This window comes from Pseudarthrobacter sp. BRE9 (assembly GCF_031844305.1).
Classification (GTDB): Bacteria; Actinomycetota; Actinomycetes; order Actinomycetales; family Micrococcaceae; genus Arthrobacter.
This window is the reverse complement of record NZ_JAUZUY010000005.1, coordinates 171,982-229,652: the sequence shown is the minus strand read 5'-3', so window position 1 is coordinate 229,652 and position 57,671 is coordinate 171,982. Positions and strand designations below refer to the sequence as shown.

28 protein-coding genes and 2 pseudogenes are annotated in these 57,671 nt (G+C 61.6%); 14 read left to right on the top strand and 16 right to left on the bottom strand.

From position 1 onward, the window contains the following. Nucleotides 1-494: 494 nt before the first annotated feature. On the top strand, nt 495-740 hold the full coding sequence (locus tag Q9R31_RS12045; RefSeq protein ID WP_311262962.1) for a hypothetical protein: 246 nt from the start codon (nt 495-497) through the stop codon (nt 738-740). 13 nt (nt 741-753) lie between these two features. Here Q9R31_RS12045 and Q9R31_RS12040 read toward each other — a convergent pair whose 3' ends face one another. From Q9R31_RS12040 to Q9R31_RS12015, 6 genes and pseudogenes are all read right to left on the bottom strand, one after another. Then, entirely contained in the window at nt 754-3,978 is a 3,225-nt protein-coding gene (locus Q9R31_RS12040; RefSeq protein WP_311262961.1) for a UvrD-helicase domain-containing protein, read from the bottom strand. Then, nucleotides 3,975-4,469, bottom strand: a pseudogene (locus Q9R31_RS12035) (PD-(D/E)XK nuclease family protein); the annotation flags it as partial. The gene Q9R31_RS12040 and the pseudogene Q9R31_RS12035, both read right to left, overlap by 4 nt. Beyond that, nucleotides 4,390-5,244 (bottom strand): PD-(D/E)XK nuclease family protein, encoded by an 855-nt coding sequence (locus Q9R31_RS20185; RefSeq protein ID WP_397428243.1) that lies wholly within the window; start codon nt 5,242-5,244, stop codon nt 4,390-4,392. The pseudogene Q9R31_RS12035 and the gene Q9R31_RS20185, both read right to left, overlap by 80 nt. A 1,370-nt stretch (nt 5,245-6,614) precedes the next feature. Further along, entirely contained in the window at nt 6,615-9,227 is a 2,613-nt protein-coding gene (locus Q9R31_RS12025; protein ID WP_311262958.1) for a sigma-70 family RNA polymerase sigma factor, read from the bottom strand. A gap of 78 nt (nt 9,228-9,305) precedes the next feature. Continuing rightward, a complete protein-coding gene (locus tag Q9R31_RS12020; protein ID WP_311262957.1) occupies nt 9,306-10,991 on the bottom strand; it encodes an NERD domain-containing protein in 1,686 nt (561 codons plus the stop codon). Next, nucleotides 10,988-11,554, bottom strand: coding sequence for a hypothetical protein (locus tag Q9R31_RS12015; protein WP_311262956.1), 567 nt, complete (start codon nt 11,552-11,554; stop codon nt 10,988-10,990). Before Q9R31_RS12015 ends, Q9R31_RS12020 begins: the two co-directional genes overlap by 4 nt. 335 nt (nt 11,555-11,889) lie before the next feature. Between Q9R31_RS12015 and Q9R31_RS12010 the strand changes: the two genes are divergently transcribed. Beyond that, a complete protein-coding gene (locus tag Q9R31_RS12010; protein ID WP_311262955.1) occupies nt 11,890-12,564 on the top strand; it encodes a DUF6308 family protein in 675 nt (224 codons plus the stop codon). Between the two features lie 30 nt (nt 12,565-12,594). On the opposite strand, the gene Q9R31_RS12005 is transcribed toward Q9R31_RS12010, so the two are convergent. Both Q9R31_RS12005 and Q9R31_RS20180 read right to left on the bottom strand, forming a co-directional pair. Next, nucleotides 12,595-14,190 (bottom strand): hypothetical protein, encoded by a 1,596-nt coding sequence (locus Q9R31_RS12005; RefSeq protein WP_311262954.1) that lies wholly within the window; start codon nt 14,188-14,190, stop codon nt 12,595-12,597. A gap of 545 nt (nt 14,191-14,735) precedes the next feature. Beyond that, a complete protein-coding gene (locus Q9R31_RS20180; protein WP_397428242.1) occupies nt 14,736-15,242 on the bottom strand; it encodes an ADP-ribosylglycohydrolase family protein in 507 nt (168 codons plus the stop codon). Between the two features lie 368 nt (nt 15,243-15,610). Here Q9R31_RS20180 and Q9R31_RS11995 point away from each other — a divergent pair, with 368 nt between their 5' ends. Beyond that, complete coding sequence (locus tag Q9R31_RS11995) at nt 15,611-16,384, top strand: DUF6994 family protein (protein WP_311262952.1); 774 nt, start codon at nt 15,611-15,613, stop codon at nt 16,382-16,384. Between the two features lie 63 nt (nt 16,385-16,447). On the opposite strand, the pseudogene Q9R31_RS11990 reads toward Q9R31_RS11995, so the two are convergent. Continuing rightward, nucleotides 16,448-16,717 (bottom strand): annotated as a pseudogene (locus tag Q9R31_RS11990) (ADP-ribosylglycohydrolase family protein); the annotation flags it as partial. Then, nucleotides 16,714-17,679, bottom strand: coding sequence for an ARPP-1 family domain-containing protein (locus Q9R31_RS11985; RefSeq protein WP_311262951.1), 966 nt, complete (start codon nt 17,677-17,679; stop codon nt 16,714-16,716). The gene Q9R31_RS11985 and the pseudogene Q9R31_RS11990, both read right to left, overlap by 4 nt. Before the next feature lie 93 nt (nt 17,680-17,772). Between Q9R31_RS11985 and Q9R31_RS11980 the strand changes: the two genes are divergently transcribed. Then, complete coding sequence (locus Q9R31_RS11980; protein ID WP_311262950.1) at nt 17,773-18,438, top strand: NUDIX hydrolase; 666 nt, start codon at nt 17,773-17,775, stop codon at nt 18,436-18,438. A 107-nt stretch (nt 18,439-18,545) separates the two neighbouring features. Further along, nucleotides 18,546-20,090, top strand: a complete 1,545-nt coding sequence (locus Q9R31_RS11975; RefSeq protein WP_311262949.1) for a hypothetical protein — start codon at nt 18,546-18,548, stop codon at nt 20,088-20,090. A gap of 681 nt (nt 20,091-20,771) precedes the next feature. Here Q9R31_RS11975 and Q9R31_RS11970 read toward each other — a convergent pair. Beyond that, complete coding sequence (locus Q9R31_RS11970; protein ID WP_311262948.1) at nt 20,772-22,370, bottom strand: SIR2 family protein; 1,599 nt, start codon at nt 22,368-22,370, stop codon at nt 20,772-20,774. A 119-nt stretch (nt 22,371-22,489) separates the two neighbouring features. Between Q9R31_RS11970 and Q9R31_RS11965 the strand changes: the two genes are divergently transcribed. From Q9R31_RS11965 to Q9R31_RS11955, 3 genes are all read left to right on the top strand, one after another. Beyond that, a complete protein-coding gene (locus Q9R31_RS11965) occupies nt 22,490-23,260 on the top strand; it encodes a hypothetical protein (protein WP_311262947.1) in 771 nt (256 codons plus the stop codon). Nucleotides 23,261-23,378: 118 nt separating this feature from the next. Next, on the top strand, nt 23,379-26,498 hold the full coding sequence (locus Q9R31_RS11960) for a DUF3427 domain-containing protein (protein ID WP_397428241.1): 3,120 nt from the start codon (nt 23,379-23,381) through the stop codon (nt 26,496-26,498). A gap of 154 nt (nt 26,499-26,652) precedes the next feature. Further along, complete coding sequence (locus Q9R31_RS11955; RefSeq protein ID WP_311262945.1) at nt 26,653-27,528, top strand: DUF3883 domain-containing protein; 876 nt, start codon at nt 26,653-26,655, stop codon at nt 27,526-27,528. Nucleotides 27,529-27,592: 64 nt separating this feature from the next. Here the strand turns inward: Q9R31_RS11955 and Q9R31_RS11950 are convergent, their stop codons facing one another. The 5 genes from Q9R31_RS11950 to Q9R31_RS11930 form a co-directional block, all read right to left on the bottom strand. After that, complete coding sequence (locus Q9R31_RS11950) at nt 27,593-29,518, bottom strand: AAA family ATPase (protein WP_311262944.1); 1,926 nt, start codon at nt 29,516-29,518, stop codon at nt 27,593-27,595. 2 nt (nt 29,519-29,520) lie between these two features. After that, nucleotides 29,521-32,433 carry a helicase-related protein gene (locus tag Q9R31_RS11945; protein ID WP_311262943.1) on the bottom strand — a complete coding sequence of 971 codons (2,913 nt, stop codon included), beginning with the start codon at nt 32,431-32,433 and terminating at the stop codon, nt 29,521-29,523. Between the two features lie 565 nt (nt 32,434-32,998). Beyond that, nucleotides 32,999-36,148 carry a DEAD/DEAH box helicase gene (locus Q9R31_RS11940; RefSeq protein WP_311262942.1) on the bottom strand — a complete coding sequence of 1,050 codons (3,150 nt, stop codon included), beginning with the start codon at nt 36,146-36,148 and terminating at the stop codon, nt 32,999-33,001. Then, entirely contained in the window at nt 36,138-38,018 is a 1,881-nt protein-coding gene (locus Q9R31_RS11935; RefSeq protein WP_311262941.1) for a phospholipase D family protein, read from the bottom strand. Before Q9R31_RS11935 ends, Q9R31_RS11940 begins: the two co-directional genes overlap by 11 nt. Beyond that, nucleotides 38,011-39,219 (bottom strand): DUF6361 family protein, encoded by a 1,209-nt coding sequence (locus tag Q9R31_RS11930; protein WP_311262940.1) that lies wholly within the window; start codon nt 39,217-39,219, stop codon nt 38,011-38,013. The genes Q9R31_RS11935 and Q9R31_RS11930 overlap by 8 nt, the downstream gene beginning before the upstream one ends. Before the next feature lie 259 nt (nt 39,220-39,478). On the opposite strand from Q9R31_RS11930, the gene pglW reads away from it, so the two are divergent. From pglW to Q9R31_RS11900, 6 genes are all read left to right on the top strand, one after another. Further along, entirely contained in the window at nt 39,479-43,681 is a 4,203-nt protein-coding gene (gene pglW, locus Q9R31_RS11925) for a BREX system serine/threonine kinase PglW (protein WP_311262939.1), read from the top strand. Then, a complete protein-coding gene (gene pglX / locus Q9R31_RS11920; RefSeq protein ID WP_311262938.1) occupies nt 43,678-47,268 on the top strand; it encodes a BREX-2 system adenine-specific DNA-methyltransferase PglX in 3,591 nt (1,196 codons plus the stop codon). Before pglW ends, pglX begins: the two co-directional genes overlap by 4 nt. Before the next feature lie 64 nt (nt 47,269-47,332). Further along, nucleotides 47,333-51,193 carry a DUF6079 family protein gene (locus Q9R31_RS11915; RefSeq protein WP_311262937.1) on the top strand — a complete coding sequence of 1,287 codons (3,861 nt, stop codon included), beginning with the start codon at nt 47,333-47,335 and terminating at the stop codon, nt 51,191-51,193. Then, entirely contained in the window at nt 51,190-53,874 is a 2,685-nt protein-coding gene (pglZ, locus tag Q9R31_RS11910; RefSeq protein WP_311262936.1) for a BREX-2 system phosphatase PglZ, read from the top strand. Before Q9R31_RS11915 ends, pglZ begins: the two co-directional genes overlap by 4 nt. After that, complete coding sequence (brxD, locus tag Q9R31_RS11905; protein WP_311262935.1) at nt 53,874-55,208, top strand: BREX system ATP-binding protein BrxD; 1,335 nt, start codon at nt 53,874-53,876, stop codon at nt 55,206-55,208. Before pglZ ends, brxD begins: the two co-directional genes overlap by 1 nt. Before the next feature lie 4 nt (nt 55,209-55,212). Continuing rightward, nucleotides 55,213-57,312, top strand: coding sequence for a DEAD/DEAH box helicase (locus Q9R31_RS11900; RefSeq protein ID WP_311262934.1), 2,100 nt, complete (start codon nt 55,213-55,215; stop codon nt 57,310-57,312). Nucleotides 57,313-57,671: the final 359 nt, after the last annotated feature.

Sequence of the window (57,671 nt, the reverse complement as noted above, 5' to 3'; positions counted from 1 at the left end):
CGTCCGGGCTCTGGGATCTCATGCAGGGCGGTTCAGCACGGTGCTTCCATGATCATGTAGTCCACCTATCGGGGCTGAGCTGAAAGTCCGATAGCTCAGAGCGTTCATCACGCTGGTGGGTTTGGGAACCGACGACGGTCGGCTGAATTTTCACGGGAAAATCGGCCTTCTCGATGCGCACGCTTTAAGAGAATCGGCCTTCATCAAGGCCGCGCCGTCCACTACCCCGTGGTCTTCGAGCATGGGGAAGGCGGACTCTATGAACCTACGTGCTGGGTGAGATCATCGAGGCGGGCGACCGCGACCTGCACTTATCGTGACGTCTCCACGCAAAGGAGCTTGGTGTAGATCTGACAGGCCGTGGAAGCCGACCTCACAGCTGAGCCACAGAACGGCGACAGCGTGAGACGGACCGGCTGGTTACAAAAAACGCTTGGCGATAAGAACTTTTTGTAAGTCGGGGAAATGTCCACGCCAGCCGTTATGTTGCAACCATGACTAAGAACGGCGCGACAAGGAAGAGGTCTGCGACAAGGAAGTGCCCGGTCTGCGGGCATGAGTCTTGGCGCATCTTCTACGGCATGGTTATGCCCGACGTCAGGGAGCAGTATCCGAAAGCGGAGTTTGCTGGCTGCGTCATAACCCTAGAACAACGGATCTATCCTGATACCGGAAAAGTCGAGTGGGGAACACTTGGCTGGGTGTGCCAGGATCAGGGGTGCGGTCACCGCTGGTGGTAACCGCACCCGTGTTCTAGGCCTGGCTGATCTCGTACACTCTTCCCAGCGCGGGGAAGTGGATCAGGGTCCGCAGCACCGCCTTTCCTGTGGCAGCGAGAACCGCGCTCCGGTAGGCCGCCATTTGGCCAAGATACTTTTCACGCACATGGCCTTCAGGATCGCTACCCGGATACGTCTTGTGATCCACAAGCACGTATCCGTCAGGCCCTTCCAGCAAAAGGTCGATCCACCCCTCCATCACCCTGTTCTCCGGCCGCCAGCCGACCGGGGCCTCACGATGCCGAATCCATGCGGGGAAGGCTGTGTTCAAGTACTCCTCGAAGCGCGCTCCCAATGTCACGAGGAGTTCGGGCGCGACCAGATGCCCGATCTTCCAACGTCCGATGATTCGTTCTGCGAGGTCTCGCTGCTGCGGGGTGTCGAGGGCGCCATATGCCGTGCCGAGGTAGGCATGGACCGCGCTGCCCACGGCGCCCCATTCATCCGCGCCGTGCTGCGCCAAGCGGGGGCCCAGTTCGGCAGCCAGGAATACGGTTGCCTTGTCCCCGTCCGAACCCTCGGAGCTGGCAGTGAGACGCGACGGCGGATAAAGCGCGGGAGGTAGCTGACTCTGCGCATCAGTGAACCGCGCGACCCACCCGGGTGCGGCCATACTCTGCTCCGCCGGTTCGAGCGTGGCCACACGTGCCGAAAAATCGCCGCCGGCAACGTTCAGAGTCCCCAAAGTACCTGGCAATTCAGGGTCCTCGATCGGGCCCGCTTGGGAGTAGCTGGCTCCCGGCTCCTCGGCTGCCGACCAAGAAAGCAGGGACTCGACCCCGAGGTTGTTCAGCAGGCCGGGAACGTTGCCCTTGCCCGTCAACACATTGGTCTCCACTGCCCGGGTCATGCCGACGTACATCAGCCGTGCCATGTTCCGCCGCTCGCGCTCCTCGGCGTCCAATGCCACTTGGCTTTCTTTGCCGCGGGCATCGAGAGGTGAACCCGAATAGGGGAAAGGGCTGGGCCAGAACCGGATCCAGCGCCCGGCGAGAGGTTGTTCAAGGTCGAGAGTTCCGTCCTGCTCCACAGCGGCACCGAACGCCGCGAAGCGCAGGTCCTTGTCCAGCGCCTCCATAACAACGACGGGCCATTCCAGCCCCTTCGCCTTGTGGTAGGTGAGGACGTTGACGACGTCCGGGCCGGCGTTCTCGGCCGACTGCTGCTGTTCGGAACCGAAGAATGTCAAGAATCCCCGTAAGGTGGCGGACGAGCGGACCGCCAGGCAACGCTCGTAGTAGTCTTCGAGGGCGCCGCGGAAAGCGTCGAGATTGCGCAGCCGTGTGGCAGGCGCGGACCAGGACTTGATAAGCGGCGGAAGGCCCAGCACGCCAGCCACCGCTTCGAAGATTTCGGTCGGCGTGGCCGTCTTGGCCTGGGTTCGCAAGCTGGCCAGTGAGGATAGCAAGGGATCCATGTTCCAGCCTTCAAGCACCGCGGCCGGGTCGACGGCGGACAAAAGCTGCTGCTGCCACTTCCCGTGGGCGTGATGGCCGGGATGGAGGGCGACGACTTCGGTGAGGGCGACCGTATCATAGCCGTCCGAGACGTAGGCCATGCCGGCGCGAGCCAGCTGTATCTCGCGGGCGTCGGCGAGCCGGCGCGGATTGCGGCTTGCTCGGATGCCCAGGGCGTCAAGTGCAGCAGATAGAGCTTCGACGTCGGCATTCGACCGGGTCAGCACGGCTACGTCGCCCGGGTGGATCCCATGGCGGCGCGACAAGAGATCAGCCACGCCGGCCGCCGTCGCGCGCAGCCGTTCACCGTCGTTGGTTTGCGGACGCGTCCAGGCTTCGAGATTCCCGGCCGACCAGCTTTTGTGGTCTTCCGGCAGCTCTAGGTGAACGGTCTCCGGCGCCATTCCATGCCTGGCGAAGACCGGTTCGAAGACTGCGTTGGAAAGGTCGACGACAGCTTGGTGGGATCGCCAGGAATGCGAAAGCTGGCGTCTGGTCGGCACACGCTCCACCACCGCCTGCATCAGGTCCGGATCGGTGCCCCTGAATTCGTAGATGGACTGCTTCGGATCGCCAACCCACACGGCCTCCTTGACCAAGCGGCTGAGCTGCAGAAACAATTCCAGCTGCAGCGGACTGGTGTCCTGGAACTCGTCGACAACCAGGAAGCTGATGCGGCTCGCGAACGATTCGCGGAACGCTTTGCTGGTCCGGGCCAGTTCGAGGACCAGCGTCTCCTGGTCCACGAAGTCCATTAGCCCATGAAGCCGTTTGAACTCTGCGTAGATGGTGAGACATTCAGCGGCACAGGCAAAGATACGCCGAATGTATTGCTGCAGGTCCGAGTGGAATGCCGGGTTGGAGAGGAGTCCCTGGTGAATTCGTTCCCGCAGGTCCCAGAAGATGGCTTTAATCGGGGCGGCAGGGCCGGACGCGATGAAGCCGCGCCAGATCTCCCACGGGGTGTCATCGACGTTGACCGCCTGGTCGATCTTCTGGATTACCTTGGGGTACTGCTCGAGGAAACCCTTCGACGTGACGTTCGCGGCCTTGCCGTCGTGGCCGATTCCCGTTCTCGCAAGGGTGTCCAGCTGTGCCCGCCGCTCAATGAGCTCCCGGTGCCACGCCTGGCGTTCGTCCTGACCCGGTCCGTCCAGCAGTTCCCGCAGCCCGTGCCAGGAGCGCTCTGCACAGCCAACAAGGTCATCGGCACTTAGGAGGTTGGTGCGGGCGGCGTCGACGATCCCGCGTACGGTCTCCTCCCACGGTTGGACGTCACGTGCCCCGTTTCCGTCCGTTCCCATACGGCGCGCGATGGGCAGGATGTCGGTCCCATGCTCGGCGAGGATGGTGTCAGTGGCCAGGTGGAAGATACCTTGGAGTTGTTCCTCACCGATTACTTCGAGCGCGGGGGAGAGCCCGGCGTCGATTGCGTGTTCCTGGAGAAGTTGGCCGCAGACGCTGTTGACGGTCCCGATCAGGCTCGCAGGCAGTTGCTGGGCTGCGCGCTGCAGTGATGCCGCGAGGCCAGCGTCCTTCGTGGGGGCTCCGGATTGTTCCAGAAGCCGCGCACCAATGCGCTCCTTCAGCTCACCTGCTGCCTTCTTGGTGAAGGTTGTCGCCATGACTGCGCCAGCCGGCAGTCCGTCCTCGATCTTTCCCGCGATGACCTGGGTGAGATGGAAGGTCTTTCCGGTTCCGGCACTTGCCGAGACCATAGTGACGTTATCCAGCAGGTTCATGAAAAGTCCCCCTTTAATCCGCAAAGCACGCCGAAGTCGCAGAAACGGCAGGGTGGCTTGACGTGGTGCCGTCCAGCATCAGCGTCCATCTGAGCACGGTCCGGAGCGGATTCGGCTCGGGCGTCGTCGGCCGGCTGCGTTGCTGTGATCCGGCCGGCGAGGACCTCCTCAATGGTGAATTCCGCCGCGGCCACCGCCTGCGTCCAAAGCTGGGCGGGCTCGACGGCCCGGGGCAGCGGTGTGCCGAAGTGCGGGTGGGACGAGGCAAATGCACCCTGTTTGAGCAGGTAAAACGCTGTCGGGTCATCGGGCGGGGCATCGCCGGGATGAAGGGCCCACTGGTAGAGGGCCAGCTGCAGCGCGGTACCTTGCTGGATTTCCTCGCGGCGGTACTTGGCGTTGTTGGTCCACTTAAGGTCTACGACGACGGTGCGGCCTTCGGTGTCGATGCCCATCGCGTCTGCACTGCCCTTCACGGCGACGCTGAAATCTTCGCCCGCTGCGGAGAGCTTGGAGGTCTTTCTCGAATTCCTGTTCCATGGTTTGGAGCACGATGCCGCCGCGCGAGAGTTGGCTGAAGAACGTGCTGATCGAGGCCACGAGGGTGGCCGTGATTGCGGACCGCCGGCGGGACTGGCCTGGCAACAGCAACTCCGAGGCGAAGTGCGGCATCAGTTCGTCAATGGTCAGGCGGATTTCTGCTTCCTCCGGAACTGCCCGGGTTTCCCCGTCAAGGTGCTGGTGGAGAACCTCCACTACTTTGTGCGCGAAGGTCCCGAGCATTTGGTTGTCTGTGGGGATGCTGGCGGCATCGGCCACGCCCAGCTTTGACTTCTTCGCGAGCACCCAGGCGAGGGAGCAACCGAGCAACGTCGAAAGCTGGCTGAAGGACAGCCGCTCCGGCCGGAGTGAGGGACTTGGGCCAACTTCGTGGACCGGTGCGGGCGGGACGGGCAGGTGCCGATTCACGGGGACCAGTTGGGCCCTTCGACCGGCGAACTGCCAGCGGCCATCCGGACCGGTGAGCTCGGCTGGCGTGGTGCTTACTTTGGCGAGGCGCGCGGACAGGGACTCAGCAGCGCGCTCTGCATTGGGGAGAGGCTGGGCTGCGACCAGTGTTTCAAGGAGCGGATTGCCTTCGGTGCGTTCACCAAGGAGTTGCTCAACCTGGACGATGACCAGGTGCCGGCAACGGCCGGCTGCGGAGAGCGTCTGCTGTGTTGACAGGGCGGCAAGGTCTTCCGGCGAGGGCAGGTCCACGCCCATTCTGGCGAGGGTCTCGACGTCGTGCGCGTCCCAGCGGCGCCCGTGCGCAGTGGATCCGTTGCGGAAACCCCACCAAAGCACATTGTCGACGTCGTCGCACAGTTCGTGCAGCTGGTTGAGCCGGAGCCAGGGGCTGGCTTCTGCGGCGACCAAGTGGTGGGCCGCCGGCGTCACTACGGTGTAGACGATGCGGCGAAGCTCACGGCGGGAGACTTCCAGAAGGGGCGCAACAAGCTCCAGAATCCGCTGAAGTTGGGCGGACGCGGGCTGGAAAGCCGGGTCGACTGCCGCCCGGGCACGCAGCCGGCCGCCAAGCCACACGGCCGTCTCTGCCAGTTTGGCTCCGTTGGTGGTGTCCCCGCTGATGAGCCCGGTGTTGAAAGTTCGGTCGAGGACCGCGGCCAGCTCGGACCCGAGTGTGTCGTCCTGGGCGATCTCCTTGATGGCTTTCTCCCAGGCTTCACCTCCTGTACCTGGTGCCTGCTGCAGCGCATGCAGGAGGTGTCGTGCTGCCCGCCGCCTCACTGGGACGCCGGGCAGGGACAGGAACTCGGCGAGGAGCCGGACGTCACCCGGCGCCCAAATGAGTTCGAAGAACAGGGGAATTAACTGGTTCTGTGCCCGCCATGGGGAGCGAGCGCCGACGCCCAGCCTCGGCAGTCCATGGGTGGCGAGGTATTGATCCAGAACGGAGGTACGGTCTGAGCACACCACCGCAGTGCTGGCATTGTCACCGCTGGCCAGCCAACGGGCAGCTTGCTCCGCGGCTTCCCACTCGGTTTCGGCCGTGAGGACCGTCAACTGCGGTTGGACAGTTGCGGGCGGCGCGCTGCTGACGCGCACGCCATGCCGTCGTAGTTTGGCGATAATGCGCTGCCAAATCCGGGGAAAGGATGTCTCGGCATGGTGGAGGATGAGTTGTTCGATCCCGAGGGGCAGGGGAGAAGCGAGTGCTTCGAGTAATTCCAACGTATCGTCTGCGAGCGAGGGGGCCAGGTACCCGGGGGCACGTTCCGCCGCACTGAGCGTGCGAAGCAATGGGGAAGGAGTTGGCACGTCGGCATCATTCTCCGGAAGCGTCCCGTCCCAGCCGTTGGAGACCGCGTCGTCGCGCGCTGCGAGCAGCTCCTGTGCGGTGGACCACGAGTCAACCTGGAAAGAATCGTGGAACCAGGCGCCGGGCGAATCAATGGACTGAAGGCGGCCCAGATACTGGTTGACGCGTTCGGCATGCCCTGTATCGGGCCGGGTGATGCCCAGCCTTGTCTGCAGCAGGGTGGTTAAGCCCTCGCGGCCCACGCGCACGTGGTTGAGCCCCGGCTGGTTGTAGGCCCACGGTGCCCGGTCCAGATGCCAACCGAACTCAATCTTCATTTGTCCCCCATGTTTTGGCTGGTGGTCGTTTCTATCACGTCGGAGACAGGCTCTGACAAATCGGTCTCAGGGTCTGTACCCGCGCCGGGAGAGGGCTCGTCTTTGCAGGTATACAGGAACTCTTTGAGGCCGTGCGAGCGGGAGGGCTGACGCAAAAGTTTCATCGTCTTCGACTCGATCTGGCGGATGCGCTCTCGCGTGACGCCGTAGGCCTTGCCGATGGCATCCAGGGTCATTTCCTCGCCGTCGTCAATGCCGAAGCGCATCGCAATCACGCCGGCTTCCCGTTCCGTCAGCGTGTCCAAAACCGCATGCACTTGGGCCTTCAGCTGTTCCTTGGCAATCTGGTCAAGAACATCAATGTGCCATGGATCGATGAGTTGGTCCGCCAGCGGCTCCATGCCACCCTTACCGTCCGGTACGAGGTAGTCCAGCGAAAGCATGGGCCTGTCGAGTGACAGAAGATGCCCCACCTTGTCAGCCGACTGATCCGTGTGTTTGCCGAGCTCGGCAACGGTGTACTCAACGCCCTTTCGGTACGCTTCACGTTGGACGGACTTCACCTTATTGATCTGCTCCACCATGTGGACCGGGAGCCGGATGACCCGCGCTTGGTCGGCCAGAGCCCGGGTGACAGCCTGCCGGATCCACCACGTGGCATACGTCGAGAACTTGAAGCCCTTCGTGTAGTCGAACTTGCAGACTGCCCGATGAAGGCCGATGTTTCCCTCCTGAATCAGGTCCAGCAGGTCCATGCCGTGGTACACGTACTTCTTGGCGATGGAGACCACCAGCCGGAGGTTCGCCTCAAGCAATGCGTCCGCGGCCCGGTCACCCAACTGAGCGATTAGCCGCAGCTCCCGAGACTCGCGGCGGCCACGGGCGGTACCGTCCGACAGCAGATGGGAAGCGTAAAGGCCGGCCTCGATGTCCTTGGCGAGCTCCACCTCCTGCTCGGCGGTCAGCAGATCCGCGCGGCCTGCCCGCTGCAGGTAGTCCGAAACCCCGTCGTCGCTGAACCCTTCCAGCCCCTGAAGCTCCTCCAGCCAGCCGGAGTCCTCAAGATCAAACGACGTCGGTGCGCTCTCATCGTCGTCCTCCTCCACAGGAGACTCCATCACCGGCTCGGCCGCACTGCCGCCCTCAGGTCCAGCGCCGATCCTGGTCGTGTCCGCGGTCGGCTCGCCACCCTCGGGCACTGGTGCCTCTTCAGGTTCGGCCTGGCGGAGGAACTCCTGCAACCCGTCCAGATCCCTCTTGATGTCGAAGAACTCAACGTTCCGTGCAAACGGCAGCACCTTGCCCAGGAACTCCTCACCCTGGACATCCGGATCCTCCACCGTGCCTTTGGAGTATAGGACAACCAAGCGGCCGGGCCGTCCGTCTGTCTTCTTGCGGATGACACGTCCCAGCCGCTGAACCATCTGCCGCTGGCTGCGGTTGGCGGCAACGATGATTCCGAGGTCGGCCTCCGGGACGTCGATGCCTTCATCAAGGAGGCGGGGCGCGGCCAGGATCTGCGACGCGCCTGAGCGGAAATCCTCCATGCCCTGCCGGCGGTCGTCCTTGGTCATGCCACTGAACACCGCCGAGGCTTTCGACCCCAAGGAGGTGTAAAGCTCTCGCGCCCGGCGAGCGGAGTCCTGGGTCTGGGTGAAGACCAGAGTCCCGCGGGATCGATCAACAGTTTCCTTCAACGCTGCCAGCGCCAGGTACTTCGTCTTCGCTTCGGCCAGCAGGGTGAGCCGCGAGGACATTGCCCGCATGTACTTCCGGGCAATGGTTGCTTCCCGGCTCGGCGAATCGGATGCGGCGAGGGTGGCCACAGCGGCAATGAACTGCGGGAAGGGCCGCCGTGGGATGCCGGCGTAGGTCTCGAGGTTCCGCGCTGCCTCCACCGTCACCGTAGAGAACTCGTCGTAGTCCGCCTGCTCGGAAGGCAAGAGGTCAACGCCAACCAAGGCGATGTCGAACGGGGCAATGACCTCGTCCTTCAGTGCCCGGTCGTACCAGAGGTTGTAGATGACGCCGCCGAAGTAGGGCGTCAGGAGGTTCTCGTGCTCGCCATCCGCCCTCTCGAACGTGGCTGTGAGCCCAAGCCGCCAGGCGTACCCTTCCTGCAGCGCACCCGTGAACATGGGAGCCGCATAACGGTGGCACTCATCAGCGATGATCAGTCCGGCCTTGTGGGAGCGGAGCGTCTCCCGGTTGGACGCGGAATGAACGATGGCCACGAGGATGTCTACGTCATCGAGGGAGTCGGACCGGCCATCGCCAAGCGCACCACGCCGTGCGGCGGGCAGATCGCGCCGCAGGGAAACCAGCCATTGGCGCTGAAGCTCCGCAGTTGGCACCAGAATTAAGACTTTGATTCCCTGCCGGACGGCCTCAAACGCGGCGGCAATCCCGACACGGGTCTTACCGGAACCGGTAACGGCCTCCACCACGCCGCGCCGTGCATTTGAGTGCCAGGCCTTCAGCGCTTCCTGCTGCCAGGGATACAGGAAGGCGTAGTCGTAGGAGGCAGCCACCGGCGCGGAAGCAGCCCGGATGGGCACCTGCGGAAGCATAGCGACCGCGTGTGACCCGGCGTCGGCTAGTTCTGGCATTTCATCCCCCATTGGACGGTCCTGATTTGGTGCCTGAAGAGTATTGCGAGGCACCGACAATTTAGGTGAGCAGCGCCACTAACCGTCTTCCAGCACAGGATTCCACGCCTGGCTGCGCGACAGCGCGAGCTTGAGTTCGCGGCCGCCTGCTTCCTCCAGCAGCCCGGAATCACCTACAACCACCAGCAGGCTGCGGGCACGCGATAACCCGACGTATAGCTGTTCTCGGGCCCTGCCCATGTCCTTGAATCCGTTGACGCACAGGACAACCACAGAACGTTCCAGACCTTTGAAGCCCAGGACATGCCCGTAGAACTCCGCTTCGTTGGCGTGGAATTCCCGCCAATACTCCTCGGTGGCTTCCCGCTCAAAATAGTCCAAGTGGATGGGGTGCCGGTCCTTGGTGGTGAGGAGCGCGATTTGGTTGTTGGCCCAGCCTTCCTCGATCAGAGCCACTACACAGTCGTCGGCGACGCCGAGCGCTTCCTCTGTGGGGCATTCCACGAAACGCACGGGCAGGCCGGTGCTGCCGCGCGGTGTGAAGTGCTCGCCGGCTAAGGGCCTGAAGGACTCGGCGATCTTGCGGGTGTTGCGGAGGTTGTCGTCGATGTGGATGGGCACCAGCGTGGCCACCGGGCCATTGGTGAGGTCCGCCGTCGCGCCTCCCCAACGCTGGTAGACGTCTTGCCTGTCGTCCATGAAGGCGTACACCTCGCCGGCGGCGGGATCGGTGGTGCACGCGAGCAGCGAATCCCACCAGAGGGGCGCGAAGTCCTGTGCCTCGTCGACCACCACTGCGTCCAGGCGCTTCTGTGGGTCCATTTCGGTCGCGAGTTCCTTGAGGAGGCGTGGCATTTCGACGTCGAAGTAGTCTTGCCCCTTGCCGTCGGGGACGCCCAGCCCGCGCACGTACTCGTGGAACTCGCCCGTGAACACCGGCTTCGCCTGGCGCCACGTCGCCACCCGGTCCTGAAGGTACTGCCCAAGGCCCTTGTTGTAGCAGAACAGACCCACGCGCTTGCCCTGCTTGCTGAGCAGCTTGGCCTTTTCGACGGCGAGCCACGTCTTTCCGCTTCCCGCGCCGCCGGTGAAGCGGATCCGGGGAAGTGAGCGGGTTGCCTGCAGCAGTACGGACTGGCGTTCCGTGAGGTGGTCCTGGGATGCTTCGTCCTCATGCGACGTGGTTGAAGGTACGACGGCGGTGTCCAGGTTCCCGCCCAGCTTGCGGACGATCCGCTCAAGGAAGACCGGGGCCAGCGGCGCGGCACCGCCGCCTTCGTTTTCGATGGCCTGGCGCACGAGCTCGGCGGGCGACTTGCTGTCCGTCTGGTCGAGGATAAGGGACCGGGGACAGCCGGCCATGGTCCAGTCCCTTGGTACATCGGTGTAGGGCAGGCTCACCATGTAGACGCTGCGGCTGCTGATACGGGAGCCGAGCTGGTCCTCTAACCAGTTTTTAAGGGCATGCAGTGAGCTCTGTGACTGCGCTACCGGGCTCTGGATCTTGCGCTTCTGGCTCCGGTCCGACTGGTACCACTGCCCGTCATTGATGCTGACTTGGCCGCCCTTGACCTCAATCGCAGCCATGCCCACATTGGGCCAAAGGACCAGCAGATCGATCTCATGCTCGCTGCGGCCTTCACGAATTTGAACGGAGTGGGCCAGAACGCAGTCATCGGGCAGGCTACTTTTCAGCGCCTCCCAGACGGCCTTCTCGGCGTGAAAACCTTCGCCAAATTCGGGGTCGTCCGGAATGCACCTCATCGTGCCCCGACTCTGGTGTCCTGGAAGGGGGCCAGCCCGAACTGGGCACGAATGTCAGCCAGATCCCGCGTATTCCGGTCGATCTGCTTCATTTGGTCCTTTTCGATAAATGAGGAAAAGATGCGACTCGTGATGGCGAGGCCTACCAAGACAACGGACGCCCAGCCCGCGGCGACAATAAAGTCCGGCATGGTGAGGAACGCGTTCTTCAGTGCAATGACGTTGTTGACGCTGCCGGTCAGGCCGTCCAGGATGTCATTCAGTGTGTCGGTGATTGGCTGGAAGAACGGTCCCGCAGACAGTTCTGGACTCTCCACCGTTGCGTCCCTCCCGACAGACCAGCGCGGATCCATAAGGTGGGCAAGAATGTAGAAGACCACCGCAAGGTTGGCTGCGGCAAAAGCCGCAGTGCCTGCCGTTAGGGCGGTAATTACCCTCGCTGCAATTTTGCGAGTAGTGGAAACGCGGCTTCCAATGAGGAACAGCAGGCCGATCCCCACCGCAATGATCCAAACAAGATTCTTGAACGTGCCTACGCTGGCTCCGCTGAGCATTTCCATCACGGGGTATCAATCTTTCCACTGCTGTGCATTTGAACGCGCACGGTTCCTAAGCTCTGGACACCGTCACGAGGAAATTCTCCGTGCTGAGTTCAGAATTGGTTTCAGATCATAGTTCTATCAGCACAGCACGACATTTTCCGGCAGCGTCCGGCAGCGTTCCTACGGTATGGATTCATGTGGCGGTGGCCAATGCCTTGCTGCCGGTGCGACGCGTCCTCGAAGCCGGGCACCCTGTGAACGTACCCTCCCTATGGAGGCACCGGCGGGGTAGATTGTCCTGAGTTCAGTATGGAGTACATATCCAAGCGACGGAACCAACCGACGGGGGACACGGAATGACAATCTCGAGCGTTTTCAAGGAAATTGACGACGAGACGGCTCGTTCATATTTGGAACATTATTTCGGGCTCGGCGCGTGGGCCGGCGAGGAGTACACAGGAGCCTATTTTGATACGTTCGGCACTAATGCACCCGACGCCATCACCGCAGATGATCTTATTGCTGTAGCGTGCTTATCCAAGCACGTTCCGGCAAGAGCCGCGTTGGGCATCCTGCGCGAATACTCAGACGACATCGGCACCCTTCTCGGAAAGATTCCGCCTGGTCTGTCTATAACGGACATTCCGTTCGAGGAACATGACCAATATTTTGGTGAGGGGACCGCACCGCTGGATCTATGGCGGCTTCTTCGGAGAGATAAGAACACCCGCTGGGGCATTGGCCCCACGACGGCCAGCAAGCTTATGGCTCGTAAACGTCCCGAGCTGTTTCCCATTTATGACTCTGTTGTCGGCAGGGTGACAGGTTTCAGTAGCTCGGACGGAACCTGGAATGCGTGGCACCAAGCATTCGCCACCGATGGCGGGCTTGTTGAGCGGCTGGAGTCCCTGCGCCTAGCAGTTGGGCTGCATGACATCTCGCTTCTTCGCATCCTCGACGTCGTGCTTTGGATGCACGGCAGCCAGGGAACGGAAGGCCCCGAGAGCGTTGATCAGACGGACGAAAGCTGACAGTGGGCTCGAGACTCTGCGCGGAGACAGCTAAGCCTGCATCCCGTCGTGAACTGTCACGTTGGAAAGTTCGATAACACCGTCCGCGCACTTCCAGTAGTGGAGGCGCCTTGCTGCCGCAACATTCTGTTCTATGTAGAGCCGCCAGCAGGCGTCCTTGCCGTTGTTGCGTGTCAAGACATCGGCCCCTCCGGAAGCACTGGTGCGAAACGGATGGGCTTCCCTAGCGCTGAGCCTCGCCGGATCATTGACCAACAGGTCAACAATGGCTTTGAGGGCCTTCTTTTGTTTCTCTATTGGTTGCTCGTTGAGGCTCTGGAGGAAGTTTTCTCCCAGGCGGTGAGGCCCCAACGTCAGCCGGGGCTTCTCGGCGGCCGGGACCTGAACCGCCCATGTGGAGTGGAGCTGGAATCTGAAATTCTCTTCGGGGTCCAGAAACACTCGCTCCAGGGTTGCTTCCTCCCTGCGGACTCCGCGCAGCTTCTTCCTCAGGTCGGAGAGCTGCTTACTGGCAGCGGTGAGGTCACGGCGGAGGCGATCGGCTTCCTGCTGCAGCCCAGCCAGCTCGGCGGCCTGCTGGCGGCCAAGCATAACGTCCGCATCCAACTCCGCCGCGTGCATCTCATGCCGATGGTTAGCTGACCTCAATCCTGTAAGCTCCATTTCGAGCTGCTGCCGCTTAGCACGTTCGGCGGCCAGTGCCAGTTCCACGGATTTCAGCGCTGCAGCTCCCGAAACTAAACTCTGGTTCTGCGCTTCCCGCGAAGGCGGAGTCAACCGGGCGGGCGGGGCCTCGGGCACCCTCGGCAGTAGATCGCGGCCGGGAACCAGCCAGGGGCCTCCGCCAGGAATCAGCTCTGGAGCGGTCAGCACCGGTTCGGAGTCATCAACGTCGAGCATCGACAGCCTGAAGTGACCGTTGTTTCTATGGATCCTGACCGCCACAACTTCGCCTTCCGTGAGAAGGTCGGCAACAGAATCCAGCTCGTTGTAGGAGATGCTGCTGAGAGCCATAGTGTGGGAGTGTCCTGGAACCAGGGATAAGTCTGCCGAATCTACCCCTACCGCACGGACAAGGGCAGGCACCAAATCGCCGTCCTCACGGCCTTCGCCCGGAATAGCCGCTTCGATAGGCGCGAGCGAAAAGACCCTTTTTGCCGTATCGAAGGCGCCAGAAATCGTCATGCCCTCGCTCAGGATCCAATGCAGGGGGACACCAAGGCCGGTGGACTCCGCAGGCAGAAACAGCTGCTGTCCGTTGTCGAGCTCCACCACAGCCCTTGATCCATCGGGGGCGATGCTTTTCACCAGCCCGGTTTCCCGGGAGTTTCCTTTGCCGGCGGGGCTAGCTGTCTTCCAACTGCCCGAGAAAGCGAGGTCCTCGGCGTCCCTGATAATTTGTTCGGTGACGGTCGCGACGTCCGAAGGGGTTCGGACCAGCCGAAGTGGGCTGCTGTACGGGTCCGCGGTCCATCTAAGCCCGGGCGGATAAACCCTGGCGGCACTGCCGAAGATATGGGTGTCGGGCGGCAACAGCTTTTCGAGTTCGTAGGTGAACGGCCCATTGATCACCACCACGACGTCGGCTACACCCTTTAGCTCGAGGGCAATGCTGTCCCCGTCCAATCGCGGCCTATCCTCGTCCGCGAGGCGGGAGATAACCACCACCGGTCGCACACGGGACGGCTCCAGCAGGAGGGCAGCTAGGTCTTCCGGTTTGGGGTCTGCACGGGAGTCGAGGGAAGAGACGTCATGTGACTTTTCGGGCGCAGGCGAAGAGTGCGAAGACTGGCGGTGACGATGACGCTTTGGCATATGACTCCTGCCCTTCCATCTCGGTTGCAGCTTTGACTCAGGGTAGATGGAGGCTCTGACATTGGACACCCTCATGCGTGCCTCCGCCCGGCAGAGCCTCGCTCGTAGCTTCGGTTTCTCCCAGCAACCGCATGAACAGTGGGTTCGGCCGTACCTCAGGCAGTGCACGCCGCACATCCTCCAGTGCCTCCAGCGGAGAAATCTGGGCAGCGCGGGCACCGTACAGGGCAGCCACAGTGGGCGTCCTGGACTCCGCTCGGACACAGTGCAGCAGCACTGTCTTGCCCTCCGCTCTGTAACGCTCGACGGCGGCGGCCGCCTCCCGGAGCACAAAAGCCGCGTGCGCTTTGTCACCCTCAACAGCGGAGTCGACGACCCAGAACGTGGCATGGTCCTCGGGCGCCACGCCCGCGACATCCTGCGTCCCCAGCCGGCAGAGGGACCCTACCGCGTCGCCTCAACTCAGCCACCCGCTGAAGTGAGCCAACCCTGCCCAGCCACACGCCGCAGTCGTGCGGGTTGCGGACGAGCGCATCGGTGCGGCCCCACATGCTGTAGTCGTGGCGCTCAGCCCGGGGCCAGGACAAGGACCGGTGGCCCTCGCCGCGGCCCACCTCCATGCCCAGCATCATCAGATCGCGGGCACGGAGACCCGGCAAGCCGTGCAAGCGCTGCCGCCACTCGAAGGGCACTGCGGTGTAGCCGTATGCTGCGCCGAGCAGGCCGCCCGCGATGGCCGCAACAGTATCGGTGTCCCGGCCGCCACGCACTGCTTCCTCAAGGGAAGCCCGGAGGTGGGCAGGGCCTGACGCTGTCCAGCCGGCATAGTGGCTCGCGCTCCATGCGCCTTGGAACGCTTCCACCACCCAGCCGTTGCGGACGAAGTCGCGGGGACGGGATCGTTCCGCCGCCTCGATCCGCTCCAGCCACAACTGTCCAGCGCGGCCGAAGATTAACAATCAGCCGTTGGTGTCCGAGTGCTTTCCGCACGGACATTGACAATCCAGGGCTCGGTTTTTAGCCCGAAGATTAACAAAATGGGCCGTCGGCGAACTTCCATCCGCGTCAGTCCGCCTGGCGCCGAAGCGGTATAAAAGTTGGCCCGCAATTGCCAATTTTCAGCCACCTGTCCAATGCCGCCGAAGATTAACATCCAAGTGCCTGCGCCACTGCGGCTGTTTTAGCTGAAGGTTCCGCGGTTCGCCATAGGCGGGCACATAGACTTCCTTCCATGCGCGTCTTCGACATCGCCTTCGACTACCTTCTCGACACCACGCCTCCAGGAAAAGACCCGGATTCCCATAGTCCGCGGCTCAAGGCTGACCATCAGCTGCTCTGGAGGAAGGAGCTATGCGAGGGGCAGCTGTTCGAACTGGCGGTCTCGGAAGTTCCCAAGGTGCGTCGGAATAACTACCTGATGTTCGAGCAGACGCCCGACAAATCGATCACGTTCGGCAGTGACGCCATCACGAATTCCTACACCCCGTGGGGGAGGCCCAAGACCTTGGTCCAGGCTAAGGCCGAGTTGAGTGAGGAGCAGAAGCGCCGCTATCTCAACCCGCCATACACGATCGGCAGCGCCATGATCTGGCCCGTCAGGGGAATACACCTGCCCACCCTCAACACCTCCAGGGGAATGCGACAATCTATTGCGGACCGGATGGACCTGACCCTGGAATGCATCCGGCGCCACTACGCCAAGGAGCCAGTCAGCCCCCTCGCCGACGTCACCACTAACTATGGGGACTTCTTCGAACTCTTCTGCACGTTCGAGAAGTTTGTGGAGTTCTTCCACTTCCAGGATCTCGTGACGCCGGAGGGGAAGATCGCTTTCTTCCTCGACGAGGATGAGGACACGGTCTTCACGCGCACCGGCGTCCCGGTCACGAAGGACGAGTACATCAGGGTTCAGGAAGCCTCGCTGAGGTTCATCCGGTTGCGGGGCAACCGGATGGCCGACTGGGTCGAGGAGAACCACCCCGACATTGAGGTCCGACGGCCATAAACACCGGCCTGTCCCTGCCCGGTAATGCGAGAAAAGGCCCGCTTCCGCCGCCCATGTAGTCCAGGCCCGGACGATCTTGGTGAGCGCCGTGGGGGAGGAGGCCCCGCCGTCGCACGCCGGCTCCAGCAGTGCCTCGGCGATCGGGATGGCCATGGAGGTGTCGTCGGTCCACTCAGCCGGCGCGAACCCAAACGGGCCGCCGCCCTTCATGGTGACTTCGGCGCCATCCGGCAACGGGGCGCCGAACTCATAGCCGGCTCCGAGGGCGTCACCGGCGGCCAGGGCGACGAGGACGCCGGCCGCACGATCATTCTGCAACTGGTTCAGTTTCATGCCATCTCCATCAGGGGGTGGTGGGTGTTCCAGCCGGTCAGGTGCGCCAGCTGGGGCGTTCGTTGGGGGAGTGCGACGGCGATGCCGGCGGCGGTGACCGCTCCGGCAGCGCGGGAGACGTTGCGGCTCCGGAGGGAGCCGTGGTTCCGTACCTCCACAGCCGCGGCGCCGCCGTCGAACGTTCCGAAGTCCATCGCCTGGACTTGTGCAGCGAAGTCGCGGGCGTACTGGCCGGGCATTGGTCCTGAGGCCAGTGCCTGGGGTGGCAGGAGCTCAAGGTCCAGCAGCGCCGACTCGATCAGCTGCCGGTAGTGGCGGCGGAAAAGCGTGTGGGTGCCGAAGACCTCCAGGAGCAGCGGCTGCCGGCCCAGGCCGATCAGCACGCCGCGCTGGCCCTCCAGCGGGGCGGGCGCGTCGGCGGGGCTGAACCGGTTCCGTTCCTCCTTGTCGTCCTTGAACCAGTCCATGTGCTGAAGGAGGGAACTGGTGGCGGAGGCGCCGCGGGCGGCGTCGAAGCGGCGGACCCGTTCCCAGATGCGGTCCTGCCGGTTTCCTCCGCGCTGCCCGTTCAGGCCGTTGGCCAGCTCGGACCAGACGTTCAGCGGGGCGCGGCGTGCCTGCCGCCGGTGGCTGGACTGTCCGGCTTCCCAGCGGCCGGCCTCGACGCAGAAGGTGTCGATGTCGTGGGTTTCGCCCGGGGCGAGGACGACGTCGCGGGCGCAGGTCCGGTGCTGCTGACCGCCTTCGAGCAGCTCGCCTTCCAGCAGCAGTGCCGGGTGCGGGCCGTTGTTAGTGACGGTGAGGCGGGACACTTGGGCGCCGCTGGCGAGTTCGGTGACGGCCACGTCAGCGTGCGTGCCGGTGCTGATGCCGAGGCTTCCGGGGGCGGAGGTCCAGACGGGGAAGATGCTGAGCGGGCCGAGGCTGCTGCCGGCGCCGACGTGGAGCTGTGGAACTTTCATGGGAACCTCCTGGTGATTTATCGCATTTCTGCGCTAATTGGTTCCAGTATGCACCGGTTGCTTCTTTAGCGCAAGACTGCGATAAATGGAGGTGTGAAGGAATCCAAGCACAGCCCCGCCCGGTCCTTGCTCGATTACCCGAGGCCCTCGGTGGCGGTGGATACGGCGGTTCTGACCGTTGCGGAGGGGAGCGTGTGCGTGCTGCTGGTGCAGCGCGCTGAGGACCACCAGCATGGAAAGTGGGCCCTGCCGGGAACGTTCCTGCGCGAACGCGAAACCTTGGCGGATGCGGTGCTGCGGTGCCTGCGGGAGAAGGCCGGGATATCCGGGCGGGTGCCGCGGCAGCTGCAGGTGTTCGACGAGCCGGGGCGTGATGACCGTGGCTGGGTGCTGTCAGTGGCGCACGTGGATGTGGTTCCGCTGGCGGCGTTGGCGGAGGCGTTGAAGTCCGAAGGCGTTCGGCTGGCTTCGGTGACCGGGGAGCCCGAGGTGATCGCCGGGCTTCCCTACGGGCATGCCGATATTGTCGCGAAGGGGGTGGAGTGGCTGCGTGCTGCCTATGCCCAGGCGCCGGATCCTGGGGCGCTTCTGGACGAGCCATTCACTCTGAAGGACCTGCGCGAGCTGCACGAGGTGGTGGCTGGCGCGCCGCTGATGCGCGACACGTTCCGGCGGTTCATGGAACCGAAGCTGGCCGGCACCGGGCAGATGTCCGACGGGACGCGGGGCAGGCCGTCGCGGTTGTGGGTGCGAGGTTGACCACGATGGGGTATCCGGGCCTCATGATGTCTGGGCGCTCATCACAATGAAACGTATGGTCTGAATGAGATGCACCTGCGCGAACGCAGTAACTGATAGGGGAAGTCATGAAAGAGGCCAGTGAGCACGATTTGGAGCAATATCCACTGCCGGCGATAGGCCGCCCGGTGGTGATGTTTGTGATCAGCAAAACCTTTGCCGAGGGAGTGTCGAGTCAACGGCTTTACGACGCGACGCGGGGTAATTGGAAGATCGGCGCCGTCAGCCGGGCGAAGTCTGAAATAGCGCTGGGAATCGCCGACGGCGTGGTTCGTTCGGCATTCGAGATTGACCGCTGGGGTGAATCGGAAGAACCGGAGGCGCCCCGGACGGAGAAAGGCGGAAAGAACCGCTGGTATTTCCAAGGGCATGAGACCGAGGAAACCAGGTCATGGCTGGGGCTTTCCGTCCGACACCTGGCTCCGCCGAAGGGAGCTGCGAATCCCGTCCGGCTGTATCTGGATGGGGTCCCCCAAGCAGAGGAACAGTCAGTTCTGGACGTTTCGGTTGCTGTCCAGGAAGAGGCGCTAGGAAGGATCATGTTCGGCAACAGCGAGCTGTTCCACAGCAACATGATTGCCTGGATCTTCGACGCGTTTCCCGCGCAGGCAGACGATGTTTTCGGACCACTTAGCAACGGTAGTGCCGGAGGTTCAGGTATGAGGTTCGTGGAGCGTGAGCGTGAAAACCTTGACCTCGTCATGCACTGGACTGACCGTCCTGCTCTGGTCATCGAAAACAAGGTCTTTGCTGTGCCGTCGCCCGGACAGCTGGACCGCTACGCTGCCAAGCTGGCCAAATGGAAGGTACCGGTTGGCGGCACAGTGCTGCTCAGCCCGACGCGACATCATTTTCTGGAGCGGGGATACGTCACTGCAGAGCAGACCAAAGACGGGCATGTCATTGCATGGCGGCATCTGAGCTTTGAACGCTTGGCAGAGTCACTTGAGCTCGCCTTTGACGGGCTGGACCCCAGCTACGAGGTGGAGACCGTCCTTCGATACTGCACAGTTCTTCGCGGCTTGGCTGCCATGATGGCGCAGGCAGCGGTGGCGGGACCGGATGAAAAGGCCTTCCTGCCACCCTCCGCGATCCCTCCGGGATTGCCAAAGCAGGCCATGACCGGTTTAGGGAAGGCGCGAGCGGCTCATACCGGGGCTGTGCTGCGGCATGAGCTGAAAAGGCGGGATGTCCCCGCGGATGGTGTGGAAGCGGGTCTGAGCCATTCGCTCCCAAGGGTGTCATGGTTCATGGACGCTGCCGTCGATGGTGAAGCTGTTCGGGCCGGGTGGCAGTATCAGGGCGGTGTGCTTAGCCTTGCCCTGATACTCGACCATCTGGCGGGCGTAGGGTCAGCGGCAAAATTGAAACGTGCAGAGTTCGCGCGCCGTTACCCCGAATTCTTCTCGTTTGAACACGTGGACCACGTCCTCGGCACCGCAAACGTGGCGGTGTCCGCCACTTCAAAGCCGGAGGGCCCTTTTGGCCACTTTGATCCCAACTTCGTCTACAGGTCCAAGAAGGTTCAGAGCCTTACGGTGCAACAACTTATTGACCTTTCGGTGATGCACGCAGAGCACCTGAGGAGGATCAGCCGCCGTCAAGCCCCTTGAGAATCAGCTGCTCCATTCGCTGGCAATGCATGTCAGTCCTCGTCGGCGACTGTGGTGCTGTCCACTGACGGCCAGGCGCTGCTATCAGGCGACCCAATCGAACTCATTATCGTTCGTCCCAGCCCGAGAGTTCCTGAATGGGGCTCGAAACACGCCAGCGCGCCTGGACGATCTGGCCCTCCCAGCTCACCTTGAGGTACCCGTCAACGGCCGGAACGCGAACAATAAGCGGGCGCGAATGCGTAGGTTAGTCTGCGGGAGAAGACGAGGATCCGGCCGGGTGCCGCGGCAGCTGCAGGTGTTCGACGAGCCGGGCCGCGATGACCGCGGCTGGGTCCTGTCGGTGGCGCACGTGGACGTGGTGCCCGTCGCTGGGAGGAAGCGTTGACGATCGACGGCGTCCCGGCTGGCTTCCGCGGACGGGGAACCCGGAACTTACCGCCGGGCTGCCGTTCAGCATGCGGACATTGTGGCGAAGGGTGGAGTGGCTGCGGGGCTATGCGGAGGCGCCGGATCCTCGAGCGCAACACGTTCCGGCGGTTTATGGAACCGAAGCTGGTGCACCGGGCAGATGTCCGACGGGACGCGGGGGAGGCCGTCGCGGTTGTGGGTGAGGATCGAATAGCTTTCAGGAGTGTGACTTTGCGACCACCGGCAACAGACGCACGTCCAGGCTAAGGGTCAAAGCTCCCCATCATAAGAGTCATCCTTTGACCAGCCTAAAGTCCTAAGCATTTCGTCGATTACAGCGACAACGCTGCTGTCCCCGACGGCTGCTGGCAGGGTCTTCAGTTTGAGGATTTCTCTTCTTAGCTGTCTTTCCTTCCCATTGAGGCCGCCTTCATACTTGGGTGCCAAAAAGTAGAAATGACTTGCGGTGGAGAAACACGTCAAGGCGTCTAGGAAGATTTCAAGAGTACGGGCGGAATCTTCGAGCTTCGGATGTTCCATGGAAATAAAACTGAGTTTATCTTTCCAAGCAAGCTCTTGAAGAGGATCTGTGTTTAAAGTGAGTACAGTACCGAGGCTCGCTGGCCGGTCACGATCGTTCGGCATTGCTCTGCGGACGTCATGAACGATTTCATGAAAGTGGTCATCCTTCAACCCGAACCCTACGAATAGCAAGTGGTGGGTCATTAGATGCGCTTTTACGAGCGCCGATAAGGCTTCTCGGTTCGCATTGAAACCAAGGTAGTCGTCGCGCGTGAGGACGATGGAGTCCGGCTGTGAAACGGAACCATGCAGCTTTAGGAGCCAGCGCGAGCCGGTGTCGTCGTAGGCATTCGTAGGATCGTGCGGGATGACCGATCGGCTTCGTCCGGAATCTGCACTGGCTCGCTCAAAAAGTGAATCGTAATTGAGCGTGATCGCCCCATCGGATGGAAGATTCGCCAGCAAGGTAGGCGCCAGCCCGTATCTTTCGACCCGAACGAAAGTCGATACGAGGGAGCCAAAAGATTCCGTGGGGTCTTCAGCGTTTGTGGGCGATGATTCGAATAGTGCTTGCAAGATATTGGCTTGGTCAAGGGGGTTTAGCTTGCGAAACTGCTCAGCCATTCTTGGATCTAGTCCCACGCTTTCGGCCAGGCTGTCGAGTAGTCCATCCCATGAGGGTGCACCTGCCGTGACGCTGACCCCGGCTCCCAGGAACGGGACTAGTCGCCCCTTCTTCGCTTGTTTGGCAAGCGATTTAGCCTGGTCAAGGTGTTCCTCTGATAGTTGTGACCAATAGTTCGCCACATTGGTTCTGCGGATATCCTGCGCTAGGGCAAACGCCGCCTCGTCCCGAAGGACCAGAACGACGTCGCAACCCAAGGTCGGCAACTCGCGGACGATTGCGCCGAGAATAGCGCGCATGATTTCGCCTCGCTGCAGATCACCACCGCCCGCCGCCGTTCCGAAGAACGGAAGGGCTATTAGGGGCACTCTTCTGGTATCCGCTGTTCTCCGCAGCGGCATTGCGGATACTGCGCGTGCGGCCTCCCGGAGGAAGGCTGCGATTCTCGGACGCAGGTCGTCGGCCGATTGAACACCTTTGACAGGAACGGAAGTGAACACAGGAAGTGGGTCAGTCTCCGGCCAGTTTAGGGCGGCTGCCGCAAAGCTCTTCCCCTGCCTAAATGACGGATCCGCGCTCAGATTGACCGCATCTGACAGTCCCGCCAAAGCGGCAGTCCAACCAGGTTCGATGTTCAGCTCTTCATCCGTTGGAGCCAACCAAGCATCGCAGCGAAGGTGCAGAATGTTTCCCATTGTCACGAAAAGGTGTGATTCAACCATGACTGCTACCTCTGCTTATCGCCGTCATCCTTCGTATGGAGCGCCTGACTCGCTTATTGTACGAGTTTGTAGACAGAGTCTTTTCATGAACTCATTTAGCCCGCAAGGAAACCAGACGAATGACGCTTAGCGACCTAACCAGTGCCGATGCCGTTCGCAAGGCGGCAGCGGAGATCCGCCGGCTTGGGAGGCGCGGTTTTCGAGAACGCTACGGATACACAGAGTCAACGAAGTATGTGGCGATCGTGGATGGAGTTGCCTTCGACTCGAAGCCTCTACTGTCCTTCGCTTACGGTATCCAGTTCCCTGAACGAGGTCCGCTTCCGACCTCATCTTTCAGTGGCGGGGGACAGACCCGAAAGGCGTTGACAAGACTTGGTTTTAGGCTCGTTCCAAAGGATGGGGAAGACGCCCTACCTGACGCATCCTGGAGCATGAAGGTGGCGCGCGCAAGGCAAGTGCCACTCGAGATAAGCATGGCACCCGAATACCGGCGCGCCGCTGTCGATGCCCTGACGGCGACAAAGGTTGAACAGAGCCTGATCGACGATTTCGTTGAGTTCCAAGTGGGAAAAGGCCGAACGTTTAGCAGGTGGGAAATCTTTCCAGACGGCACTGGGGAGCGGCTACTTACGGACATATATGATGAGGAAACTCGCACGCTCTATGAAGCCAAGGCTTCCGCAAGCCGGCCCGACGTCAGATTGGGTTTAGGCCAGATCCTGGACTACTCGAGGTTCATCGATAACTGCGAAGCATTGGCGCTGCTGCTGCCATCCCGACCCGCAGACGATTTGGTCGATTTGTTGCATTCGTTTGAGGTTATGGTCGTATGGCGTAAGAAGCCTGGTGTTTTTGAGGCATCGCACGACTCAATCTATTTGGGCTAGAAGGTTCAGACCGAAGACTATGCTGGGATGGACGCGGACACTGGTGTTTGGTAGTCCAGAGGCCGGACAATACCCTGGCGTAGTGACTAACTTCATTGGGGGACGGGCGACAGAGCAGTTGCCCGAAGGGTTGTATGAGCTTCTCAGAACGGAAGCACTCGGAAACGTCCTAAACAACGAATCGGAGTTACTGCCCACCTTCGCGCTTATAGAAGACGATGACGCTTCGGACGTTCTCACGCGCTACGTCGCCCACGCTATCCGGCAGGCTCTAGCTGCAGCTAAACCAGGCGACAGGGTAGATCTGGCGAATCGCCTCCTCCGAGAGCTGAACATTCGTGACCGCATCGCTTCAGGGCCCGTTCAGCTCCAGTCACTTCATCGCCCGGACTCACTCAAGCGACGGCAGCTTCGTCGGCCCACCACCAGGCTCAGCGACTCCGCGCTTCTCACCAACAGCAAGGACGATCCGAATCTTGCAGCAGAACTCCGGGCCGAGATGGAGTCCGCCAATACCGTCGACCTACTCTGCGCCTTCGTGCGCTGGACTGGTCTGAGGCTCTTGGAGCCGGCCCTTGAACAACTGAAAGAACGCGGAGCAAAGCTGCGTGTCATCACCACCACCTATATGGGCGCCACAGAGCGCCGCGCCATTGACGAGCTCGTCAACAGGTATGGGGCCGAAGTCAAGATCAGTTACGAAACCCAGGCGACAAGGCTGCACGCCAAAGCCTGGCTGTTCCGCCGCAACACCGGTTTTGATACCGCCTATGTGGGCAGCTCCAACCTAAGTCAGGCTGCTCTCCTGGACGGGTTGGAATGGAACGTCCGCCTCAGCTCTGTGGCAACGCCAGCCCTCCTGCAGAAGTTCGAGGTTACCTTCGACAGCTACTGGGAGCAGCGGGCCTTCCAGAGCTACGACCCGGAGCGCGACGGCGAAAAGCTGGACGCAGCGCTGGAACGCAACGGCGGCCGGCGTATCGCGGCGCCAGATGCTGCCACCGGGCTTGAGGTTCAGCCGTTCCTCCACCAGGAGGAGATGCTGGAGGACCTGGAAGCGGAGCGCCTTAAGGGCTTCAACCACAACCTCCTGGTCGCAGCAACCGGCACCGGCAAAACCGTTATCGCAGCGCTCGACTACAAGCGGCTGTCGGATGCCGCCGGCCGCGACCTGAAGCTACTCTTCGTCGCACACCGGCAGGAGATCCTGAAACAAGCGATGCGCACTTACCGCGACGTTATGCAGGACGGCGTCTTCGGTGAGCTCTACGTGGGGGAGCACAAGCCGCAAGAGTGGAAGCACATCTTCGCTTCGGTCCAGTCGCTCTCTTCCCTCGGTATCGAGCAGCTGGAGCCGGACTTCTTCGATGTCGTTGTCATCGATGAATTCCACCACGCGATGGCGCCCACCTACCGCCGTCTGCTCGACCACCTCCAACCGCAGCAGCTCCTCGGACTCACAGCTACTCCGGAACGCGGCGACGGCGTCGATGTCGCCAAGCAGTTCTTCGATGGCCGGACAGCCAGTGAACTTAGGCTCTGGGACGCCCTCGACGCCGACCTGCTGGTGCCCTTCCACTACTTCGGCGTCTCGGACGACGTCGACCTCAGCCAGTTGGAATGGAAACGCGGCAACTATGACATCAGCCAGCTGAGCGCCCTCTACACCGGGAACGACGCCCGCGCCGCCAAGGTTATCCGCGAGCTCAGAGACAAGGTCACCAGCACGGACCAGATGCGAGCCATCGGCTTCTGTGTCTCTGTGCAGCACGCCCACTACATGGCCGAGGTGTTCAACCGAGCCGGCATTGCGTCCGTCGCAGTCGACGGCACCACTGACAATGCTGACCGCGAGGAAGCCCTCAGGCGCCTGGGGAAGCGGGAGATCAACTGCATCTTCGCCGTCGACCTTTTCAACGAAGGCCTGGACCTGCCGCAGGTGGACACCATCCTGCTGCTCCGACCCACGCAGAGCGCCACGGTCTTCCTGCAGCAGCTGGGACGCGGGCTGCGCCGTGCCGAGGGCAAAGCGGTGCTGACCGTCCTGGACTTCATCGGCCAGCAGCGCCGTGAGTTCCGCTTTGACCTGCGCTACCGGGCGCTGACCGGCTACGGGCGCAAGGAGCTGGAGAAGGCCGTCGAGGACGAGTTCCCGTACCTGCCGTCCGGCTCCCAGATCGTGCTGGACAGGGTGGCGCAGAAGGTGGTCCTGGACAACGTCAAGGCACAGCTCCGGTTCAACCGGGCGCAGCTGGTCCGGGACATCGCCTCGTACGCCGAGACCGAGCTCGAGGCCTATCTGGAGCGGTCGGGGAACGACGTGAAGACTATCTACCGTTCCACCAGGGACTCATGGACCGGTTACCTCCGCCAGGCAGGGCTGATCGAAGGGTTCTCGCCCCTGGAGACCGTGCTTCGCGGGAAGATCGAGGAGCTGTCGGACGCGGAGGAGAAGAAGCTGCTGGGCCGCATGGCTGCGCTGATTCACGTGGACGATCCGGAACGGGCCGCGGCCTATTCGATGATGGTCGCTACCGAGGCGCCCCGCTACGCGGACCTTGGCATGCGCGAGCAGGCTTTTGCGCGAATGCTTTTCTACACACTGTGGGACGACGGCGGCGGGTTCAGAACGTACGACGACGGGCTGGACCATCTGCGCGGCTATCAGTTTGTGTGCCGCGAGATCCGCCAGGTGGTGAAGCTGGGAGTAGCGGCGTCCAAACACGCAGCCAAAAGCCTTGGTGCAGGGCTGCAGCACATCCCGCTGCTGTCGCATGCCACCTACCGGAGGGAAGAGGTTCTGGCGGCGCTGCAGTACGGCTCCCTCGAGCAGGGCAAAAACGTCCAGCACCGGGAGGGCGTTGCGTGGTGCCCGGCGACCTCCACGGACGCATTCTTTGTCACGCTGAACAAGGACGACAAGAAGCACTCGGCAACCACGATGTACAAGGACTACGCCATTAGCCCCGAGCTGTTCCACTGGGAGTCGCAGAACGCCACGTCATCGACAAGCCCGACGGGCCGTCGCTATTTGGACCGGGCCTCGTACGGTTCGCGGGTCCTGATCTTCACCAGGGACACAGCCGACGACGAGACCGGGCTGACAGTGCCCTACACGTGCCTGGGGCAGGTGGACTATGTACAACACTCCGGTGAAAAGCCAATTGCCATCACATGGAAGCTGCACCGGCCCATGCCAGCGGATGTGTATGCGACAGCCGCAGCGCTCGCCCAGTGAAACGAACCTTCGTGACTGCGTTTTGGGCAGGCGGAGCTCGGGCTCACCATCACAGGGAAAAATGCTGACGAAGTGAAACCGTGGAGCCGTTGCTGTCTCGGATTACGTAGCGGAGATCGCCACTGCAGGAAGAATGGTGCTATATCCTGGCGGCATGGTCATGGGGGAGACGGGAAAACCGTGGACTGAGAACGAAGTAAGGGCAACTGTCAGCAAGTATTTTGACATGCTGGTGATGGACGTTCAGGGACAGCACTTCGTCAAAGCCGCTATCTATAGAGAGCTGTCAACCCGTTTTCCGGCGAGAAACGTTAATTCAATAGAACGGAAAATGAGCAATATCAGTGCGGTGTTGGTCGGGCTCGGCTACCCGCATCTGCGTGGATTGTCACCCCTGCCGAACTATCAGCGAAGCTTGGTGGAATCGGTTCTTGCGGAATTGACCCGCCGCCAATCACTCGACGCGATCATTGAAACTGGGATCTTGGACAACGCTCCGGTGGGGCCGGTTGACATCGTACGCGAGGCCGATGTGCCAGCAGAGATGATCACCGACCTTCTGCACGGTCAGGGGATGTCGCGTCCCTTCAAACGCGACTACCTGGCACTGGAAGCAGCCAATCGAGCGCTGGGCCTTGCCGGCGAGCTGGCCGTGGTTAGGCACGAGCAGACGTTTCTTCATAGGGTCGGTCGAACGAAGTTAGCCGACCGTGTTGAGCACGTGGCTCAGACACATGGGGATGGCCTTGGATATGACGTACTTTCCTTTGATCCTGAGGGCAGAGAAAAGTGGATTGAGGTCAAGACCACTAAGTATGCGATCGATGTTCCATTCTTTGTCACTCGAGGCGAGGTTCGCGTCTCCAGTGCCTCCCCGGAGCATTACCATCTCTACAGGCTGTACGGATTCGGATCTTCCAGAGGGACGGGCCTGTACCGACTCCAAGGAGACCTCGAAAAATCCTGCAAGCTGGACGCAATTTCGTTCGAAGCGGCGCCGAAGACTCAGCTCAAACTTTCGCTTATTTGAACGGACGACACTTAGCTGACTGTTAGTAGGCATGCGTACTGCCGCTGCAGCCACCTCAGACAAGTTACTTAGCCTGCAGCTTTTTGGCCGCACGCGCCAGTGCCGCGGGGAGTGGCTTGTCGTGCACAACGACGAGCTCCAAGTTGGCACGTGTAAGTGAGGTATAAAGCCGACCGTTAGTCCCGGAACTGGCACGGAAATTCGCTGGCTCCATGACGACGACGGCGTCGAATTCGAGCCCGCGAGCCTCCTCTGGCGAGAGAAGTTGAAAGCGCTGCCGTTCCCCCATCACGTAAGCGTGCCGTCCATCGGCTTTCCAGCCTGCCAGTCGGGCCGCTGCAGCCACCCCTTCAAGGTTGGGCGTGATGACCGCTACTGTTCCTTCCGGGTGACCCGCTGAAAGGCGAAGGCATTCGTCGATTGTCAGGGACTCCATCGTCCGGCGGCGCTCCGCCACGCTGATGACCAAGGGCGGCCTGCCCTCGCCAAGAGGCGACGCGCCGCGGCGGCGTTGGGTGATCGGCAATAGGGATGCAGCGAAGTCGGAAATGGTCTGGGTTGTGCGGAAACCGCTGTTAATTGTGTGCTCCGCCCAACGACTACTCGGAAGATCCCTATACAGTTCGCTCCACTTTTTGAACGTCCGAGGAGAGTGCCTTTGGTTCATATCTCCGACCAGGCTCCACGTACCGGAATTTAGGTGCATCAGCGTCTGCCATTCAAGCAGTGACAGATCTTGAGCTTCATCAACGATAATGTGCGAGTGTCGCTGTGGCGGATTGATCAGCACTTGGACGTATGCGAGGAGGGGCCAAAGGGATGGTCGGGAACGTGCTGTCTCGTAGGTGCGGGGGAGTGTGCTTCTCCATGAGTAAAAATCCCGCGACCGAGCAGACGCCTTGGCCGTTTCAAGGATCAGGATTGCTTCGTAGGCAGCACGCAAACTGCCAGTTCTCCGAGTCGATTTGTACAAGGCGACTAAATCCGCAATGATTCGCTCCGAGCCTTTCGGTGGCGCGGCGGTATCTTCCATTCGTCGGCCAAGGATTTGTTTTTCATCTATTGCCAGCACGTCCACAAGTACCCGCTGGATTGAGGTGATACGCACCAGTCCTGCGTCATCGTGCAGGTCCGCTACCGCCAGAGAAATGTGTTCTTCCCACGCCTCGGTCGGGCCCACCAATAGTACGTCCTTGAGGGGCTGCCCCCTGTTAGGGTCAACTAGCCAGGCTGCACGGTGCGTAGCGATGATGGTTTTTCCGGTCCCGGCGTGGCCCTGAACAACAAGGGAAGCAGTTGGGTCTGTCGTAACGAGACTGTATTGCTCGGGCTGAAGAGTGGACAGGACCGCTTCCAACCCGCCCGTCCTTGGGGCGGCCAGCGTCGCTCGTAGGAGATCTTCGGTAGTTGAGGGCGCGGACTCAGCCGGGGTTTCGAGGTGCGAGAAAAGGTCACCGTTGACTGACGGCGGTGGGAGGAGCAGGTCGGGAATCAGGTCCACTTGTTGTGCCTCCGTAATCGGAGCCTTCTCTGCGCGTGTTTTGGATAACCAGGATTTTCCACCCGCCGGAGCGGAGCGGGGTGGTTGCTTCGGCTGGCTGCGAGCGGCAACGAAAGGATCGCCCTCAGGGCGAACAATCCAGTCGTCCGCATAATCAGTCAAACGGTCTACTCGCTTCGAAAAACGACGCCGTGCCCTGATTTTTTGGTTGTTCCAGCGCTTCTCACGTCCAAAAAACATTGCAGCGGCGGGGGCAGCCCAGCTGATTACGTAAACACCCTCAGCCTCCAGGTGACGTGGTCCGATATAGAAATCTTCAAACGTGCCTTTTTCTTGGCCTTCGACCGATACTCGCCCAGTAAGCGGTCCTTGTTCCTTCCGAGACCGCGATGCTCCAGCGGCGCGGTACTCCAACTTTGACTCGGCACTTTTTATGTAGCGACTGTTCACCGCGTTCTCGTAGGCCAGAACCTGTGACTTCTTATCCACGTTCAAACCACCTCGAACTGGGCGACGGCGAGTTCTTGCAGCGAAAGGCTTGTCTGTCGACTGGTGCCGATCCGTGCCATCGAGTCATTGAAGCGGTTCTCCCCCCGTGTCAGCTGCCCCTGAAAGGCCTTCCTCATGCTCGGTGCTTGGGCCATCCTGTTCAGGACTGATATTCGATGATTCTTGAATACTTGCTTCGCCCGCATTTCTCGTTCGAGGACCAGTGCCTCATTTTCCTTCTGACGATCAAATTCGATCTCGTGCCGTCTCTGCCTCAGCGTCTCCATCGATGCGGTGGAAAGAATACCTGCTTCTGGATGTAGCGGGGCTGTCCCCTCACGAAGACGGCCTTGCGCCAAGGCCGAAAACAACAGTCCGCCGACCGAATCGTCCATTTGTTCACCGGTGTCTAGGTTTATCGACGCTGTCCACAGCTCATGAGTCGGGCGAAGTCCCCGCCATTCGGCAGCGGCGAATGCCACTATGTAGGTGCCAGGTCGGCATTCGTCCGTAGCATCCGCCTGGAGCATCGAAAAACGCGGAACATGGTGGTCCTGATAATCGTGTGAGGCCATCTGGACTAATGGGTGATGACCATTAAGTAGCGACCCGCCCTCGAGTCGGGCTATTTCCGGACTCAGAGACAGAACGACGGGCCGCTTGGCCCGAGCTGCACTCTCCACACGAGTGATCTCAGAGGAAGTTTGCCCATTGTCGCGGCGCCACGTGACCATACGATGGAGCATCTCGTCATTTATTGAGACCCTAAGCTCCGAGGCTTCGCGATTGATGTCAGCTTTGCCACCTCTAATCCGAGCCCAATCGGCAACCAGGGTCGCCAGCTCGTTCTGGCCAAGATAACGGCCCCGAGCCACTCGCTTCTCTACCGCTTCTATGCCGAATTGATCCTCGGCTTGAAGCTTCGATGCGGCAGAGTCCAGCTCACGTGAATCGGACTGGTTCTGCTCCACGGCAGCCAGGGCTTTGTTGAGCTTTGACTGCTGCTCGCTCGCGCTCAATGTGAAGTCTAGAACGATGTCCTGGATCTCTTCGAAGCTTTCGGCCAAAATCGGCTCCAGCTCTCCAATCGAGTGCTCGAAAACTCCAAGCCGTTTATAGAGACGCTCCAGAATTTTCGTTTCGATCGTTTCGGGTGTGGAGAAGTTCAGGATTAGAATCTTTTCCGAGGATTGCCCGATACGGTCGATACGGCCGATACGCTGCTCAACTTCCATTGGATTCCAGGGGAGATCGTAATTAATCACGAGTGAACAGAACTCGAAGTCCAGACCCTCACTTGCTACTCGTGTGGCGATCACTAGGTCGAACTTTCCAGCACGGAATTGACGCATTAGTGTCTCTCTGTCATCGACGGAGACACCACCGTGAAGTTCCGCGATCCTCATTAGGGGGGAAAGGCGCTTCCTAAGATAGGCCAGCGTATCCCGCGAGAACGTGAAGAGGAGGGCTTGACGGCCTCTCATCTCGTCGGAATTCAGTGCCTCGATAAGCGCTTCAAACTTTGTGTCCGTCGAACCTAGCTCAAGCGCGAGCTTTACGACCCCATGAGGCGGTGTCTCCTGCTGCAGAATTGAAGTCCTATTGGTTGCGCTTCCGCCGCCGTCACCGTCAGATTCATCCAGCGCGCCGCGAAGCACGCTGCGGGCGGTTTCCGGCAGGCAACTCCCGGCCAGCCTAAGGGGCATCTGTAGAGCGAACCCGGTAGGGAGCTGACGTTGGATCGAAACGTCGCGGAGCCATTGGTAGTACGCCTCATAGAAGTTACGCTCCGCGTCCGTCCAACGGACTGGGGCGTTGGTGGCGTGACGTACTGTTGTCGACTCGTTTACTTCAGATTTCTTAGTACGCGTGATAACCGCAGACAGCCCGTGGAGTTGAGAGCAGGCCTCCCTCAGCGCTGGAACCTGATCAGGGCCAAAACTGTCGTCTTTAAGAAGTTGTTCGAGCTTGCTGAACGCAGCGCGCTGCCGCAGTGCCGCCCCCATGCTGGAGTCTGCAATTCGTCCTAGCCATAAGCGCCTTTGCGCGTTTGTCACTGATGGGTTTGTGGCGCTTCGGCGAAGCAGCTGAAGTGGCTCATGATGGTCAAGCCTGGCCTCGAGATCCTGAACCGTTTCCACTTCACCGGGCATGAGCAGCTGCATGAGTGACAACAGATCAGAGTTCCCGAGGTTAAGCGGCGTAGCACTCAGCAAGATCATCGAAGCCGAAAAATCCCGCAGTAGGAGCCCGAGTTTGTGGCTAGCAGTTATTGAATTCCGCATCTGGTGAGCTTCGTCTACGATGCACAGATCAAGACCAAAGTTTAGGCCGTCCAGCTCGTCCAGGTCTTTAAAGCTTCGGAATGTCTGAAGAGAAACTACATAGGTAAACCGGGCGGGAAGTGTTCCGTTTCTCAGCTGTTCAACCATGTTCGAAAGATCCGCAGACGAGCGTCTCTGCAACTCAAACCCGAAACGGTTCTGCATTTCGCGCCGCCACTTTTCAACGAGAGCGGAGGGGCACACAATCATGACACGGTCGGCCTGGCCTCTGGCCGCCATTTCCGTCCAAAGCAGCCCTGCCTCAATCGTCTTACCCAGGCCCACCTCGTCGGCAATCAGCATTCGTTCCGTAGCCGAATCGAGGTATTTGAGTACGGGTTTAAACTGATAAGGCAAAATGTTGGTCTTGGAAACTCCGTAGGAGAACAAAGCGTCCGTCACACCGCGGTTCAGTTTGGCCCGCGTTAACATTGCGGAAAAGCTGGCGGCCGGCGAGGGGTCACCGGATACCCAATCTGCCTCACCCGCGAGCTCTGGGATCGGCTCAAGGTCGCGCTCCGACACCCACTGATGCTTGCCATCGGTCCTCACGTAGTAGCTCCACGCCGTGCGGTCGAGTCTGCGCTTCATGATCGTGGCATCCCGTCCAGTGGAACGGGCTACCGCTAGGTCCCTCAACGAAAATGATGGGGCTGGAACTTCCAATCCATCCGGCCACCAGTGTTCCAACCAGTTCAGCCCTGCGGGCCCGAGGTCGTTCTCGGATGCCTCCGCCAACGTGGTCCGTTGGGCCGGTTCCGGCAGGGTACTCAAGTCGCCACTTCCGTGGAGGACTAGAGCATCGGTGACGCCGTCAGTCGTGGCCCAGTAGATCCCGGGGGGCAACTGCGGATCTTCACCGGCACGGGTCAAGACGCGAGTTTCCACGTCGAGTTCTAAGTCCAGAGGAGTGCAGCCCACTTGCAGGACCCGCCCCCACGAGGCACCGAGCTGGACAAGGTCCGAAATCTGCGGATGGTAACCGCACATGTTCTGGTTAATAACTTCCCCCAGTTGTAGCAAAAGACTTCCTGAGACAACTGTGACTCAGGGGTCTGACAATTCGATAGCTGAATAATATGCGAGCGTCTAGTCAAGCTGAACGCACGGCGCTCGCCATTGTGGTTTCCTGCAATCTTGGGCGGTTTGTTACGTTCTACGGCCGCAAGTTCAAGGGCTTGATCTCCGCTCCATCCTTGATCAGCCCCAGCAGATCGTCCTGCCGAGCCTGTCCAAGAGTCAGCCGATACTTCGCCAGCCCATCGAGCATCTGCCTGGTTCGCGGTACATCCCTGCTTAGCGGGTGGTCCAGCAGCCGACGCTCAATCTTGTGAGCTCCAGGATGAATCCAATGAGGAGCAAACTCAGTGTTGGCAGTCTCAGGCCTTGCCGCGATGTCGGCTGCGGCGACCTCGAACAACGCTCCCCAAGGGTCATCTACCCCAGGCTTCAACACCGCAGCACCATGAGCCGCAGCAACATTCTTCCGAACTGCGTGCCCAAGGTACCGGTGCACACGTCCCTCGCGCTGTTCGAAGTCGACAGGGTTACCAGGAACGTTCCAGTGGATGACGGAGTGAGCCCACCAGTGGAAGTCAATCCCTTCCTGGCCCACGGACGTCGAGGCAAGAACGAACGGCCAAAAGGGGCTGTTGAAGGCCCGCCGGACGTCGGGCATGCGGTTGCTGTCGCCGTCGTCCGTCTTGGCGTTGCTGTAGCGGACGGCGAAGCGGACGCCCATCCGGAGGTCCTCGTGGGACCCGTCGGGATACTTGGCGAGCAGCTGGGCCGGCTTGAGGGACAGCGAACGCCGGATGTCATCGGCCAGCCCCCACAGTTGCTCCGTGGTGATCTCGCCGGGAGCCTGTTGGCTGCGGAGCTGAAAGACGTACTCGTCCAGCACCGCCTGCAGGTTTCCGGCCTCGCAGTATCGCAGGACCTTCTGCCAGTAGGCGCCTTCGGGGTAAAGCTTGTCGAGCAGTTCCGACGCGTCGAGGCGGTTGAAGAGCGCACGCAGCCCAGATGCCGCAAAGACGGCGGCCTTCCACAGTTCGGCGCCATCGAATTCGGCCGGGAGGATTCGGTCCAGGGCACGGTAGACACAGTTGGCAGGGGAGTTGACGGCCAAGTCTTCAACGCCGTCGTCCCAGCCGGCAGGCTTACCGGCCGACGTCTGCACCATCCGGTCAATGTGGGTTAGGTACAGCCCTGCTTCTGAACCGGAGTCCTGGTCTGCGCCTCCAGTGTCTGAGGACTTGCCAAGATGCTGGGTGTACTCGTCAAGGCGGCGCAGCTCTCGCGCGGCAAGCCGGGCATCATTCTGCCACTCCGCTGGTAGGGCGCCGGGAAGCGAGAAGTAGGACGCCCATACGCCGAGGCGGCTGGCGGGATCGACGGCGGCGCCGCCGACCATGGTCGTCCCGGCTTCTGCCGTGGATTCCCGTACAGAGCCGGCGTCCACGAGGGACCCCCTCATAGAAGCACGTTCCAACGGGTCGCCAGCAAGTGCCAGTGCAGCATGCGGGATGAACAGCGCAAGGGCCGACATGCTCTGAGGCTCGCCGTCACGGACGTTGTAGCGCAGGCGCCCGGCGAACTTTCGCCGAGCCTCGGCGGTGTTCTCCCCGTGCCGCTCAGACCCTTCCAGAATCTGCCGCTCGGCCTCGTACGACAAGAGAGTGGTGATCGCAGTCGGGGCGGCGTTCCACGCTGAGAAGACCAACTGTTTCGTGACAGCCGGTCCCACCTCGGCGAATGCGCCGGAAGGCTCAACGTATGGGAGTGACGGCGGCATCCACAGCAGCTTCCACCAGCCTTGCTTAACGGTGTGGTCCCGCACGGCCCTGAACTTCGCGTTGTCAGTTTCCACGGCGCCATAGCCGCGGTAGGCATCCGCATCGATCGTGGTCAGCGCCGGCAGCACCCGGTCAACGGCCTCCCGGTCGCATTGGATCCGCCCGTCCAGCATCCTGCCCACCTTGTATTCCGCCAAGAAGTGGGCGAACATCGGCACGGACTTCCAATACTCCATGGGATTGCCCGTACGCGTAGCGCGGAACAACGCGGAGAGCGATTTGTAGCTCTTAAGGTCAGTACCGCGGACATCCGTAGGCGCCATCTCGATCACGGACAGCATGTCGTCCTTGCCCAGCTGCGGGCGCTCCGTCCGGGCCATAAACATCTTCAGCCGGTCTTCGATCCGTTCGGTCAGCGCATCGTCCGGTACCTGCTTGAGCAGCTGCGTCCGCCGGTCGTCCAGATCGGCTTCGAGGCCTTCCATGTACCCGGCCCGCTCGCTGCTCAGGAACCGCAGGAGCTGCCGGAAGTCCGCGGCGTGGTCGTCGCCGTCGGCTTCGTTCGCTCCGGTGTGCGCCTTGTAGGGCGTGGCTGACAGCAGGATGAGCTTGGCGCCTTTGTAGTTCAGGAACTGCCGCGCGAGCTCCGCCGCGGGATCCTCCTCGGGCTCTGCGCCGGGAGAGTAGAGCAGGTCGCGGAAGCGCTGGAACTCGTCCAGGATGATCATATCCGGCTCGAGGCAGTCGAGTCCCGCCTGTGCCAAGTCCCCCCGAAGGCCACCGATGATTGCGCTCATTCGCTGCCGGACAACGTCAGTTCCGTCGGCCAAAGCGTCGCTCATCGCAGTTTCGAAGGCAGCAAGGTTTCCGCTCTTTGTCGCGAGCTGCCTGAATCTTTCACACACCGAGTCGACGAACCCTTCGGGGTGCAGTTCAGCAAGTCGTGTGACCTCCCAATTGAAACCGGGAACGCCAGCGCCCGACCTCAACAGCTCGACCGCGTACTGCCGGCGTTCGGACTTTATCGCGCCCAGCTGTTCAAGGATCCGAAAAAGCACGGCTCGCTCTCTGGCCTGGCCGGGAGCCTTACTGACGTTGAACGACGTTCCGGGTGTCAGCGAAATGAAGTTGACGCGCTTGCGGGTCCCCGGCGCCGCCGGGGCGTTGAGCTTGGCCAGCTCGGTGGGCAGCAGTGTAAGCCGTCCAGACTCGATGATGTCCTTCTGGCCTGTGACGTTCAGCCGGCTAAGGTTCTGCTTTGCCAGGTCAGCATTGGAACAGACGTAGACGACGTCGATCCGGTCCACGCCGGAGTCCTGCTCATCAAGCCGCTCAATGGCCTTCGCGATAACGCCGCGGGCCACCATGCTCTTGCCCAGGCCGGTCTCGTCGGCCACAAGGAAGCGGTCCGCCGGCTGGTCGTCCAGGTACAGGCGCTTGAAGACGTGTTCCACGGTCCGGCGCTGGAAGCCCCTGAGGCCGTCCAGCGCAGGCGTTGCGTCAAACCCCATGAAGTTCCCCCATGTCTAGTGCGTCCGTCGCTGCCGTCCACAGTGCGTGCAGCTGTTGAATCTCCGGATCATCGCCGCGAAGTGCGAGCAGCCGGTCCATGACTACCTTCAAATCCGGAAACACGGACGACGCGTCGGGGCCAGCCATTGCACCTACCATCGCCTCGAAGAGGCCGGCGGTCGATCCGTCTCCGAATCCGGAACTCGCGAACCATCCGGTGCCGGTTCCGGAGCCGGGCAGCGCATCCTCGGGCGTGAGGAACAGCAGCAGGAACTGACGGAGCTTCTGCGGATCGTCCAGCTGGCGGGCGACGATCTCGTCCAGCCGCCCCTCGGGGTCCGTCCGCAGGCTGCCCTGGATCACCGTGCTCTTGGACAGGCGAGCTTCCGGGTCCTCGAGCGTGAGCACCAGGTAAGGGGTCACGTCTGCGAGCGGTATGGAGTGGAAGGAATGGCCATGCGGCCCAGAGGAAAGTTCGACGACGGCGCTCGGCTGGGGGAGCGAGAGGAGCCTTAGCGTCGCGTTGAACTCAGGCTTCGGTGACCAGTCATGCGAGACGGTCACTGTAAAGGCGTTCTTGGGTCCGCCGTCGGGTACGGCGTCTAAGAGGAACCGGTGGGCTGCGGCATCCCGCAGCGCGTTCTCCAGCCGGAAGGCTGCTTTGTCTTCCTCCGAGCGGGCTTGGCCGCCCGTGCCGTCATAAACCGCGAAGGGAACGTCCTTCATGCTTTCCCTGATCCGTTGGACGCCGAGGCGCTTCTTGGCTCCGCGCATCTCCAGCAGGAACTCAACGTTTTTGGTGAAGCCCGCCTCGGTGGCGTTGGCGGAACCCAGGAGTGCATAGGTGAAGTGGTCGTAGTCGCAGAAGTAGGCCTTCGCGTGTAGGCCGGTCAGATCATCGGCAACCTTCTGGATTCCTGATTCGCCAATCTCGCTCAAGCCTGAGTCCGCCGACTCGGGGATGCCGAGCTCGTCAAAAGCCTGGAAGGTCGTCCGGGTGTCCGCCACGGTCTTCTCGTTGAGAAGGTCCAGCTGGTCGCCCCGCGAGTAGACGAAGAGGTTCTCCGTCCAGCGGTCCTGCAGCCGGCCGATCAGCCGGTCGTCCAAAAATGGCGAGATGACCAGTTTCTCGCGGCCCAGGAAGGCTGCGTTCCCCGTTTTGTTGTTAAGCGCAATGAAGTTCTCCGGATCGCGGATGTGGGCCACGATTGAGCCCTGCTCGAATTCTTCCCCCATGCCCATCGGGCGGAACGCCAAGCGGTGGATGTCCTCGGGCAGGTCCCAGCGGACGTTCGCCAAGCGGGAGGCGAGGCCGCGCACCCTGGCCAGCCGGTCGGGGTCGGGCTTTACTGTGCAGAGGCTGGGGAGCCCGGCGATGAACCGTGCAAGAGGCCCGCTGTCCGGGCCGACGTCGGCGACGTCCCGTACTGGTTGGCCGTCCAGCCGGACGAGAAGGTCCCAGCTGGCGTCGGTGGTGAGGTTGCGGCTGCTGCACAGGAAGCGGTAGCGGCGCTCGCCGTCGTTATCGAATTCAAGGAGCCAGACTTTGGGGTGGAACAGTCCGCGCTTGACGCTGACCTGGTGGACCATGGGTTCCAGTAGGGCGAGCAGGTCGGAGGCGTCCGAAGGTGCCTTGATGTGACCGGCTTGGCAGAAGATGTCTACTCGGTCGGAGACTTTACGCAGGGCACTGAGAACTGCCACCGGATTGGTGAATTCTTCTCCCGAGCCGGCGACGAAGCTCAGCGGTACCGACAGTGCGCTGGTCATGTCCAAAGTGAAGGTGGTACCCACGGCATGGGCGAGCCGGAATCCGGCTGGCGGGCGCAGTTGTTGGGTGAGTGCCTGCCTGTTTGCTGGATTAAGCATTTGCCTGTCCTTCCCGGACCAGCCCCGCGTGGATATCCAGTACGTTTCGGCGGACTTGGGTCCAGCGGAAGGTCAGCGACGCAATTTGGGTTGGCGGTTGCCATGCACGGAGCCGGCGTTCGTTGCGGAAGCGTGAGTTGGACTTCTTCATCAGCTTCTCCCGGGTTTCGACCGCGGCGCGGAAATCTGCGTTGTCGATCAGCTTCCTGGGGCTGACGGCAGCTGCGCGCATTTCCCGCGCGAAATCGGCAGTGCTGCTGTTGATGGCTTTGTTGAGGGCCTTGGCCCGGCCGAGGTAATCGTCGACATCCCACATGGCGAGGAGGTCGCGTTTGCTCTCGCGGCGTTCTTCCCATCCCTCGAGGAGTTTCTGTGTTGGCTCCAAGGTGTCTGCCTCGTTGGGGAAGGTCTTTCCTGATAACTCGGCAAGAACGTGCTGATAGAGGACAGTGGCGCCGTTGTGAATGAAAGAGAATGCTTCAGCATCTTCAAGCCACTGGGCCGGTTCGCCCTCGGCACTGCGGCAGGCTGGGTCAATCCAGGGTACCCGTGACTTTGGTTCGGGGCTGGTCGCGGAGCCGACGACGTGCGCCAGCATTGTGCCCGCGCAGGTGGTGAGGATTCGCTCCTGGAGCCAACGAGCTTCATCGTGTGACAGCGTCAGTCCGTTCTCTTCGGACTGCGGAAAGCCTTCCGGCGGTTTTGGCAGGCTTGGATCCCAGATGTAGTAGGCGTTTTCGCCTTCCTCCGGGGAAGGGGTCTCTGCGCACATCAGCTGAGCGACGGCGGAGCGATCTGTTTCGGAGTTGACGATCCCGTAGCGGCGGAGTGCCGACCAGTAGGCCGCTGATGGAAGCTGCTGGACGTTTCTGCCGGCGTCGCGGCCGATGAAGCTCTCCACGCCTAGTTCCTTGAACCGGCCGATCAGTTGCCGCTCCGATTCCTCGGAACGCTTCCGAAGGTCATCAGGGTTTCTGGTTCCGCGGTGAGCGGTTTGGTAGGCCCAGGGGACAAGCAGCATGTATCGCGCGCCGAGATGCAGGACAGAAGTGCCAGGGAAGAGGCTGTTGCTGATGGCATCACGGAGCTGTCCCATGCCGAGGTCGTCGGTGGTTTCCGGCGTGCCGAAGAGTTTGACGAGCTCACGCATCTTCGAGTTTTCCTCGGTGGAGGCGTCGAGCCAGGAGATGAGGGAGGTCATGGGGCTAATGACTCGCTTCTGCGCTGGTGCCTAACGTTTGCAATGGTGGCACTTCGCAACTACGAATCGTCCCCCTAGGACCTTATGACAAAGGGCTCCGCCCGCGGTGTGAAGTTGCGGCAATCTTGAGCAAATCCTTCGCCTGACGCCGTGTTCTTGACATCCCACGAGGACTTCTCATGGCTGATAACCGGAGCGTGGTGAAATGCCGCCACGATGCGCGATCTATGATGTTGGTGCAAGACACTGACTTGCAGCCATGGGACACGCAATATGGGGGAGTACCGATAATCCGATGAAGGCTGATTCGCCCCACTGGAAGGTAATGGGACCGCCTGCTACGCCGGAAGAGGCGGCCGCGCTCGAGGCTTTTCGCAAGGTCTTGCCGGACGATGGGCGTACCACTGCCTGGGTCAACCTGACCTTTATCGACACCAATAGCCGCACTGCGGAAATTGATGTTCTGTTGCTAACCCCGGTCGGTCTCTTCTGCGTGGAGCTCAAAGGCTGGCATGGAACCATCACCGGTAACTCCCAGCGCTGGTATCAGCCCGGGAAGACGCACCCCAACCCGTTCCTGGTAACTGATAGGAAGGGAAAGCGCCTCGCGTCGCTTCTCAAGTCCTATGCGCCGTCCCACGTGGAGCGGTCAGTTCCGTGGATCACAGCGCTCATTGTGCTTCACGGCGAGGGCTCCACGTTCGCGGTCGACGCCTCCGGCAGAGCAGGTGTTGTAAAGCTTGACGGATATAACGTAGCCTCCAGGCCTCCACTGCAACGGTTGAGCGAGTTCCTGGCGACGCCGCCGGAGAACCCGCGGGATCTCATCGACCCCCAGCGTGCTCAGATGGTGCGGCAGCTCTGCGACAGGGCGGATTTCCGTCCAACCCCTAAAACCCGGATGGTGGGCGATTACGCTGTCGCTGACTCGGATCCAGTAGCAGAAGGTGTCGACTGGCAGGACGTCGTCGTCACCCACCCGAACCTGTCCAAAATTAAGCAGCGGTTGCGCCTGTACGACGTACCTCCCAAAGCGTCCGCCCTGGAGCGCAAGCGCATCGAGCAGCTCGCCCAGAGAGAGTACCAACTTACCTTCGGCATCCGCCACGAGGGCATCGCAGTGCCGCATCAGTATTTGACAACCGATGATGGGCCGGCGCTTGTCTTCGAGTATCAAGAAGACGAACGTCCACTAGACGCCTACCTCGTCGACGAAGGCGCCGTCCTGACACTAGACGACCGCGTAGCGATGACCGAGCAACTCGGGAACATCCTCCGGTTCGCCCATAACCGTCATCTATTTCACCGCGCCTTGTCACCACAGCGGGTATGGGTGCGGCCATCACCGGACGGGCCCCGCCTTGAAGTACGGGACTGGTACTCCGCCCAGAAAAACAGCGAAACGGCCACTTCAACAAACTGGACCGTCATCAGCCGCGGTGTGACGGACCTGCTCGGCGTGGCAGGTGCTGTTGACCTGGTTTGGCTTGCGCCGGAAGCACGTCTTTCGGTGACTGACGTGCCTGGCACACCTCTGGACGTCTTCGGATTCGGTGCATTGGCGTTCTTGATCCTGACCGGCAAGGCGCCGGGTACGACTATTGTCGAGGTTCAAGAAATTCAGCAGCAGGCTGGGCGGTTCGATCCGCGTGCCGTCACCGCCGGGCTTCCGGACACCCTGGCCGAGGTTGTTGCGGAGTTGACCAATGTTGACGAAACTGTCCGGCCCTCGTCCTTGGAAGATGCGCTGGAACTTATCCGCATGGCATGGGACGAAGCGCGTCGGCCGGACACCCAAGCCCCGCCGGTCGAGGTCAAGGATCCGCTGGACGCACAGACTGCCGACATGATCGAGGGACGGTTCCTCGTGGTTAATCGCCGCGGTGAGGGGTCTTCCGGCCTTGCCCTTGCAGTACTGGATGACAACTCGGGCGACGACAAGGAGGTCATTCTCAAAATCGCCCGGGATGATGCGGCAGGTCGAAGGCTCGACGTCGAGGCTGCGGTACTCAAGGATCTTGAGCACCCGCGTGTCGTGCGGCTGACAGAGACGCTCGAGCTCGGGGGCCGCCGCGTCCTGCTCATGTCGGACGCCGGCAAGGAGACTTTGGCTACGCGTCTGGCCAAGGAAGGCCAGTCGACCCTGGAACAGCTGCAGCGCTGGGGAACTGACCTCCTGGAAGCCATGGCCTACCTCGTCGACGCCCAGGGCGTCTTCCACCGGGACATCAAGCCGGCGAATCTGGGCATCGCACCGGATCCCGCATACCGCAAGCCGCACCTGACCTTGTTCGACTTTTCGCTCGCCCGTGAGCCGCTGGATAACATCACCTCGGGCACCCCCGGGTATCTCGATCCCTATCTGGGCAAGGGACGCCGCACCCGCTACGACCGGGCAGCTGAGCTGTGGGCAGTGTCAGCGACGCTTTTTGAAATGGCGACCGGGGTGCTGCCTTGGTGGACCAGCGGGGCGAACACCCCTACCAGTCCAACTGACCCCCCAGTCGTAGAGCCGACGTCGTTCGATCCGGCTGTCGGTGCGCCTCTTGCCGAGCTGTTCCGCAAGGCGCTGTCGCCTGACGTAAAGGAGCGTTTCGGCAACGTCGAAGACCTGCTGCGCGCCTGGAGCGGCGTCTTCGCAAGCCTTGACCTGAACGAAGACGCCCTGCAAAAGGACGAGGAGCTGGCGTCCACGGCGACCCTTCAGACGCCGCTGGAGCAGTCGGGCCTTTCGGCCCAAGCACTCTCTGCGCTGCGCCGTCTAGACGGCGTGATCACTGTCGGTGATGTCCTCGGCGTCCACCCCGTCAAGATTAACGGCATCCGCGGCTTGGGTGAAACCTACCGCAAGGAAATCCAGCGACGCATCAAGCAGTGGCGTACCGCCTTGCGGCCTACCGAGTCTGCACCTGGGCTCAACGTGGCCCTTGGTGTCGACAGGGTAGTGGACAACCTCCTCGAGCGGCTTCCCGCCGCGGACAAGCCGCTCGCACAAGGACTGCTCGGCCTCGGCGACGGCTCCCTGTGGCCCACCGCTGCCGAGATCGCCAGCAGTTTCCAAACCACTCGCGAACGCGTTACAACCATGCTCGATGACGCTGTCGCCGAGTGGTCGAAGGACAAATCATTCCTCACGGCGTGCAGCGAGCTAAGTAATATTGTGGTAAACGCTGGGCACGTCATGACCGTGCCAGAAGCTGTCGCCGCGCTCCTGACTCTTCGTGGCTCCACCCTTGACGGCGCCCAACGATCGGCCTACGGAACTGCGCTCATCAGGGCGATCACCGAGCTCGACGCGCGAAACAGCCACCCGGTCTTCGTGCTACGCCGCCGTGCAGGCGCCAAGGTTGACCTGTTGGCGCTGAGCGAGGATGACGACGTCTCTGAGGACGGCCCGGCTGCCCCGCCTGCAGACTTGCTCACCGAGCTAGCCAGCGAGCTCGGCAGCAAAGCAGATGAACTTGTGGTTAGGGGCCTCGTCGTCGCCAGCACAGCGACTACTGAACTTCGCAGCGTGGTCGGTGACCTTGACGGCGCCGGCCAGTGGCAGGTGACCGACGCCCGCCTCCTGCGTTTGGCTGCGGCGGCGAGCCAGACGGCGGCTGTGTCGGGGTTCCACGAGCTTTACCCACGGGCAATGCCTGTCAAGGAGGCTTTGGAACATGCGATGCGCGGTAAGCCCGGCCGCTCGATCAGCCAAATGGCGGTGCAGCGTACGCTCAGTGCGCGGTTCCCCCATCTGACCGAACCGCTGCCGACTGCCAATCGGCTCACCGCGCTCATGCGCGAGCTCTACCCCGAGCTTGTGTATCAGAACGGGGTGTTCGAACCCAAGAGCACGGCGTTGTACAGCACCGGCACGGTATCAACGACTCAGTTTGCTGCTACACCCGCAGCCGAGATCTCCCGCAAGCTCGCGGAGTCGCTCCAAAGGCATGCAGCACTTACCCTGACAGTGGCACCCAAACGCTACGTTTTGGCTGAAAGGGTATTGGCCTCAAAGTTTGACATCGATGTGCTCGATATAGCCGAGCTCGTCGTTAGGGCTACCAAAGAGCAGATTGAAAAGGCCGGCGGTATCTGGAGTGGCCTGCTCACCTATGACGCTTTGGACCGTGACAGCAAGCAGTGGAAGGCGCTCGAGGGGGTCGTCCAAGGGGCCGTCCAACCTGAGTGGGAAGAACGGCTCAGTTCAGACCGCCCCCTTCTGCTGACGAACGCCGGGCCGCTGGTGCGCTACGGGATGACCTCGCTTCTTGCTACCGTGCTGGACACGGGCTCCAAGCGGCCGGCCGCCCGCTGGCTACTGGTTGCAAAGGCTGGTGACGCCCGCGCCCCGCTTCTGGAGGGCCGTTCAGTTCCGCTCGGCCCCAGCGGCTGGATAGACCTTCCGTCTGACCTGGCGCACCTCAACGACGATATGACCATTGACTTTTTGCAGCGTTCCGGAGACCTTTCATGATTGACTCTTCCGCCCTCCTTGCCGATCTCAAGGCCCAGCTGCGGGTGTTGCAGGCTGATTTGAAATCGCGGGCCGATGACCCAGGCACCGCGTGGGGAGCTGTTCTGCAGCGTGAGCATGCGGAGGCGTTGCGGCGTGAGCGTACCGGTCTGTCGTGGTCGGTGTGGCGGGACAACGAGGTTGATCAGGCGGCCGTGGCGTGGGTCCTTGCGACGACGTTTGTCCGGTTCTGTGAGGATAACGATCTGCTCATGGGTGCCGTCCTGGACGGCGTGCCGGTCCCGGTCAGCTGGATTGCCGGGCCCGGTGACCGTGTCCTCCGTGCCCGGGAGAACCAGACGGCGTATTTCCGGGTCAACAGAAGTCATCATGACCGTGACTGGCTGCAGCAGTCGTTCCGGGTGCTGGCTGCCCAGCCCGCCGGGGCAGCTCTCGTTGATCCCCGGCACAACCCGGTCTGGACTGCGGAGATCAGCGCCGAGGCCGCCAAGGGGCTCGTTGACTTCTGGCGCCGCACCCGCGCCGACGGCGCATTGGTGCATGACTTCACCGACCCTGACCTGGACACCCGTTTCCTGGGTGACCTGTACCAGGACCTGTCGGATCATGCAAAGAAAACCTACGCGCTGCTGCAGACGCCGGTGTTTGTTGAAGAATTCATCCTCGACCGCACCCTGACCCCTGCGATCGCCGAGTTCGGGGTCGACGGGCTCAAGGTCATTGACCCCACCTGCGGATCAGGCCACTTCCTGCTCGGAGCCTTCGAGCGCCTGAACGAACAGTGGGCTGCCGAGGCCCCGGGCCTGGACCCCAGGCAGCGGGTCCGCAAGGCGATGGACTCCATCCATGGCGTGGACCTGAACCCCTTCGCCGTCGCCATCGCCCGTTTCCGCCTGACGGTCGCGGGAATCCTGGCTGCAGGGGAGAAATCCCTGGTCGGGTTGGAGGAGTGGGGGTTCCATCTGGCGATCGGGGATTCGCTCCTCGGGGAGCAAGGCGTCACCAATGCCCTGTTCGGCGAGGACGCTTATGCCTACTCCACGGAGGACCTCGGCGAATACACCAACATCCTCAAACCCGGGCAGTACCACGTCGTCGTAGGGAACCCGCCCTACATCACGGTCAAAGACAGGGCGCTCAACCGAGCCTACCGTGCTGCCTACGCGACCACTCATCGCCAGTACGCGCTGACCGTGCCATTCATGGAGTTGTTCTTTCGTCTGGCGATTCGCGGTGAGCAAGGTCAGTCCGCCGGGTATGTAGGCCAGATCACTGGCAACGGTTTCATGAAACGAGAATTTGGCAAACTTCTTGTCGAGGATTTCTTCGGCGGCAGGAATATCAAGTTAGGGCAGGAGAACCCTGTAGACCTAGTAGAGGTAGTTGACTCATCTGGCGCCTACATCCCGGGGCACGGAACTCCGACCGTAATTTTGGTTGGCAGGCGCCGGCGCCCTGTGTCACCTACTGTCCGCGCGGTCTTGGGCGTACGTGGCGAGCCTGGCATACCAGCAAATCCCGCCAATGGACTTGTGTGGACCGAAATTGTGGCCCACGTGGGGGACCCAGGCTACGACGGAACCTTCGTGAGTGTAACGGATTTGGACCGGAGTGTGTTGTCAAAGCATCCGTGGTCCCTGGGAGGTGGTGGTGCAAGCGATTTGAAGCAATTGCTTGAGTCAAGCGCGTCTTCCCGGGTAAAGGACGTAGTGGCGGCAATGGGTTTGTCTGTAGTTTCGGGCGAGGATGAGTTTTACTTTCTCGGTGAACCGACGCGGCGACTTTCGGGTTCGATTAGTCCAGGAATGCGTGTGGTGCGAGGAGACGAGGTTCGGGACTACGCTACTGGTCTCGGTGAAGTTGTTATCTGGACGCAAGGGGACAACCTGAAGCCCTTGGCCTTCCGCAGTATTGGAAACACCAGCCAAAAACTGTTATGGATGTTTCGCGAGCACCTTTCCCGCCGCAAAAAGTTCGGAATTTCGATGCGGGAACGCGGACTTACATGGTGGGAGTGGCGCGAAGTCTACCCCGATAAAATTGGCAAGGATCATGTAATTATATTTCCTTTGGTTGCTACCCATAATCATTTTATGATTGATCGAACTGGGGCTCCCGTTCACCACTCGGCGACCGTGATTCAGCTGCCAGCAGATGCGAGTGAAGAACAGTTTCTCGGGATGTTCGGTTTGATGAACACATCCTCAGCGTGCTTCTGGCTCAAGCAGGTCAGCCACAGCAAAGGGGGTGACCAGGCCGAACCTTGGGGCTGGCGCTATGAATTTACAGGTACAAAGCTCAAAGAGTACCCACTGCCGGTTAGGCTGCCAGGCATTCGTGGGGGCGTGCTCGACGATCTGGCGCAACAGCGGGAGATGTTTTCTCCTTCCAGCGTAGTTGCAAGATGGGTTTCTGGAAGTGGGGAAGAAAGTCTCGCTGGGCTGATTGAGCAGTCCGAGCGCCGGTGGGTCCACACCGTTCAAAGAATGGTTTTCGAGCAGGAAGAGTTGGACTGGGAAACATACGCTCTCTACGAACTTGTTGATGAACCAATGACTTACACTGGTTCATCGATCGAGGATCTCCAGAGCGGGCAGCGCGCGTTCGAAATCGCGCTTGCTCGACGCATCGATGGTGGCGAAGAGGAATCAGCTTGGTTTGAGAGGCACGGTTCGAAGCAGCTGCATAACGTGCCTGCAGACTGGCCTGAGGACTACCGAGTTACCGTGGAGAAGCGGCTAGCTGTCCTAGAGTCAGACTGGAAGATTCGCATGCTTGAACGTCCCGAGTACAAGCGCCGTTGGGTGGTTGCCTCTTGGGATGAGCAGCTGCGAGATTCACTGCACGCAGCGATACTCGACCGTCTTGAAGATGCAGATTTGTGGCGCGACCACCAGGGAACTACCACCCGCTCGGTGGCCCAGCTTGCGGACATGCTTCGTCATGATCAGTTCTTGCTCGATTTAGCACGAGAGTTGACGAGCAGTCAAGAACCAGATCTCGTGGCGGTATTTGGATCTTTGGCGAGCACCGAAGCGGTCCCCTATTTGGCGGCGTACAGGTACAAGCCCTCAGGCCTGGAGAAATTCCGCGAATGGCAAACGGTTTGGGATCTGCAGCGGCGCGAAGACGCAGGGGACAGGGTCACAATTCAGATTCCAGACAAGTACTCGTCGTTGGACTTCCAGAGGGTTGAGTACTGGAAGGCCCGAGGCAAGCTCGACGTGCCCAAGGAGCGTTTTGTCCTGTACCCAGGCGTCCGACGCGAAGGAGACAACAGTCCTGTGCTCGGCTGGGCCGGCTGGAGCCACCGTGATCAGGCGGTCGCCCTGGTGCGCGAGGTCATGGATCAGCAGGCCCTCGGTGCGTCGAACGAAGCCCTCGTACCCATGGTGGCCGGGCTCGTCGAGCTGGAGCCGTGGCTGCACCAGTGGCACACCGAGCTCGAGCCAGAGTTCGGGTCCAGCGCGGCGCAAGCAGTTACTAGCCAGATCGACCAGCTCCTGGCACAACTGCGAATGACCCGCGCCGATGTAAACGCGTGGCGACCGCCGACGGCGGCACGCGGGCGGCGTCGCAGCACCTGATGAACCTTGGATTCACAGCCCGTAGTAGACGAGAAAAGTATCTGATGAACGGAAATCTTGACCGATGAGCACTCCAACTGCAGCCGTCTTGACGATGATGCTGCGTGACGCGATCCACGTCCCCGAGGCAGTTCATGACGATGACTTCGTCATGCGCATCCACGAGGGCGTGCCTGCCGCCGAGCAAACCCTCAAGGACTACGTCGTCACAGAGAAAATCGCCGAGGCGTTCGGAGAGGGCTTGACCCTCGTAAAGTCCGCGCTTACCCGGGGCAACGCCAAGGGGGCGTTTATCCATGGCTCGTTCGGTGCCGGTAAGTCCCACTACATGGCCGTGATGCACTTGCTCCTAAGTGGAAACCCGCAAGCGCGGGCGCTGCAGGGGTTGCAACAAATCGTGGCCGAACACACGGACGTCCTGGCAAGGAAGTTCCTCGCGGTCGACTATCACCTCATCGGGGCCAATTCCTTTGAGGGTGCTCTGTTCTCTGGGTACATCAACACTGTCAAGGCTAAACACCCCACGGCGGCCGTGCCTGTGCTGCACCAGAGCGACCTGCTGTTTCAGAACGCCCAGGCGCTCCGGGCGCAGATGGGCGACGAGCTGTTCTTTTCGAAGTTTGCTTCGGACGTCGACCCGGTGCTGGGCTCCCTGAGCGGGGCAGGACTGACCGCAGCGGAGCTCGACGCGGCTGCCGATGGCACCGCGAGTGAGCGTGACCGGCAGGCGGTGGCGGCCACGTTGGTAGAAACTTATTTCGAGGCCTACACCTCCACCTCGGCCTGGCTTCCAATCGACCAGGGGCTTCGGATCATGACGGAGCACGCAAAGGGGCTCGGATATGACGGCTTAGTGCTGTTTCTTGATGAGCTGGTGTTGTGGCTCGCCAACCACCTGCGCGACTCGGCGTTCATCCAAAACGAGACCTCCAAGGTAGCCAAGCTCGTCGAGACCGGTTCGGGGCAGATGGCGATCCCGATGATTTCTTTCGTCGCGCGGCAGCGGGCGCTGAAGGAGTTCCTCGGCGGCGGCAATGTCGGCGCAGAGCAAGTCGCTTTGGAGGACTCGTTTCAGTGGTGGGAAGACCGATTCGACAAAATCACTCTTGCCGCCGCTGACCTTCCAGAAATTGTTAACAAACGCCTGCTGTCGCCGGCGTCCGAGAGCGGGAAAGTGTCACTTGCCGCTGCCGTTGCCCGCGTCCGGGCAAATCCCACAGACTGGAAGCACCTGCTGACGGATTCAGTCGGCTCGGGAGCCGTCGACTTCGAAAAGGTGTACCCGTTTTCCCCGGCGCTGGTGGACGCGATGGTGGCGCTGTCGGCAATCATGCAGCGCGAACGCACCGCGCTGAAGATCATGAGCGAGCTGCTGTACCGCGGGCGTGACGAGCTCACCGTCGGAGACGTAATTCCGGTCGGCGACCTGTTCGACGCCGTCGTGCTCGGTGACGCCAAGCCGCTGACCGACGATATGGTAAAGGTCTTTGAGGCGGCGTCATCCTTCTACCGTGGCAAGATGCGCCCATACCTGGTGGATAAGCACCAAGTCAACGACGCGGACGCCCGCAGCCTCGACCGCAACCACCCGTTCCGCCGCGAGGACCGCCTTGCGAAGACCCTCCTTGTGGCGGCCATCGCCCCAGGGGCCACGTCGCTGAAGGACCTAACGGCTTCCAAGCTCGCTGCGCTCAACTTTGGCAGCGTTGTGTCAATGTTCGGGGGCAACGTGTCCGGGCAGGTCGTGACCCTGGCCACGGAGTGGCAAGCCAAATTTTCGGAAATTACGGTCGGCTCAACTGCGGACCCGGTGATCAGCCTTCAGCTGACGGGGGTGGACTTTGACGCGATCCTCGCGCATGTCACGCAGGAGGACTCCCACGCGAACCGCCGTCGACTTATCCGTGACACGGTAATGACTGAAATCAATGCCGTTACCACGGGCTCGTACGCGGGCGAGTACGCGCTTGACCACATATGGCGAGGCCAGAAACGTACGGTCGATGTCGTTTTCGGGAACGTCCGGGACAAGGCCGCGCTCCCTGTCGAGGCGCTCAAGGCGTCGGACGGGCGATGGAAGCTCGTGATCGACTTCCCCTTCGACGACATGGATGACCGCGGCCCGTCGGATGATGTCGAGCGTATTTACACACTCCGACAGGACGGCATTGTCAGCGACACGATTGGGTGGATTCCGCATTTCCTGACGGCGCAGCGGATGGAGGACGTGGGGAAACTCGTCCAGCTCGAGTACTTGCTGACCGGTGACCGGTTCGACCAGTACGCCGCAAACCTGCCGGTTGGCGACCGGGAGCCGGCCCGCCGGCTTCTGACGAATCAGCGCGACTCGCTACGGAGTCAGCTTGCTGCGTTGCTGCGCCAGGCCTACGGAGTGGACGCCAGAAATGAGGAGAACCTTGGGACCTTCGTTTCTGGACCCAACTTCGTCACCCTTGCTGATGGGTTCACACCAACCCAACCGTCAGTAGCGACCTTGCGTGATGCCGTGACAGGCGTGCTCGGCTCGGCATTGACCGCCCGATACCCTAAGCACCCCGAGATCGAGCGTGGCATGGAGGAGGTCCGCAGAGCTGAGCTGAACGCCGTCCTGGAACTGGCACGGAGGGCCGTGGACGCCGGAGGTCGATTGGCCAATGTTGACCGGGCTGTCGGAACCCGCGTGCGCCGTGTAGTGACAGCTTACGGTGTAGGCGCACTGCGCGAGAGCACCTACGCACTTGATGCACAGCACTTTGCGTTCTTTGACGAGTTCACCCGCGCTGCGGGCACTGGCGATGTGACCGTCGGCACTCTGCGCGGCGTACTGGCCGAGCGCGGTATGACGACGGATACCATGGACCTCCTGGTGCTGGCGTGGGCCAAGATCACCGACCGCGAGTGGCACCGCGCCGGTGCCCGCACAGCCGAGCCCGGCATCGGTGGACTCGCTGCGGAAATGCTGCTGCGTGAGCCCCTGCTGCCGTCGGAGGAGGAGTGGCAAATTGCAATCACTCGGGCTAAAACACTCTTCGGAGTGGGCGCAGACGAGTATCACCTTTCGACAGCAGCCTTGGAGCGCATGAGTGACGGGCTAGTGAGCAAGGTGCGTCCGGCGCTCCAGACTACGGAGAACGCGGCGACGGAGCTGAGAGCGCACTTTGAAATTCTCGGGCTAAACGAGACTGCGCCGCGATGGCAGAGCGTTACGCGCGCGCGGGACCTAATCGCTGTCCTTTCGGCCGCCAACGAACCGGTGGCAAGGATCGAAGCTATCGCCCAGTTCGATCTGCCCGCCGAGCCGCAGACCATTGCCAAATCAATCAGCTCGGCCGGTGACATAGTGGCAGCGATCCGTGGTGCGAACTGGGGGCTCATCGACAAGCTGTCGTCGCTGGGTGGCGAGCGCGCCGCCCAGGCGCTGGTTCAGCTGCGCGAGGTCGCATCGCAATCGGAGCTGCATGCCCCGCTTAAACCGGCCCTTGACGCTGCAGCGCACGCAGCGACCGAGGCTCTGCTTGAGGACCCCGACGAAATTGAGCGGCGAGCACGGGAGGAAGCAGAGCGGCGCCGTCGGGAGGAAGTAGAACGGCATGCTCGAGAGGAAGTTCAAAGGCAGCGGGATGAGGCTGACCGCAAAGCGGCTGCAGAGCGCGCAGTTCGTGAGGCAAAGTTGCAGCAGGAGCAAGAGTCTCTCGATGCCCAGCGTCGGGAGCAGGAGGAGCGAGAGACCGAGATAAACCGGAAACTCGCCGAGCTCAACCGAATCCGTCTTGAGGAAGAGGAACGCGAACGGCAGCGGCTCACCGAAAAAAGTCAGGTTGTCGTGCGAGTCGTTGAGGTACAAGAAATCGGGCAGAAGATCAACGAGGAGTTGGCCAATCCGGTTGCGGGCAAGAAACTACGGGTGAGCTGGCGATGGGAGTGATCGGCGTCACAAGCGAAGCGACCCGCGCCGTCGCCGTTTCTGAGGCCCTTGTGCGGTCGCGTGCTGCCGAGCTCGTCGCCAAGGGTGGTGACGCGCGGGTGCTTGTGATGCGTGCTCAGCCGCGCTGGCATGGCGGAACCTTGACCGTCGATGGCCAAAGCGTCCGGGTCATCGAGGGAATCTCCCAGCTCGCTATTCTTGACGCTTACGCCGCACAGGCCGACGACGAGTACCTCATAGTGCTCACCGACCGACCGCGTACCGACCTCGGCGACACGGTGCTGACCCGAGCCTACCGGCAGCAAATCGAAGACCCCGATGAGTGGGGGAGCATTCCAGCGCTGTTCGGTGGAGCGCGTGAAGTCAGCCGCGAGCTGCGGCGGCTGGAATGGGCGGCTACAGCTCTGCTAGACCACCAGCCTGTTGGAGGGTGGTCGCCGTCACCTGATCTGGCCGTGACGGCCGAGCACGCCATCGGCGGACTGCTCGCGCATGTGCTGGAGATGGGAGCAGGTGACCTCGACGGGGTTGTCATCCTCAGCGCGTTGAGCGGCGAGTCCCGGGCATCCTGGGCTGCTGTGGATCAGAATCTTCAGGGCCACCTGATCGAGTGGGCTGAGCAGGAGTACGGCATCGCGGCCGGGTTCGCGCTGCGCACCGCCGCAGCGCCTTCCGGGCTCGTTAAGCCCCTCGCACTTGGGCTGGCGATCGATGTGCTGTGGCCTCACCCCGCCGGTGATCTGACCGAGGAACAGGTTGCAGCCCGCACCCGGCTGCTCGAGCGGTACGTGGGCGGCCGATCCATTACCCCGCTGCAGGCACGGGAGATTGCCAACACTTCAGCTTCTGCTGTTCTGCGCCTGTCGCGAGAGGGCGACCCTGAAGGGAGGTTGGGAGTGGTCCTTGACCAGGCCGAGGCCCTGCTGCGTGAAAATCTTGGCTGGAATGGCGGGGCCGACCGCTCCGCGATCCTGCGACCGGGATTCACAAGTCGGTTACGGGCGCTTGGCAAGGCACTCGACGACAGTTCCGGTGCTGAGGAAGCGTTGGCGGCGGTACTTGACCACCGTGAGGCCACCCTAGCCGGTCAGGATCTTGCGCCGCGGATGGCCGTGCGGCTCTCCCGCTGGTTGGCATCGCCGGAGTCCGAACTACACAGTCTCGCGGCAGATTTGCAGCGGCAGCTCGATGATGGAGCATGGGTCGACTCCGCGCTCGGCGTTTTGTGGAGCGGCTCGTCAGATGCCGAGGTGGGTGCCGCTTACGGGAGACTGATTGAGCGGGTCCGCGCCCGGCGCAACAGGCGTGATGAGCTAGCCGCGGCACACTTGGTCGACTCGCCCGCCGAGCATGCCATAGCGGAACTGTTGCCCGATGGGCCAGCGCTCGGACTTGAAAATGTTCTTCGCGCTGTCGTTGGTCCCTGGAAGTCCCACGGCGGCGTGCTTCTAGTGGTCTTGGACGGGATGAGCGGCGCAGTGGCCATCGACCTCGCCACCGAGGTGGGTCGCTCACGGCTTGTGGAATGGGTGCCTGCATCCAAGCGTCGCCTCGCTGCGGTGGCCGCACTGCCATCGATGACGGGGATCTCGCGCACAAGCCTGTTGTGCGGCGAAATTCGTAACGGAAACTCGGCAACGGAGAAGGCCGGCATCGCAATGGCGTTCCCCGGCGCCAAAATGTTCCACAAGGGCGAGCTACGCGCCGCAGGGGGATCCCAACTTGCGGAGGGTGTCGCATCGGCGATCGCCGACTCAAGCGTCCCTGTGGTCGGTGTGGTCATCAATGCGATTGACGACGCGACGCATAAGAACGACACAGCCGGCCGGGCCTGGGCGATGGTTGACCTGGAACCGTTGCGGGCGCTGCTGAATGCCGCATCAATCGCCGGACGCGCCGTAGTGCTCACTTCCGACCATGGCCACGTTGTGGAGCGGCGGACCGAAATGCTTCCCACTGTCGCGGGGGGTGACGCTCGTTGGCGACCCGCAGCCTCAGGTCCGCCTCAAAGTGGCGAGGTGCTGGTCAGGGGACCGCGTGTTGCGCTCGACGCCGGCGAAGCAGTACTGCTGTGGCGTGATGACGCCCGATACGGGCCTGCCAGTGCCGGCTACCATGGCGGTGCGTCACTAGCGGAGCTGACCGTGCCAGTGCTGGTGTACCAGCGCTCGCTGGCGCAGGCCGCGCCAGACGGCTGGGAGCCAGCACCACCTCAGGCACCGACGTGGTGGAATGATCCGGTCGTGGAAACATTGCCAGCGCCTACGGCCGCTCCGGCGAAGAAGTCCCGCAAAAAGCCTGCGGTTAAGGAGGCCGCGTCACCGTTATTCGAATTCGACGAGCCGAAACCTCCAGCGGCGGCGACAACGGACGACCTCGTTACCCGAGTACTAGCCTCGAGGGTTTATACGGCTCAAATGGGGCTTGCCGGGCGTGCAGCCGCCGGAGCTAGACCGCTCGTGGAGGCGGTGCTGCGCACTCTTATTGACCGCAATGGGAGAGCGCACCAGGACACAGTGGCGTCGGCCGCCGGGCTGCCATACGCCTCAATAGGACAAGGGCTCGCCGTGGTCAAACGTCTGTTGAACGTCGAGGGCTATGACATTCTGTCCTACGACAGCGACGGTGAAACGCTGCGGCTCGACGTCGATCTGCTCAGGGACCAGTTCGGAGTGGCGTGATGACGGATGTTGCTATCAGTCCCCGGCGGCGTCGGGAAATCATAGACGCACTGCGCCGCGGCACCGTGCCCCAACAAGGGCTTGAGGTCATGGCCGTAGGGCTCGGCAGTTTCCGGCCGGCCATTGACGAAGAGCTGAGTGCAGTCAAGCAAGGTGCAGCGCAGTTTAAAGCGGTGCGCGGTGAATACGGCTCGGGTAAGACGTTCTTCTCCCGCTGGCTCACCGAGCTAGCCAAGAAGATGAACTTCGCTACTGCCGAGATACAAATTTCAGACACCGAGACCCCGCTGTACAAGCTGGAAAAGGTGTACCGACGCGTCGTCGAAAACCTTTCGACGCCGACTGTCGCAGGCGGAGCCTTTGGCGATGTCGTCGATGGTTGGCTATACGTGCTCGGGCAGGATGTTCAAGCCGCCGGCAAGACGGACACTGCTGACCTCGAGGGCCGAACTGACGAGTTGCTCGAAAAGCGCCTCGCAGCGGTGTCGAAGGAAGCGCCTGCGTTCGCCATGGCGCTGCGTGCCTACCGTCAGATGAGTGCCGCAGGGAAAAACGTCGAGGCGGATGCTCTTCTGGCTTGGCTTGGGGGGCAGCCCCATGTCTCTGCCAGTGCCCGCCGGGCCGCTGGCGTCCGAGGTGAGCTCGACCATTTTGGGGCGCTCGGGTTCCTTCAAGGGCTCCTGACTGTACTGCGTGACTCGGACTACGCCGGGCTCGTTCTCGTCCTGGATGAAGTCGAGACACTGCAAAGGATGCGGTCCGATGTCCGGGAGAAGTCACTCAACGCGCTGCGCCAGCTGATGGACGAAGTTGACAGTGGACGCTACCCGGGCCTGTACCTCCTTATGACGGGCACTCCCGCTTTCTACGACGGGCAACAGGGAGTCCAGCGGCTGGCTCCACTCGCCCAGCGGCTGCAGACGGACTTCGCAACCGACGCACGATTCGACAACCCGCGGGCAGCACAGATCCGACTGCAAGGGTTCACACCGGACTCTTTGGTGGAGCTCGGCAGCCGGGTTCGTGATATCTACGCCGTGGGAACCGGGTCGTTCGACCGTATTCACTCCGTGGTCGACGACGCTTACGTTGCTGACCTTGCACGTGCAGTAGCTGGGGAATTGGGCGGCCGGACCGGTGTGGCCCCTCGTGTGTTCCTCAAGAAGCTGGTTGCTGATGTCCTCGACCGCGTCGATCAGTTCCCCGATTTTGACCCGCGCCATCACTACGAGCTCACTCTTAGCGTCTCCGAACTCACCGATGTGGAGCGGGAGGCCCAGACACGCGGGGATCTGAGGGCTGCGTCGGTCGACGATATCGACCTGGGCCTCTAGCGACATGGCGGGCGACTCTGGTCTCGACGAGGCTATTGAATACCATGTCGTCAACTCTTTGGGGTGGTCCAACCTGCGCCCCCTTCAGGCGGCCTCAGTCGAGCCCGTCCGCTCGGGCGCCGACTGCGTGCTCATCGCGCCCACGGCCGGAGGCAAGACTGAAGCCGCCATCTTCCCCTTGTTCTCCTCGATGGTTCAAAAGCAATGGAGCGGCCTGTCCGTCCTCTATGTGACCCCGCTCCGAGCGCTGCTAAATAACCTGCACCCACGCATCACCAAGTACGGTGACTGGCTCGGGCGCCGAGTGGGGCTCTGGCACGGCGACGTCGGCGACACCGCGCGGCGGCGCATCCTCGCTGACCCGCCCGACATTCTTTTGACCACGCCAGAGTCGCTTGAAGCGATGCTCGTCTCGCGACGGGTTGACCACGACGGGTTGTTTTCCGGACTGCAAGCCATAGTCGTCGACGAACTGCACTCATTCGCGGCCTCTGACCGTGGATGGCACCTGCTGGGGGTTCTGGCTCGCCTGGAACGGATAGCAGGACGGCCAATCCAGCGCGTCGGTCTTTCAGCAACGGTCGGCAATCCCCAAGAGATTGGGCGCTGGTTACAAGGGGAAGAGACGGCAGTCGCGCCTGGGGAACGGGAGCTTCGCGTGGTCTTCGAGGAGACCGCGGCATCTGCACCAGAGCCTGAAGTGCTGCTCGACTACGTCGGCTCGGTGGCTAACGCAGCGAAGATCATCACTGCACTCCATCGTGGGGAGAAGCGACTTGTCTTTTGCGAATCGCGCCGCGTCAGCGAGCAGCTTGCCTTCGAGCTCCGCTCGCTGGGTGTGGCGACCTTTGTATCCCACTCGTCTCTTTCTGCCGAAGAAAGACGGAGGTCAGAGCAAGCGTTCGCAGAGGCTCAGAACACCGTCATTGTCGCTACTTCCACGCTCGAGCTGGGCATTGACATTGGAGATCTGGACCGCGTCATCCAGGTCGACGCACCCCGAACAGTAGCGTCCTTCCTTCAAAGACTGGGGCGAACGGGACGGCGCCCCGGGTCGAGGCGAAACACATTGTTCCTAGCCACCAGCCCGGACGCGTTCCTCGAGGCCGCAGGGCTTCTGCTGTCGTGGAAACGTGGCTTCGTTGAGCCCATCACGCCGCCACCCCACCCGCGGCACCTCACCGCGCAACAGCTGCTTGCGCTTGCGCTACAGGAAGGTGCCTACGGAGCCAACACCTGGCGGGAATGGTGGGGAACCCTGGAACTGATGGACGACGGCGAAGAAGTACTTAAGTACTTGTGCGACGAAGACTTGCTCATAGAGGACGGCGGACTGTTGATGATCGGGCCGGCCGCCGAGAAGGCGTTCGGCCGCCGACACTTTATGGACCTGCTCAGCTCATTCAAGGCCGAGAAAGAATTGCGTGTCGTCAGCGGGAACAAGGAACTTGGCTTTATATCACCACTCGCGTTGCCACGAGAAGGCTCCGAGAAGCTCGACGCCAAGCCCATCCTCATGAATGGGCGGGCTTGGCGTGTCGAGCACGTGAACTGGGAACGGTTCGAAGTCGTTGTCAGTCCGTCGACCTACAAGGGCGACGTCCGGTGGCATAGCGACGCTATCGCGCTGTCATTTCAGATGATGCGAGCGCAACGCGATGTGGTACTTGGCGAGACTCCAGAAGTGCCGCTGTCACGGCGAGCAACCGAGCGGCTGAACCTCGTCCGCGAGGCGCGGGCAGATCAGGTCTCAAGAGGCGAGCTCGTGGTTGAACAGTCGGGTCAGGACGTCCATTTCTGGACTTGGGCGGGACTCAAGGCGAACGAGACGCTACGTGCTGGCCTTGGAGGAGCGGAGGGACAGTCGTACAACGACGTCATGATACTCCGCGGGGCGGGGACCCTGACCCGGCTAGCAGAGATCTCCTTCGACGACGTAGTCCCACGAATCCCGGTTGAGATGGTCGAGACCCTGAAGTTTTCGGCAGCGCTGCCAAAATCGACCGCAATTAGGACGCTCTCTGAGCGGTTCGCGGACAGGGCAGGTGCAGCAGCCGTTGCGGGAGAGAATCTGACACACTCGACTGACCGACAAAAACGCTGACAGTAACCCGCACGCACCCATCCTGCGCGTTTCAAATGTCCCGGCCGCTGGCCGGCATCCCGTCATGGCACCATGGAAATTGTCCTTCACGGCCGCAAAGACTTAGATAGCTGGCTCCGGCTCACAGTCCTATGAGGTGATGAACCTGTTGTGACCAGGATGTTCCCAACTGAAGCGGATCAGAGTTTGTCTATCCAGGTGTCTTCTTCTCTGAGGTCCCACGCGGAAGCGCCTTCCGGACGAGGTTTCGCGTCTGCGACCTCTTTTATCCGCTTCAGAACGCGATGAGCTTCGGCTGCAGTTAGTTCCCTAAGTGCACCAACAGGGCGCACTACGCAGCTCTGCACGATCTCCTTCCG

What these genes read in the sequence shown, in the direction of transcription:
- Q9R31_RS12045 (WP_311262962.1), top strand. Translation starts at nt 495, where the DNA reads ATGACTAAGAACGGCGCGACAAGGAAGAGGTCTGCGACAAGGAAGTGC.
- Q9R31_RS12040 (WP_311262961.1), bottom strand. Translation starts at nt 3,978, where the DNA reads ATGAACCTGCTGGATAACGTCACTATGGTCTCGGCAAGTGCCGGAACC.
- Q9R31_RS20185 (WP_397428243.1), bottom strand. Translation starts at nt 5,244, where the DNA reads ATGGGCGTGGACCTGCCCTCGCCGGAAGACCTTGCCGCCCTGTCAACA.
- Q9R31_RS12025 (WP_311262958.1), bottom strand. Translation starts at nt 9,227, where the DNA reads ATGCCAGAACTAGCCGACGCCGGGTCACACGCGGTCGCTATGCTTCCG.
- Q9R31_RS12020 (WP_311262957.1), bottom strand. Translation starts at nt 10,991, where the DNA reads ATGAGGTGCATTCCGGACGACCCCGAATTTGGCGAAGGTTTTCACGCC.
- Q9R31_RS12010 (WP_311262955.1), top strand. Translation starts at nt 11,890, where the DNA reads ATGACAATCTCGAGCGTTTTCAAGGAAATTGACGACGAGACGGCTCGT.
- Q9R31_RS11995 (WP_311262952.1), top strand. Translation starts at nt 15,611, where the DNA reads ATGCGCGTCTTCGACATCGCCTTCGACTACCTTCTCGACACCACGCCT.
- Q9R31_RS11985 (WP_311262951.1), bottom strand. Translation starts at nt 17,679, where the DNA reads ATGAAAGTTCCACAGCTCCACGTCGGCGCCGGCAGCAGCCTCGGCCCG.
- Q9R31_RS11975 (WP_311262949.1), top strand. Translation starts at nt 18,546, where the DNA reads ATGAAAGAGGCCAGTGAGCACGATTTGGAGCAATATCCACTGCCGGCG.
- Q9R31_RS11970 (WP_311262948.1), bottom strand. Translation starts at nt 22,370, where the DNA reads ATGGTTGAATCACACCTTTTCGTGACAATGGGAAACATTCTGCACCTT.
- Q9R31_RS11965 (WP_311262947.1), top strand. Translation starts at nt 22,490, where the DNA reads ATGACGCTTAGCGACCTAACCAGTGCCGATGCCGTTCGCAAGGCGGCA.
- Q9R31_RS11955 (WP_311262945.1), top strand. Translation starts at nt 26,653, where the DNA reads ATGGTCATGGGGGAGACGGGAAAACCGTGGACTGAGAACGAAGTAAGG.
- Q9R31_RS11945 (WP_311262943.1), bottom strand. Translation starts at nt 32,433, where the DNA reads ATGAAGCGCAGACTCGACCGCACGGCGTGGAGCTACTACGTGAGGACC.
- Q9R31_RS11940 (WP_311262942.1), bottom strand. Translation starts at nt 36,148, where the DNA reads ATGGGGTTTGACGCAACGCCTGCGCTGGACGGCCTCAGGGGCTTCCAG.
- Q9R31_RS11935 (WP_311262941.1), bottom strand. Translation starts at nt 38,018, where the DNA reads ATGCTTAATCCAGCAAACAGGCAGGCACTCACCCAACAACTGCGCCCG.
- Q9R31_RS11930 (WP_311262940.1), bottom strand. Translation starts at nt 39,219, where the DNA reads ATGACCTCCCTCATCTCCTGGCTCGACGCCTCCACCGAGGAAAACTCG.
- pglW (WP_311262939.1), top strand. Translation starts at nt 39,479, where the DNA reads ATGGGACACGCAATATGGGGGAGTACCGATAATCCGATGAAGGCTGAT.
- pglX (WP_311262938.1), top strand. Translation starts at nt 43,678, where the DNA reads ATGATTGACTCTTCCGCCCTCCTTGCCGATCTCAAGGCCCAGCTGCGG.
- Q9R31_RS11915 (WP_311262937.1), top strand. Translation starts at nt 47,333, where the DNA reads ATGAGCACTCCAACTGCAGCCGTCTTGACGATGATGCTGCGTGACGCG.
- brxD (WP_311262935.1), top strand. Translation starts at nt 53,874, where the DNA reads ATGACGGATGTTGCTATCAGTCCCCGGCGGCGTCGGGAAATCATAGAC.
- Q9R31_RS11900 (WP_311262934.1), top strand. Translation starts at nt 55,213, where the DNA reads ATGGCGGGCGACTCTGGTCTCGACGAGGCTATTGAATACCATGTCGTC.